Origin of the sequence: Paenibacillus nanchangensis (assembly GCF_046543445.1) — a bacterium.
GTDB classification, from domain to species: Bacteria; Bacillota; Bacilli; order Paenibacillales; family Paenibacillaceae; genus Paenibacillus_AQ; species Paenibacillus_AQ nanchangensis.
The window spans coordinates 1-57,671 of sequence record NZ_JBHOFD010000002.1; the positions used below are offsets into that span (position 1 = coordinate 1).

At 50.7% G+C, this 57,671-nt stretch carries 47 protein-coding genes, 2 tRNA genes and 1 pseudogene (1 of these 50 running past the window's edge); 37 read left to right on the plus strand and 13 right to left on the minus strand.

What is annotated here, in order from left to right; genetic code table 11:
* The first annotated feature begins 5 nt into the window (after nucleotides 1–5).
* Nucleotides 6–79, plus strand: a tRNA-Pro gene (locus ACE6ED_RS01500).
* 14 nt (nucleotides 80–93) lie between these two features.
* A tRNA-Gly gene (locus ACE6ED_RS01505) sits at nucleotides 94–164 on the plus strand.
* 72 nt (nucleotides 165–236) lie between these two features.
* On the opposite strand, the pseudogene ACE6ED_RS01510 reads toward ACE6ED_RS01505, so the two are convergent.
* Nucleotides 237–648: pseudogene (locus ACE6ED_RS01510) on the minus strand (ImmA/IrrE family metallo-endopeptidase).
* 46 nt (nucleotides 649–694) lie between these two features.
* Entirely contained in the window at nucleotides 695–1,111 is a 417-nt protein-coding gene (locus tag ACE6ED_RS01515; RefSeq protein ID WP_410825189.1) for a helix-turn-helix domain-containing protein, read from the minus strand.
* A 976-nt stretch (nucleotides 1,112–2,087) separates the two neighbouring features.
* Between ACE6ED_RS01515 and ppc the strand changes: the two genes are divergently transcribed.
* The 8 genes from ppc (at nucleotide 2,088) to ACE6ED_RS01555 (ending at nucleotide 15,442) form a co-directional block, all read left to right on the plus strand.
* A complete protein-coding gene (gene ppc / locus ACE6ED_RS01520) occupies nucleotides 2,088–4,880 on the plus strand; it encodes a phosphoenolpyruvate carboxylase (RefSeq protein ID WP_410825190.1) in 2,793 nt (930 codons plus the stop codon).
* Between the two features lie 184 nt (nucleotides 4,881–5,064).
* A complete protein-coding gene (gene sigW, locus ACE6ED_RS01525; RefSeq protein ID WP_410825383.1) occupies nucleotides 5,065–5,631 on the plus strand; it encodes an RNA polymerase sigma factor SigW in 567 nt (188 codons plus the stop codon).
* 114 nt (nucleotides 5,632–5,745) lie between these two features.
* Nucleotides 5,746–6,363, plus strand: coding sequence for an anti-sigma factor (locus ACE6ED_RS01530; RefSeq protein ID WP_410825191.1), 618 nt, complete (start codon nucleotides 5,746–5,748; stop codon nucleotides 6,361–6,363).
* Between the two features lie 385 nt (nucleotides 6,364–6,748).
* Nucleotides 6,749–7,576 (plus strand): diadenylate cyclase CdaA, encoded by an 828-nt coding sequence (gene cdaA / locus ACE6ED_RS01535; protein WP_410825192.1) that lies wholly within the window; start codon nucleotides 6,749–6,751, stop codon nucleotides 7,574–7,576.
* Nucleotides 7,576–9,075, plus strand: a complete 1,500-nt coding sequence (locus tag ACE6ED_RS01540; protein WP_410825193.1) for a CdaR family protein — start codon at nucleotides 7,576–7,578, stop codon at nucleotides 9,073–9,075. Before cdaA ends, ACE6ED_RS01540 begins: the two co-directional genes overlap by 1 nt.
* 180 nt (nucleotides 9,076–9,255) lie before the next feature.
* Nucleotides 9,256–10,596 carry a phosphoglucosamine mutase gene (gene glmM / locus ACE6ED_RS01545; RefSeq protein WP_410825194.1) on the plus strand — a complete coding sequence of 447 codons (1,341 nt, stop codon included), beginning with the start codon at nucleotides 9,256–9,258 and terminating at the stop codon, nucleotides 10,594–10,596.
* A gap of 637 nt (nucleotides 10,597–11,233) precedes the next feature.
* Nucleotides 11,234–13,066 carry a glutamine--fructose-6-phosphate transaminase (isomerizing) gene (glmS, locus tag ACE6ED_RS01550; RefSeq protein ID WP_410825195.1) on the plus strand — a complete coding sequence of 611 codons (1,833 nt, stop codon included), beginning with the start codon at nucleotides 11,234–11,236 and terminating at the stop codon, nucleotides 13,064–13,066.
* Between the two features lie 297 nt (nucleotides 13,067–13,363).
* Nucleotides 13,364–15,442 carry a CAP and S-layer homology domain-containing protein gene (locus ACE6ED_RS01555; RefSeq protein ID WP_410825196.1) on the plus strand — a complete coding sequence of 693 codons (2,079 nt, stop codon included), beginning with the start codon at nucleotides 13,364–13,366 and terminating at the stop codon, nucleotides 15,440–15,442.
* Between the two features lie 732 nt (nucleotides 15,443–16,174).
* Here ACE6ED_RS01555 and ACE6ED_RS01560 read toward each other — a convergent pair.
* Nucleotides 16,175–16,324, minus strand: a complete 150-nt coding sequence (locus ACE6ED_RS01560) for a DUF3006 domain-containing protein (RefSeq protein ID WP_410825197.1) — start codon at nucleotides 16,322–16,324, stop codon at nucleotides 16,175–16,177.
* Between the two features lie 314 nt (nucleotides 16,325–16,638).
* Here ACE6ED_RS01560 and ACE6ED_RS01565 point away from each other — a divergent pair, with 314 nt between their 5' ends.
* The 8 genes from ACE6ED_RS01565 (at nucleotide 16,639) to hydF (ending at nucleotide 25,652) form a co-directional block, all read left to right on the plus strand.
* Entirely contained in the window at nucleotides 16,639–16,989 is a 351-nt protein-coding gene (locus ACE6ED_RS01565) for a Na-translocating system protein MpsC family protein (protein WP_410825198.1), read from the plus strand.
* A 133-nt stretch (nucleotides 16,990–17,122) separates the two neighbouring features.
* The gene (gene fdhF, locus ACE6ED_RS01570) at nucleotides 17,123–19,267 is read left to right on the plus strand and encodes a formate dehydrogenase subunit alpha (RefSeq protein ID WP_410825199.1); all 2,145 of its coding nucleotides are present in this window, start codon (nucleotides 17,123–17,125) and stop codon (nucleotides 19,265–19,267) included.
* A complete protein-coding gene (locus ACE6ED_RS01575; RefSeq protein WP_410825200.1) occupies nucleotides 19,264–19,854 on the plus strand; it encodes a 4Fe-4S dicluster domain-containing protein in 591 nt (196 codons plus the stop codon). Before fdhF ends, ACE6ED_RS01575 begins: the two co-directional genes overlap by 4 nt.
* 32 nt (nucleotides 19,855–19,886) lie before the next feature.
* A complete protein-coding gene (locus ACE6ED_RS01580) occupies nucleotides 19,887–21,284 on the plus strand; it encodes a [FeFe] hydrogenase, group A (RefSeq protein WP_410825201.1) in 1,398 nt (465 codons plus the stop codon).
* Nucleotides 21,281–21,865 (plus strand): 4Fe-4S dicluster domain-containing protein, encoded by a 585-nt coding sequence (locus ACE6ED_RS01585; protein ID WP_410825202.1) that lies wholly within the window; start codon nucleotides 21,281–21,283, stop codon nucleotides 21,863–21,865. The genes ACE6ED_RS01580 and ACE6ED_RS01585 overlap by 4 nt, the downstream gene beginning before the upstream one ends.
* Before the next feature lie 27 nt (nucleotides 21,866–21,892).
* Nucleotides 21,893–22,933: a GTP 3',8-cyclase MoaA gene (gene moaA / locus ACE6ED_RS01590; protein ID WP_410825203.1), complete on the plus strand. Its 1,041-nt coding sequence runs from the start codon at nucleotides 21,893–21,895 to the stop codon at nucleotides 22,931–22,933.
* Between the two features lie 22 nt (nucleotides 22,934–22,955).
* Nucleotides 22,956–24,362 (plus strand): aspartate ammonia-lyase, encoded by a 1,407-nt coding sequence (locus tag ACE6ED_RS01595; RefSeq protein WP_410825384.1) that lies wholly within the window; start codon nucleotides 22,956–22,958, stop codon nucleotides 24,360–24,362.
* A 30-nt stretch (nucleotides 24,363–24,392) separates the two neighbouring features.
* Nucleotides 24,393–25,652 (plus strand): [FeFe] hydrogenase H-cluster maturation GTPase HydF, encoded by a 1,260-nt coding sequence (hydF, locus tag ACE6ED_RS01600; RefSeq protein ID WP_410825204.1) that lies wholly within the window; start codon nucleotides 24,393–24,395, stop codon nucleotides 25,650–25,652.
* A 93-nt stretch (nucleotides 25,653–25,745) separates the two neighbouring features.
* Here hydF and hydG read toward each other — a convergent pair whose 3' ends face one another.
* From hydG to fdhD, 3 genes are all read right to left on the minus strand, one after another.
* A complete protein-coding gene (hydG, locus tag ACE6ED_RS01605; protein ID WP_410825385.1) occupies nucleotides 25,746–27,161 on the minus strand; it encodes a [FeFe] hydrogenase H-cluster radical SAM maturase HydG in 1,416 nt (471 codons plus the stop codon).
* Nucleotides 27,162–27,260: 99 nt separating this feature from the next.
* Nucleotides 27,261–28,337, minus strand: coding sequence for a [FeFe] hydrogenase H-cluster radical SAM maturase HydE (gene hydE, locus ACE6ED_RS01610; protein WP_410825205.1), 1,077 nt, complete (start codon nucleotides 28,335–28,337; stop codon nucleotides 27,261–27,263).
* A 121-nt stretch (nucleotides 28,338–28,458) separates the two neighbouring features.
* On the minus strand, nucleotides 28,459–29,214 hold the full coding sequence (gene fdhD, locus ACE6ED_RS01615; protein ID WP_410825386.1) for a formate dehydrogenase accessory sulfurtransferase FdhD: 756 nt from the start codon (nucleotides 29,212–29,214) through the stop codon (nucleotides 28,459–28,461).
* A 733-nt stretch (nucleotides 29,215–29,947) separates the two neighbouring features.
* Between fdhD and ACE6ED_RS01620 the strand changes: the two genes are divergently transcribed.
* The 15 genes from ACE6ED_RS01620 (at nucleotide 29,948) to ACE6ED_RS01690 (ending at nucleotide 44,577) form a co-directional block, all read left to right on the plus strand.
* Nucleotides 29,948–31,288, plus strand: a complete 1,341-nt coding sequence (locus ACE6ED_RS01620) for an erythromycin esterase family protein (protein WP_410825206.1) — start codon at nucleotides 29,948–29,950, stop codon at nucleotides 31,286–31,288.
* A 279-nt stretch (nucleotides 31,289–31,567) separates the two neighbouring features.
* Nucleotides 31,568–32,500: a helix-turn-helix transcriptional regulator gene (locus tag ACE6ED_RS01625; RefSeq protein WP_410825207.1), complete on the plus strand. Its 933-nt coding sequence runs from the start codon at nucleotides 31,568–31,570 to the stop codon at nucleotides 32,498–32,500.
* A 79-nt stretch (nucleotides 32,501–32,579) separates the two neighbouring features.
* On the plus strand, nucleotides 32,580–33,380 hold the full coding sequence (locus ACE6ED_RS01630) for an SDR family oxidoreductase (RefSeq protein WP_410825208.1): 801 nt from the start codon (nucleotides 32,580–32,582) through the stop codon (nucleotides 33,378–33,380).
* A 24-nt stretch (nucleotides 33,381–33,404) separates the two neighbouring features.
* A complete protein-coding gene (locus ACE6ED_RS01635) occupies nucleotides 33,405–33,779 on the plus strand; it encodes a YybH family protein (RefSeq protein ID WP_410825209.1) in 375 nt (124 codons plus the stop codon).
* Between the two features lie 27 nt (nucleotides 33,780–33,806).
* Nucleotides 33,807–34,097: a Dabb family protein gene (locus ACE6ED_RS01640; RefSeq protein ID WP_410825210.1), complete on the plus strand. Its 291-nt coding sequence runs from the start codon at nucleotides 33,807–33,809 to the stop codon at nucleotides 34,095–34,097.
* 262 nt (nucleotides 34,098–34,359) lie between these two features.
* Nucleotides 34,360–35,022 carry a pentapeptide repeat-containing protein gene (locus tag ACE6ED_RS01645; protein WP_410825211.1) on the plus strand — a complete coding sequence of 221 codons (663 nt, stop codon included), beginning with the start codon at nucleotides 34,360–34,362 and terminating at the stop codon, nucleotides 35,020–35,022.
* A 211-nt stretch (nucleotides 35,023–35,233) separates the two neighbouring features.
* Complete coding sequence (locus tag ACE6ED_RS01650) at nucleotides 35,234–35,455, plus strand: hypothetical protein (protein ID WP_410825212.1); 222 nt, start codon at nucleotides 35,234–35,236, stop codon at nucleotides 35,453–35,455.
* A 181-nt stretch (nucleotides 35,456–35,636) separates the two neighbouring features.
* Nucleotides 35,637–36,560 carry a copper amine oxidase N-terminal domain-containing protein gene (locus tag ACE6ED_RS01655; protein ID WP_410825213.1) on the plus strand — a complete coding sequence of 308 codons (924 nt, stop codon included), beginning with the start codon at nucleotides 35,637–35,639 and terminating at the stop codon, nucleotides 36,558–36,560.
* A gap of 688 nt (nucleotides 36,561–37,248) precedes the next feature.
* Nucleotides 37,249–37,398, plus strand: a complete 150-nt coding sequence (locus tag ACE6ED_RS01660) for a hypothetical protein (RefSeq protein ID WP_410825387.1) — start codon at nucleotides 37,249–37,251, stop codon at nucleotides 37,396–37,398.
* A 202-nt stretch (nucleotides 37,399–37,600) separates the two neighbouring features.
* Nucleotides 37,601–38,515, plus strand: a complete 915-nt coding sequence (locus tag ACE6ED_RS01665; protein ID WP_410825214.1) for an ArsR/SmtB family transcription factor — start codon at nucleotides 37,601–37,603, stop codon at nucleotides 38,513–38,515.
* Between the two features lie 354 nt (nucleotides 38,516–38,869).
* Nucleotides 38,870–40,657 carry an ABC transporter substrate-binding protein gene (locus ACE6ED_RS01670; protein WP_410825215.1) on the plus strand — a complete coding sequence of 596 codons (1,788 nt, stop codon included), beginning with the start codon at nucleotides 38,870–38,872 and terminating at the stop codon, nucleotides 40,655–40,657.
* Between the two features lie 68 nt (nucleotides 40,658–40,725).
* Entirely contained in the window at nucleotides 40,726–41,679 is a 954-nt protein-coding gene (locus tag ACE6ED_RS01675) for an ABC transporter permease (RefSeq protein ID WP_410825216.1), read from the plus strand.
* A 45-nt stretch (nucleotides 41,680–41,724) separates the two neighbouring features.
* Nucleotides 41,725–42,621, plus strand: a complete 897-nt coding sequence (gene opp4C / locus ACE6ED_RS01680; protein ID WP_410825388.1) for an oligopeptide ABC transporter permease — start codon at nucleotides 41,725–41,727, stop codon at nucleotides 42,619–42,621.
* 14 nt (nucleotides 42,622–42,635) lie between these two features.
* Nucleotides 42,636–43,619, plus strand: a complete 984-nt coding sequence (locus tag ACE6ED_RS01685; protein ID WP_410825217.1) for an ABC transporter ATP-binding protein — start codon at nucleotides 42,636–42,638, stop codon at nucleotides 43,617–43,619.
* Nucleotides 43,612–44,577 (plus strand): ABC transporter ATP-binding protein, encoded by a 966-nt coding sequence (locus ACE6ED_RS01690; RefSeq protein WP_410825218.1) that lies wholly within the window; start codon nucleotides 43,612–43,614, stop codon nucleotides 44,575–44,577. Before ACE6ED_RS01685 ends, ACE6ED_RS01690 begins: the two co-directional genes overlap by 8 nt.
* 88 nt (nucleotides 44,578–44,665) lie before the next feature.
* Here ACE6ED_RS01690 and ACE6ED_RS01695 read toward each other — a convergent pair whose 3' ends face one another.
* Nucleotides 44,666–45,391, minus strand: coding sequence for a stalk domain-containing protein (locus tag ACE6ED_RS01695; protein ID WP_410825219.1), 726 nt, complete (start codon nucleotides 45,389–45,391; stop codon nucleotides 44,666–44,668).
* Between the two features lie 470 nt (nucleotides 45,392–45,861).
* Between ACE6ED_RS01695 and ACE6ED_RS01700 the strand changes: the two genes are divergently transcribed.
* The 4 genes from ACE6ED_RS01700 to ACE6ED_RS01715 all read left to right on the plus strand — a co-directional run bounded on the left by ACE6ED_RS01700 (nucleotide 45,862) and on the right by ACE6ED_RS01715 (nucleotide 49,131).
* Nucleotides 45,862–46,794 carry a ring-cleaving dioxygenase gene (locus ACE6ED_RS01700; protein ID WP_410825220.1) on the plus strand — a complete coding sequence of 311 codons (933 nt, stop codon included), beginning with the start codon at nucleotides 45,862–45,864 and terminating at the stop codon, nucleotides 46,792–46,794.
* A gap of 24 nt (nucleotides 46,795–46,818) precedes the next feature.
* Nucleotides 46,819–47,412, plus strand: coding sequence for a flavin reductase family protein (locus tag ACE6ED_RS01705; protein WP_410825221.1), 594 nt, complete (start codon nucleotides 46,819–46,821; stop codon nucleotides 47,410–47,412).
* A 128-nt stretch (nucleotides 47,413–47,540) separates the two neighbouring features.
* Complete coding sequence (locus ACE6ED_RS01710; RefSeq protein ID WP_222850467.1) at nucleotides 47,541–47,630, plus strand: putative holin-like toxin; 90 nt, start codon at nucleotides 47,541–47,543, stop codon at nucleotides 47,628–47,630.
* 574 nt (nucleotides 47,631–48,204) lie between these two features.
* On the plus strand, nucleotides 48,205–49,131 hold the full coding sequence (locus ACE6ED_RS01715) for an MBL fold metallo-hydrolase (protein ID WP_410825222.1): 927 nt from the start codon (nucleotides 48,205–48,207) through the stop codon (nucleotides 49,129–49,131).
* A 186-nt stretch (nucleotides 49,132–49,317) separates the two neighbouring features.
* On the opposite strand, the gene ACE6ED_RS01720 is transcribed toward ACE6ED_RS01715, so the two are convergent.
* From ACE6ED_RS01720 to ACE6ED_RS01745, 6 genes are all read right to left on the minus strand, one after another.
* Complete coding sequence (locus tag ACE6ED_RS01720) at nucleotides 49,318–50,187, minus strand: helix-turn-helix transcriptional regulator (RefSeq protein WP_410825223.1); 870 nt, start codon at nucleotides 50,185–50,187, stop codon at nucleotides 49,318–49,320.
* 106 nt (nucleotides 50,188–50,293) lie between these two features.
* On the minus strand, nucleotides 50,294–51,007 hold the full coding sequence (locus ACE6ED_RS01725; protein WP_410825224.1) for a hypothetical protein: 714 nt from the start codon (nucleotides 51,005–51,007) through the stop codon (nucleotides 50,294–50,296).
* A 58-nt stretch (nucleotides 51,008–51,065) separates the two neighbouring features.
* Nucleotides 51,066–52,997, minus strand: a complete 1,932-nt coding sequence (locus ACE6ED_RS01730; protein ID WP_410825225.1) for a serine hydrolase domain-containing protein — start codon at nucleotides 52,995–52,997, stop codon at nucleotides 51,066–51,068.
* 197 nt (nucleotides 52,998–53,194) lie between these two features.
* Nucleotides 53,195–55,549 (minus strand): FtsX-like permease family protein, encoded by a 2,355-nt coding sequence (locus ACE6ED_RS01735; RefSeq protein WP_410825226.1) that lies wholly within the window; start codon nucleotides 55,547–55,549, stop codon nucleotides 53,195–53,197.
* 1 nt (nucleotide 55,550) lies between these two features.
* On the minus strand, nucleotides 55,551–56,312 hold the full coding sequence (locus ACE6ED_RS01740) for an ABC transporter ATP-binding protein (protein WP_410825227.1): 762 nt from the start codon (nucleotides 56,310–56,312) through the stop codon (nucleotides 55,551–55,553).
* Between the two features lie 114 nt (nucleotides 56,313–56,426).
* Nucleotides 56,427–57,671: the 3' portion of a HAMP domain-containing sensor histidine kinase gene (locus ACE6ED_RS01745; protein ID WP_410825228.1), read on the minus strand. The gene runs 15 nt beyond the window's last position; the window shows 1,245 of its 1,260 coding nt (coding positions 16–1,260); its start codon lies off the right edge, out of view; the stop codon is at nucleotides 56,427–56,429.

Below are 57,671 nucleotides of genomic sequence, written 5' to 3' on the forward strand. Positions count from 1 at the left end.
CATAACGGGACGTAGCTCAGCTTGGTAGAGCACCTGGTTTGGGACCAGGGGGTCGCATGTTCAAATCGTGTCGTCCCGATTTTCTTTTTTTACGCGGGTGTAGTTCAATGGTAGAACTCCAGCCTTCCAAGCTGGTAGCGTGGGTTCGATTCCCATCACCCGCTTTATGTTTTGTCAATCATCCCTTATTCGTAAGGGATTTTTTTATTGTCAATTCTAGAACATATGTTCGGAAATTAATCCAAAAAAAAGCGCACTTCAGGAGGGATCCCTAAGCGTAAAAAAATAAGTTTCCAGCGGCTCATCCTGCTCCGGTGCGGCATCAGCGGACAATAAAGCGACAGCGAAACGGTTGGCTTGCCTTTCCAACTTTCCTGCACTGAAATAAGAGTTCTCTTCTAAAAAGAACCGGTTGATTCCCTTATGGAGCCGATCATGTCCCAGCTCATGCGCACATACAAAACGCTGCCACTCGGCGCTTAACCCATTATGAATCACTATAAAACGGCGGCGTAATGTTTTGTAATAGAGGCCTTTGGTGCCTTGGCCTAAATCCATAAACCGCACATGAATTCCAAGTCCGCGGGCGATTCGGAACGGGCAGTTCGTTTTATGTTGCCGGATCAGTTTGGAAATCAGTTCATCCATTATGTTCACCTGCAGAAAGTATAGAATGGTTGCCTGTCGGCTAAGCTTACGGCTTTTTGCGTTTATTCATCTGTTTGGCTTCCCAGAACAGGCCGGTCAGGACATCTTTCACTCTCAGTTTGTCCTCTTTCGACAAGGGGATCCCGTCAAACATCAACTCTCCGTCATCCTCCAGCATCTCGCGAAAATCCCTTTTGTCTTTGGACGTAGCCCACTCCGGAATGCGTTCGGATGAAAAAGTAGGGTCATCCGCATATCCTGCATATTTCATCAGTTCCTCGTATGGCCATTCCCCCGCTTCTGCGATCTTGCGTAGTGTTCCCGGTTTTGGAACGCCTCGAACTCCGTTCTCAATTCGGGAAATCTGAGCACTGCTTATGCCGGCGGCTAACGCCAGCTGTGTTATGGTCAATCCTTTTTCCATGCGGAGCGCCCGCAGATAAGCCCCAAATGATTGCTCCATATCTCCCACTCCTTTTTCCATTTATGCAGCTTGGGTTATTTGTTATGATTATACCAAATGGTAAAGGGAAAAGTAAATAAAATGTCAAATGGCAAAGCTATCCGCATATCTAACGTATTTATGCTGAAAAGTTTATATTAGGATAAAAACAATTTAATGGATATAGAAGGGGATGAAGTCCTTTATCTTGTTCTAAACAAACTGAGGCCCCTTGTGAGGCGTTTTTTCTTTTATAGGGGGATATTGAGGAAAATGAGGAGAAAAGAGCTGTAGGGGCCTTCTAACAGCCTTGCAAATGAATCTCGCGCAAAAAGTTAAGGGGCTTGTGGAAGGTGATGTTGAATTATATTGCTATCTAGAGCAATAGGGCTGCAAATACATATACGCATGCTCCTGCTCTAGATAATTCTCCCTTAGAGAGGCGGCAATTTCACTGAGCTTAGTTATCAAAAAAGCTTGTCTTGTAACAACTTGTTTACATATTGATCAAACTTTGACGACATCTATTAGCTATATTAAAAGAGTCACGTGAAGTCATTTGGCTGCTGCTGTTAGGCGTACATATTACACTTTTGTGCACCGGAGTAACGTACTTATTCTTATAGAAGACGCCGTTTCTGTTATGCAGTGGCAGACCCACGTACCATGAGGAATTCAGCGCAGCTAAACCTTAGCAGCGATCCATGCACTATCGTGAAAAGACGTTCCCGGATTCGTTCCGCCTGCTCATAATCTGTATTCCACTCGTACGAAAATGGGGAGTTTCAAAGACATGATCTTTTGTGTATAATTTTCAGTACTGCAATGCTTCACCGTAAAATAAAATTGCAGATTTTCGGAACGTTTTATTGTATGATATGAGGAAAGCTTTGAGCAGACAATGCGAGATTGCCAGACCATACTGCGCATGGATTGAGGCTATACATAAGTTCATGCGAAACAGAAATCGAATCGTAAGAAGGATGGGGGGAACAGCATGACTGAACTTACGACTACCGTAAGCAAAAGCAACTCCAACAATTTGCTGCGGCGAGACGTACGGTTCCTGGGAAATATTTTGGGCGAGGTCCTGGTGCATCAGGGCGGGAACGAACTGCTGGAAATTGTGGAGAAAATTCGCGAAACCAGCAAATCGCTCCGGTCGCTCTATTTGCCTGAGCTGCACAATGAATTTAAGACGTTGATCAATTCCCTGGAACCCGAAAACCGCCACCAGGTGATCCGGGCATTCGCTATTTATTTTCAGCTGGTGAATATCGCCGAGCAGAATCACCGGATCCGCCGCAAACGCGACTACGAACGTTCCGCGGGCGAAACCGTTCAGCCAGGTTCCATAGAAAGCGCCGTTCAGGAACTGAAGCAGCTTGGCTTCACGGTGGACGAAGTCGGCGACATCCTCGGCAGTCTGTCACTGGAGCTGGTTATGACGGCTCACCCGACCGAAGCGATGCGCCGGGCGATTCTCGATATCCATAAACGGATCGCTGACGATGTTATGGGACTGGACAACCCGACCCTCACCTTCCGCGAACGTGAGCAGCTCCGCGAGAAGCTGCTGAACGAGGTCATTACGCTTTGGCAGACGGACGAACTGCGCGACCGGAAGCCGACTGTGCTTGATGAAGTGCGAAACGGAATGTACTACTTCCACGAAACCATATTCCACGTGCTGCCGGATGTGTATCAGGAGCTGGAACGCTGCCTGACCAAATATTATCCGGGGCATAACTGGCATGTGCCGACCTATCTGCGTTTTGGTTCGTGGATCGGCGGCGACCGGGACGGCAACCCTTCGGTGACCGCATCCGTAACGATGGAGACGCTCCGCATGCAGCGCAAGCTGGCGATCCGGGAATATCAGCGGATTATGCGCGAATTGATGCGGTATCTCAGCTTCAGCACCAGCATCGTGAAGGTGACGCCGGAGCTGCTGGAGTCGATTGAACGCGACCGGCAGGCGATCCGTCTCGGCAAAGCCGAATCCTGGCGTAATATAAATGAACCGTACCGGGTCAAACTGAGCTACATGATCTCCAAAACTCAGCACGTGCTGGAAGAAGGAAGCAAAGGCACGCCCGAACGTTACGCGACGCCTCAGGAGTTTATTGAGGATCTGAAGATTATCGACCGCAGTTTGCGTCACCATTTTGCGGATTATGTCGCAGACACTTATATCAAAAAGCTGATTCGTCAGGTAGAACTGTTCGGATTCCACACGGCCACGCTGGACATCCGCCAGCACAGCCAGGAGCACGAGAACGCCATGACGGAGATTTTGGCGAAGATGAACATTACTTCAGATTACTCGCAGCTGCCAGAAGAACGCAAAATCGAGCTGCTGGCGGAACTGCTGAACGATCCGCGGCCGCTGACCTCACCTTATCAGGACTATTCTGAAAGCACGCAGGAATGCCTAGATGTGTATCGGACGGTCTACGAGGCGCAGGCGGAATTTGGCAAGCAGTGCATTACGAGTTATCTGATCAGTATGGCAGAGGCGGCAAGCGACATTCTTGAGGTCATGGTGTTTGCGAAGGAAGTCGGCTTGTTCCGCAAGGAAAAAGACGGCAGCGTCATCTGCACCCTTCAGGCGGTTCCGCTGTTTGAGACGATCGACGATCTGCACGAAGCGCCTGAAATTATGCGGACGATTCTCAGCCTGCCGATCTACCGCCAGGCGGTTGAAGCAATGAACGACCAGCAGGAAATTATGCTTGGTTACTCGGACAGCAACAAGGACGGCGGTGTGGTGACAGCGAACTGGGAGCTGCGGGTCGCTCTGAAAGAGCTCACCGCAACCGCGGACAGCTTTGGCATCAAGCTGAAGTTCTTCCACGGCCGCGGCGGCGCACTGGGACGGGGCGGTATGCCGCTCAACCGGAGCATTCTTGCCCAGCCGGCCTCAACGATCGGCGGCGGGATCAAGATTACCGAACAGGGCGAAGTGATTTCGTCCCGCTACTCCATGCAGGGCATCGCTTACCGCAGTCTGGAGCAGGCGACCTCTGCGCTGATTACGGCGGCGGTGAATGCCAGAACGCCGCAAAGCGACCTCTACGAAAGCAAATGGGATGAGATTGTAGCCCGGATTTCCGAAGTGTCGCTGAACAAGTATCAGGATTTGATTTTCCGCGATCCAGACTTCCTGTCGTTCTTTAAGGAATCGACGCCGTTGCCGGAGATCGGCGAACTGAATATCGGTTCCCGGCCGTCGAAGCGAAAAAATAGCGACCGGTTTGAAGACCTGCGCGCCATTCCTTGGGTATTCGCCTGGACCCAAAGCCGGTATTTGCTTCCGGCCTGGTATGCGGCGGGAACGGGTCTCCAGAGCTTCTATGACAACAAGGAAGAGAATCTGAAGGTGCTCCAGGATATGTACGAAAACTTCTCGTTCTTTACTTCACTCGTAGATACCCTGCAGATGGCGCTGGCCAAGGCCGATCTTATCATCGCGCAGGAATATTCACGGATGAGCAAGGACGACGAGACACGTGCGCGGATTTTTGGCCAGATCGAAGAAGAATTCCGCCTGACCTCCGAGCTGGTGCTGAAAATCACCCGGCAGCAGGACATTCTCGATAACGTGCCGGTGATCCAGGAATCGATTCGTCTGCGGAATCCATATGTTGACCCGCTCAGCTATCTGCAGGTCCAGCTGCTATCTGAGCTGCGGACCCTGCGGGAGAGCGAGCAGGATAATCCGGAGCTGCTGCGTGAAGTGCTGCTTACCATCAACGGTATTGCGGCGGGCCTCCGGAATACAGGCTGATTTGTTGGCGGGAGACGAAGTCCGCCGTCCCAAGGGACGGCGGGCTTTTTTCAACAAATAATGACAAAAAGGTGACAAAGGCAGCCTTGATTTTTACCCGCAGTTGCTTTACGATTTATATACTTGTACCGGGGATATCGGATTGTTTAAGGTAACCATGCGGCAAGTCTGGGGGAGTTATCAGGTGGAGAATCTGGAAGGCAGGTTAACGAGACTGGCGCTGAAAGGCGATCAGAGAGCGTTTGCCGAGCTTGTGGAATTATATAAGGATAAAATTTATCATCTTTCGTACCGGATGCTGAACAACCGCCATGAAGCGGAGGATATCGTTCAGGAGACGTTTTTGCGTGTCTATCGAAACTTGGAGAGATACGACGAAAATCAGAAGTTTTCGACATGGATCTACCGCATTGCAACCAACTTGTGTATCGACAGGCTGCGGAGGCGGAAGCCCACGTATTCGCTGGATGCCGAGATGAACGATCAGGAAGGGATCGATGGCTATTCCATGATCCCCAGCGACAACCGGACACCGGAGAGCGAACTGCTGCTGTCCGAAACGCAGCGTATTATTTATGAGGCGATTGACAGTCTGCCGGTGAAATACCGTTCGGTGATGATCCTGAGGTATTTGCAGGATTTGTCGCTGCAGGAGATCGGAGATGTGCTGAATATGCCCGTCACCACCATCAAAACGAGGGTGCACCGCGGGCGGGAATTTTTGCGCAAAAAATTAGCATCTAAAGTTTGAACATCGTTACTTTTTATGAAACGCAAATTCTCGGGACGCGTATTACCCTTTAGCAAGTCTCATGCGGTCTTACGCATGTCTAATTTAATAGCATGAATGAAAGGATTGGCTCCTATGGAATGCAAACTGGCCGTCTCTATGATGCACGATTACTTGGACGACGACTTGCCCGGCGAGCAGCAGCGGGAATTGAAGGAGCATCTTTTATCCTGTCCCGAGTGCCGTGCCAAGTTCAAGGAACTGGAGCAGACGGATATGCTGCTGTTCTCTATGAGGCATCAGAGTCCCGCCGCCGTTCCGGACGATATGGCTGCGCGCATTATGAACGCCCTTCCGGCGCCCAAGAAGCAGAGCCGGCTGTGGACATGGGTGAAGCATCATCCCGCGCTGACTGCGGCCTCCATGTTTCTTGTCGTCATGTTGATGAGTACACTGACCTTATGGAACCAGGAGAATCAGCTGGTGATCCGGGGCAACGATCTGGATCAAGTAGTCATCAAGGGCAATAGCGTTATTGTCCCTTCGGGCAAGACCATTACGGGGGATCTTACGGTCACCAACGGCAAGACGGAAGTCTACGGCGAAGTAAACGGCAATGTAACCGTCATCGACGGTTCGCTGTATCAGGCTTCGACCGCCCATATTTCCGGCCAAGTCAAGAGTATAGACGAAGCGGTAAGCTGGATCTGGTATAAAGTGACGAACCTGTTCTCTGAAGTCGCCTACCGTTAAAGTCGCAGAGAACGCCAAGAAGGGAATATTACAAGCGCCTCTTTTTCCGGAAAAGACGGCGCTTTTTTTGGCGTATATGAAGGACAACCTATTCCGGCATTTGCTGTCTGACAGTTCCTTTATTTGCCTGATGGGAGCCGGGCGCTTGCAACTGGGCACCGAACGTTATAACCTAGAACTATTGAGGTGTGACCAGAAAGGGGCATAGGGGTTGCCAAACTGGCGGATTTTTTTAGATTGAAGCCCGTTCTTGTGACATCCTGCCCGTATCTGGAAAAACCTGGAACCCGCATTTGCGGCAAATTTGGGGTTTGCCTGGGCGCTTTGGAGAAAACCTAGAGATACATAGAACCCAGACAATTGATAATGAAGGGGTTACTCGGCCATGAGCTATTTTGCGGATTTAACCTGGCAGGAGTCCATAAAAGACATCATCGATATACTGATCGTAAGTTACATTATATATAAAGCACTAAACATGGTTCGGGGAACCCGGGCGGTACAGCTGCTCAAAGGAATTCTTATTCTGGTCCTGATCTGGGGAGTAAGCACATGGTTTGATTTATACACCCTGAAATGGCTTATGAACCAGATGTTTACGTGGAGTGTGCTTGCGGTTTTCATCATTTTTCAGCCGGAGCTGCGGCGCGGACTGGAGCAGCTGGGGCGCGGGAGATTTTTTGGCGGCCGGATTGCCGAAAATGATGAAGAAGTCAGCAAGCTGATCGGCGAAGTCATTAAGGCCGTCAATTATTTAGCCCGTAGAAAGATAGGGGCATTAATCGTCTTCGAAAAAGAAACCGGCTTAAACGAGTACACCGAGTCGGGCATCCCGATGCGGTCCATGGTCAGCTCGGAGCTGCTGATCAATATTTTTATTCCCAATACGCCTCTGCATGACGGTGCGCTGATTATGCAAGGGAATCAGATCGCGGCGGCGGCTTGTTATTTGCCGTTGTCGGAGAATCCTTTTATCAGCAAGGAGCTCGGAACCCGGCATCGGGCTGCAATCGGCATCAGTGAAGTGACGGATGCGCTCAGTGTGGTCGTGTCGGAGGAAACGGGCCAAATCTCTCTGGCGATCAACGGGCAGGTGGTCCGGGATATCAAAGAAGAATCCCTGATTTCCAAGCTGTATGAACAGCTGCGGCCCAGCGCCCCTCTGAAGGAGAGAGGGTCCGCTTTCTGGAAGCGGAAAGGGGAAGGCCAATAATGGACAGATGGATGAAGAACAACAACTTCAACAAAATCCTGGCTTTGGCGCTCGCCGTTCTGCTGTGGGCGATTGTGCATATGGATGACGCGCCGGCTTCCCAGCCGGTGACCGCCCGCATGCAGACTAAGGTGGTTAACAACGTCAAAATCCAGACGATTAACTTCGACAGCGAAAATTACGTACTTGCTTCGATGAGCGCGGAAACCGTGAAGCTGGAGGTCCGGGGGCAGCCGGCGGATCTCAGCTTCGCCATGGCCGACGATTACAAAATCACCGCCGATCTCGACGGAGCCAAGCCTGGTGAATCAACGATTGCGCTTGGGCACGAAATGCCTCGCGGGGTTGAGTTGATCTCAATGACGCCAAATACGGTTAAGGTTAAAGTTGAGATGCGGATTTCTAAAACGTTCCCGGTGTCTGTCGTGACCAAAGGCAGTCCGGCTAAAGGCTACCAGGTAGGTGCGGTCCAAGTGGAACCGGAGACAGCGGAAGTCACGCTGGCTGACAGCGCGCTGAAGCGGATTGCGAAGGTGCAGGGCGTCCTGGAACTGGATGGACAAAAAGAGACGGTCACGGAAAAAGTCAAGCTGGTCGCCTATGACAAGGACGGCAACGAGGTGGAAGGGGCCCTGATTGAGCCGGAAACGGCAACGGCTACCGTTCCGGTCACACTGCCGTTTAAAAGCGTGCCGCTGGAGATCGGCTTGACCGGCGAGCTGCCTGGACAGCTCGTGGTGTCAACGGTGACGCCAGAGCTTACACAGGTCGTCGTCTATGGGCCGCAGCAGGTGCTGGATGAGCTGAATGGGGTAGAGGCAAACCTTGACCTGTCCCGTGTGAAATCGGCGGGAACGACCGTGCTGGATGTGGCGCTGGAGCCGCCGGAAGGGACGGAGCGGATTGAACCGGGGGAGGTCAAAGTAACCGTCGAGACCTCCGAAATTGCAGAGCGAACATTGGATGATGTACCGGTGACGATCGAAGGCATTCCGGAAGGCATGCAGGCCGCGGCGGTACCGGACAGCGTCTCGCTGACGCTGTCCGGCTCGCCCGGCCTGCTTGCCGATTTGCAGCCCGGGAGCGTCACGGCAACCGCCGATGTGAGCGGCCTGTCGGCCGGCAGCCACCGGGTGGAGCTGGATATCCGGCTCCCCCGGTTCGTGTCGCTCGGCGGACAGCCGGAGGCGGTAACGGTGGAGCTGCGGCGGCGGGCGGTGGCCGGGGGCGGTGAAGCGGCTACGCCGACGCCGCCGGAGAACAATCCGGACGGCGCCGCGAACAACGCTGCGTCCGAGCAGCCCGCCGAGCCGGCGGCCGGGGAGGAAGTGGAGGAGTCGCCGACTCCGACAGCTACGACTCTGGACGACGCGACACCGGCGCCTTCGCCATCTCCATCCGTAAATACGGAGGGGACAACTGGCGCCGGGGCTGCACAAAATGCGGGATCGGCGGGGCAACCTCCGGAGGAGAATAACGCCGATCCGGGGACACGGTAATTTTTTGCAGGAGCCTATACGTAGCCTTAAGCAGACGGTTCGAATAGAATTAAGTGAGTCAATGTGAAGAAGATAATACATCAGCAGAAAGAAAGCCGGCGAATTTCTGTATGGGGGATGCTCAGGAGAGCAGCGCGGAGATGCGCCGGATGTCTTCAATGCGTATAAAGGAGAACAATTATGGGGAAATATTTTGGAACAGACGGAGTACGCGGTGTAGCAAACCAGGAATTAACGGCTGAAATGGCCTACAGCATCGGCCGCTGCGGAGGATATGTGCTGGCAGGGAACGTCGAGAAACCGAAGGTGGTTATCGGCATGGATACCCGGATTTCGGGTCCGCTGCTGGAATCTGCGCTTGTCGCCGGCCTGCTGTCGATTGGGGCGGACGTCATCCGCATCGGCGTGGTGAGTACGCCGGCGGTTGCCTACCTGACACGGCTGCTTAAAGCGGACGCGGGGGTAATGATCTCCGCTTCGCATAATCCGGTGGAGGATAACGGCATTAAGTTTTTTGGCGGAGACGGCTTCAAGCTGTCGGATGAGACGGAGCTGAAGATCGAAGAACTGATGGATGCGGAGACCGATGGTCTGCCCCGCCCGGCAGGAAGCGGCATCGGCCGTGTGATCGTAGATACCGAATCCAAATACAAATACCTCGATTATTTGAAGACCACGGTGACGAACCGGTTCGACGGACTCAAAATTGTGCTGGACTGCGCGCATGGCGCCGCTTATGAGCTTGCGCCAAAGCTGTTCCAGGAGCTGGGAGCCGAAGTGATTGCAATTGGCGCGGAGCCCAATGGTCTGAACATCAATGACGGCGTTGGTTCCACTCACCCGGAAACGCTGCGCGAAGAAGTGCTGCGCCATGGGGCGGACCTGGGGCTTGCTTTTGACGGCGATGCAGACCGGCTGATTGCGATTGACGAAACGGGCGAGGAAGTGGACGGCGACTTCATCTTGTGCATATGCGGTGATGCCATGAACCGGGCCGGTAAGCTGAAGGACGGCACCATCGTGTCTACCGTTATGAGCAATATCGGCTTCTATAAAGCGACGGAGCAGCTTGGCCTCAAAACGATGAAGACCGCTGTAGGCGACCGTTACGTGATGGAAGAGATGCGTAAAGGCGGCTACAACCTGGGCGGCGAGCAGTCGGGCCATGTGATTTTCCTGGATTACAACACGACAGGCGACGGTATTTTGACTGCGATCCAGCTGGTGGACACGCTGAAATCGTCCGGGCATAAGCTGGGCGAAGTCAAAAAGATGATGACCAAATACCCGCAGGTGCTCGTTAATGTCCGGGTGCAGGACAAAACGAATTATCCGGGAAATCCGGCGATTGCGGAAGCGATCAGCCAGGTCGAAGCGAAGCTTGGCGACAACGGCCGCGTGCTGGTTCGCCCATCGGGCACCGAGCCGCTGATCCGCGTAATGGCGGAAGGACCGGACAAAAACGACTTGGACCGCTATGTGGGACAGATTGTCGAAGTGGTACAGCGCGAGCTGGTTTAAGTAGGGTAGGCATACGGCGGGGCGATTGGGGTTCCGCCGCTTGCCTTTTTTGTGCAGGGACATGCAATCAATGATTTCTTTTCATTACCATACAAGATTGCATTGCCAAAGCAGGACCAGGTGCATATAATAGATTAAGTGTCATTCCAGAAGGAAAGCGGGGATCGTGAGGTTTAAACCACTAAGCGCCAGAGCTTGAGACTGCGCGGGGGAGAAAGACGGCAGAGCGATTGTGTCCGTCCGGATCACGGCAGCACAAGCTGACGAGGTGGAGGTGTTCGAAATGTTCGGCGGGGACCTCCCGGTGATGCGCCAGAGCCGTAAACATAACCGGAAAACAAAGGGGCAACCTTTTGCACAACGTTTATGTGGGTGCAGGAGAAATCGACAAATTCATGGGTGTGCGTAGACAGGAAGCAAGGGGAACGGCCGGGGAGTTTTGATTTTTGGCTATGTTCCGTGCTGCGGCTGGGGAAAAGGCTGTGCATTCGTGGATGTCTGTACCGTTATAAGACGATTATGTATAAATCGGTCTATACGGAATTCAATTGAATATCACTGTTTTTAAACTTGCCGCGTGGCACGTTTGTTTCCTGATGCCGCCCACACTTACATTTTGGACGGAGGAATTATAACTATGTGTGGAATCGTTGGATATATCGGGAAACAAGAGTCGCAGGGCATTTTGGTGGAAGGTCTGAAGAAGCTGGAGTACCGCGGTTATGACTCCGCAGGGATTGCTGTGTTCACGCAGGACGGTCTGCAGATCGTAAAAGCGTTGGGACGTCTGGCTAACCTGGAGTCGAAGCTCGAAACAACGCCGCTTGTAGGCAGCGCAGGCATCGGGCATACCCGCTGGGCAACGCACGGCAAACCATCGGACGCGAACTCCCATCCGCATACGGATGAGAGCCGGAAGTTCTCTGTGGTGCATAACGGCATTATCGAGAACTACCTGGAGCTGAAGGAAGAGTTAATCGCCGGCGGCTGCCACTTCACATCTGAGACCGACACTGAAGTAATTTCGCACCTGATCGCCCGCGAATATGAAGGGGACATTGTAAAGGCTGTGCAAAAAGCCATCACGTTTATGCGCGGTGCTTTTGCGCTTGGCGTGCTGACGGAATACGAACCGGATAAACTGGTTGCTGTTCGTCAAGCCAGCCCGCTGATCATCGGCCTTGGCGATGGAGAGAACTTTATCGGGTCGGATATTCCGGCGCTGCTGGAATACACCCGTAACGTATATATTTTGAACGACGGCGAAATGGCCGTATTGACACGGGATGCTGTCGAACTGATGACGATTGAAGGCAATTTTATTTCTCGGGAAATGATTACTGTCGATTGGGACGCGGTAACGGCAGAAAAAGGCGGATACGAGCACTTCATGCTGAAAGAGATCCACGAGCAGCCGAAGGCTTACCGCGACACTATGCGCGGCCGCATTAATGCAGAAGGCACCAAAGTTATTTTGCCTGAGCTGAATCTGACGGAAGCCGAAATCAAAAACATCCGCAACATTCAGATCATTGCCTGCGGTACGGCGTACAATGCCGGACTGGTTGGACGCAATTTGATCGAATCGCTGGTGCGCATTCCGGTCGAAAACGACATCGCTTCGGAATACCGCTACCGGTCGCCGATCGTAACGCCGGAAACCTTGGTGATCGTGGTCAGCCAATCGGGCGAAACTGCGGACACACTGGCAGCACTGCGTGAAGCGCATGCGAATGGCGCACACGTACTGGCGGTAACGAACGTAGTAGGCAGCTCGATTGCCCGCGAAGCGGACAGCGTGCTGGTTACACTGGCAGGACCGGAGATTGCGGTTGCTTCGACAAAAGCTTACACCTCCCAGCTGATCGCCTTTACGCTGCTGGCTCTGTACCTGGCGGAAGTTCGCGGTACGCAGTCGGAAGCGCAGGTAACTGAGATTTTGGCCGCGATGCAGTCGCTGCCGGAGCAGGTAGAAACGATCCTGGCCCAAAGCGATGCCATCAAAGCTTATGCCGAGCATATCTCTTCGCATGAGCACCTGTTCTTCATCGGACGCGGCGTGGATTATGCCGTTGCCCAAGAAGGATCGCTGAAGCTGAAAGAGATCTCGTACATTCACTCGGAAGCGTACGCTGCCGGCGAACTGAAGCACGGTACACTGGCTCTGATCGAAGAAGGCGTTCCGGTGATCGCCCTGGCTACCCAGGAATCCGTTCTGGAGAAAACGCTGAGCAACATCAAAGAAGTGAAGGCAAGAGGCGCTGACGTACTGGCTATCGCTCACGAAGATCAAGTGGCCGACCTGCTGAAATCCGTCGACCAAGTGCTCGCCATCCCGCAGACACTGCAAATTTTGACACCGGCACTGTCCGTTGTCGCGCTGCAGCTGCTGGCTTACCATGCTTCGCTGGCACTGGGCCATGATGTGGATAAACCACGGAATTTGGCGAAGAGCGTTACGGTGGAGTAAGGTTGTAATATTAAAAAGTGTTGTTGGTGCTCAGTGAAATAAAGGTGTAGAATCACATCAAACGTCTCGAGCCGTCCTAAGTTAGGGGACGGCTCTTTTTTATAGGGAAAGTAGCTTCTGGAATATAGCATTGGAGATAAAGTGAAGGCGATACATCTGACTGGAATTTGCAACTCATGTAGAGTTAGATAGTCGCAAAGTCCTTATCGGGTAATGAAAAAAGGACAATATGCCGATATAAATTTATGGGACATATATCCTACATATCCAAATGGTAACAAGGGGAAGGAGATTCGGATGTTACATAACAAGCTTCAACAATCTTCACCGTCCCGGCTTCGCCGTGTCGTACGGCTTGCGTGTGCCGTAATTCTGTTGCTCTCTGTAATAGGGGGCGGATCCGGATTAGCTGCTCCGGCCAGGGCCTCGGCCAGTCAGGCTTATGCTCAGGATTACCTGGATGCACTGGCCTTTCTGAATGAGATTCGGGTTAAATCAGGCATAAAGCCGTTAACCTTGAATACAAATCTTGTCACAGCAGCAGAACTGCATGCCGAATATTACAACATTAATGAGGAAACAGCCAGCCTGAGCGCTCACAATCAGGAGCCTGGAAAGCCGGGATTCACAGGTGCTTCCATCATAGACCGTGTGAAAGCTGCGGGGTGGGAATCTTCTGGAAACGGATTTGCTTATGGTGAAGTGATGCATTTCGGGCAGGCAAGCAGTTCCGAAGCCGTTCAGGGATGGCTGGATACGGCCTATCACCGTAAAACTATTCTGAGCCCGAAATACGATCAGATTGGGTTTGGTCTTAAGGATGGCACTGCTGTTGCCGATCTGGCAGCATCCAACTACAGCGCCCGTAGATCGATTGACGGAAGAGTCGCTGTATATCCTTATGACAGGATGACTAACGCAAAAATCGGCTTCTATGGCAACGAGGCTCCGGATCCGCTGAAGCAGTTTGGTGTCGAATATTCAGGCGGCATTATCTCAGCCACAGCTGAAGCAGATATCGTATCCCATACAGCGGTCATTACGAATGAGGCAGGGGAAGAGATTCCGTATTTTGAGGAAATGGATGGCGATACACTGTATCTCTTCCCTAAAGACGTATTAGAGGGATATCAGACTTATACCGTCCATCTTACATATCAGGCCCAAGGCGATGCGGCCCAATCGACCAAGGTATGGTCCTTCACCACGGGCAAAGGCCATGAGCTGGTCGGATTGTCCTCCGGTATGCCTGAAATCATGATCAATGAAGGTAGTAGCTTGCCACTGCAAGTTAACGGTACATACAATGACGGAGTGTCCAAGGATATTACGGCAGGTCTGACCTTTCAGAGCAGCAAGCCTGCCGGATTGAAGATAACGTCCGCAGGCGTAGTTACCGGTGTGAAAGCGGGCGATTATATGGTCAAGCTGTCGTCCGGAACCGTCAAGGGGGAGGTAGAAGTGAAGGTGCTTCCCCGTCTGAAGACGAAGAGCTATGCGGGTTCTGATCCTGCCAGATTGACAGACATTAAAGGACACGCCAATCAGGAAGCGATTGAATGGGCAGTACGGTCGGGGCTTATGACCGGATATGCAGATGGAACCTTCAAGCCCGATACGAAGATCACCCAAGCCCAGTTCTGGGTAACGTTCCTGAAGATGTATAATGTCAACTATGAATCCTATGCGCCTAAGAAGAAAAAGCACTGGGCCGACGGCGCTTACAGCATCGCTTATAGCCGCAATTTCCCGCTGACTGGTATGGAGAAAACCGCATTGAGGGACGGGGCCATTACACGCTCGGAAGCTGCGGAGATCATTGCCGCGGCAGACGGAGTTCATTTCAAGCAGGCGAATGCCATTTGGTATTTACTTGCGAAGGACTACGCGCAGGGAATTACAGAACGGTCCATTAACGGATATCAGGGACAACAGGAGCTGACTCGTGCTGCAGCTGCAGAACTGCTGCAATACGTAAATCCAAAGCTTAAGGAGCTTCTCGGACGTCCGGAGCAGGTTATGCCGAAAGAGCTGCTGCCTCCGCTGCCGGAACGGGAAGTGTATGTGAAACCAACCTTACTTGAAGATCGGATGATCATCGCCGAATTCCATGCCGACCGTTCGCTTACGGTGGAAGGTAAGTTCGCTGAATACGCCGGACAACAGATGCGCTTCCGTATTCAGACGGGTGGAGAAAGACCTGAAGCTATCGAGGATATAACGGTTACGCTAGATGCACAGGGAATGTTCAAGCAGACATTTGTGGGCCCGTATCAAGGAGAATCCCTAAACCTGTACCTGGACAAAGACCGTGTCGGCTATCATATCAATGTGGTCTATAGCAAGATTAACGTGAATAAATACAATAATTTCTAAATGTAGATACACTGAAAAGAGATTTTATCCTACTCACATAGACATTGAGAAGGCATTTAGAACTTAAACTGGCACGGGTATAATACCGGTGCCAGTTTTTTATGTGTGCGCGTGCCCAGAAGCATGCATTATCTAGTTGGTGAAAGTCCAACCAAGAGAGGGGCCAAGCCACTCTTGTAGCTAGGATGCTTGCGCATAGCGAAATCTGTGTGTAAAAGCGCATCGTCAAAAGTACCGATCAGAGGCTGGGCGAGCGGCAACCCAGGCCGTAATATCAAGTGAATCCTGACGCGTCTCAATAAGGCCTTGCGAAGGGAAGAAGAGGAAGCCGAGTCTCGCGTGCGTAGACGAAGGCCAAGGAAACTGTGCAGAACTTGGAGCAGCAGTGAAGAATCCTCCGGCGTAGAGGGATCGGAATGGGTTGAAAGATAATGCAGTGAACTGGGGAGAAAAGTTCAACAACTCCAAGAAAAGCTAGGTCATACGGCCAAGGAGAACAACAAGCGTAAATTCCATGCCTTGTAGGACAAGCATATTGCCCAAATGCATGGACTTAAAACGGTATTGACAGGAGGGCACTTCATTAAGTCTGCTTCAAGGAGTACGGATTGAGAGGTAATACTGGTGCATAAAAAATGCCCCGGATTTTCACCGGGGCATTAATATTAATCTTCGAATAGCTTCTTCATTAATTCGCTGATTTCTTCTTTACGTGATTTTGTATCCTCATTATCAATCGTGATCTTGTTCTTTTTGGAATATAAGAGAATCACCGGCCTTAACCTCTGCAGGTAACTCTGGTTTCAGGATACCTTCGGTTTTTCCGTCAATCTCAATAACAGCATATTCACCTTCGAAGCGATCAATTATGCCCTTACGCATTTCTTTGGCCCCCTCATTCAATTAAATATGGTTACAATGTGTAGAACTTACATAAGGTAGCTAGCAAAGAGCGGTAAAGGTCTGAATCCGGCAGGAAAAGCGGAATTTAGATCTTTGCTGCTCTTTTTTTAAATATCGTTAGATTGAACAAGCATTTTAGAAATTTATGGATATCATGTAAGAAGTGGATGAAATCACGTTGAAATGAAAGGATTTGACCTTTTTTATGGTTTGACAATCTATATTGGGCAGGTTTACCATGTAATTAATTAAATAAATTACCATAATAGGGATGTTGAGGCTGGGATGTAGCGATGTCTGAGACTGTTTTTGAATGCCAGGAGAAGGTGCGAAGACTTGCCGTTAAGATTGTGAAGCATTATCGCGGCAAAGGTCCGGAGAATGTAAAGGTTAGGATGGAGGATGACTCCTTAATCATTATAGAGATTCGTGGAATTCTCTCCAGTTTATCTGAAATTTTGCTCAAAGAAGGCGCGGTACATTTAGTTACAGAGTACTGGAAGGTGCTGAAGCCTTATTTGGAGAGAGAGTTTATGGCAGAAATCGTAGAAACGCTTGGCAGCCCCTTTACATATACCTGGAAGATTGAAGACACGAATCCAGGGGATAAGGCAATTATTATTCAATTGAATAAATCGGTTTGATTAAAGAGAATGGACTTTTGCTCCTTAGCTTTTTAATAAGCCAGTACATTGTGTATTTCTGATTATACCGTGTATTGGCTTATTTTTTTGTTGCTATTATTGTGCAAAAAATCACAAGGAGAGGTGAGGAACGATGGAGAATAAAGTGCTGACTGTATGTCCGTATTGTGGAAGTGGTTGTCAGATGAATTTAATTGTTGAGGAGGGGAAAATCGTAGGCGCTGAACCAGCGGATGGAAGAACGAATGAAGGGAATCTGTGCCTTAAGGGGCATTATGGATGGGATTTTCTGAATGATCCGCAGATTCTTACCGCCCGTATCCGCAAGCCGATGATTCGTAAAGAAGGGACACTGGCAGAGGTATCCTGGGAAGAAGCCATTCAGTATACAGCCGAAAAACTAACAGCAATCAAGGAAAAGTATGGGCCGGATGCAATCATGGGAACCGGTTCAGCCCGTGGCCCGGGAAATGAAGCCAATTATGTCATGCAAAAATTTATGCGCGCCGTTATCGGAACCAATAATGTTGACCATTGTGCAAGGGTATGTCACGGGCCGTCCGTAGCTGGGCTTACCTATTCGCTAGGGGATGGGGCAATGTCCAATTCAATCCCTGAAATTGAGGACACGGATCTGTTGTTTATTTTTGGATACAATGCAGCGGTTACCCATCCCATTGTGGCGAGAAGAATTGTGAGTGCGAAGCAGAAGGGCGCAACGATCATCGTAACCGATCCCCGCAAGACAGAGTCAGCCCGCATTGCAGATACTTGGCTGCCCCTTAAAGGCGGCACGAACATGGCGCTTGTCAATGCCTTTGGTCATGTGTTAATTGCTGAGGAGTTATACGACAAGCAGTATGTTGAGAAATATGTGGAAGGTTTTGCGGAATATAAAGCCGCTGTACAGAAATATACACCTGAATATGCGGAGAGCATTACAGGTGTGCAAGCGGCTGAAATCCGCAAAGTAATGAGGCAATATGCGAGTGCGAACAAGGCGATGATCTTGTACGGTATGGGGGTATGTCAATTTGCCCAAGCCGTGGACGTTGTAAAGGGTCTGGCTTCACTGGCACTTCTGACCGGTAACTTAGGCAGACCTGGCGTCGGGATTGGTCCGGTCCGCGGCCAAAATAATGTACAGGGTTCCTGCGATATGGGGGCATTGCCAAATGTCTATCCGGGATACCAGTCTGTTACGGATGACAAGATCCGTAAAAAGTTTGAAAAGGCCTGGGGAGTGGCTTTACCTCGCAAAGTCGGGTATCGGATTACCGAGATTCCCCATCTCGTTCTAAAGGAAGACAAGGTGAAGGCCTATTATATTTTTGGCGAAGATCCGGTGCAGAGCGATCCGAATGCTTCAGAAGTGAGAGAGACACTGGATAAATTGGAATTTGTAATTGTCCAGGACATCTTCATGAACAAGACGGCCCTGCATGCCGATGTGATTTTGCCAGCCACCTCCTGGGGTGAGCATGACGGGGTCTACTCCTCAGCTGATCGTGGATTCCAGCGGATCAGAAAGGCCATCGAGCCTCCCGGTGAAGCAAAGCCCGATTGGCAAATTATCAGCGAGCTTGCCACGGCGATGGGCTATCCGATGTCCTACCGGAACACGGAAGAAATATGGGATGAAATGAGGGGGCTCTCCCCGTCGTTTGCCGGAGCCAGTTACCGGAAGATGGAAGAACAGGGCAGTGTTCAGTGGCCTTGTCCGTCAGAAGATCATCCGGGCACACCGTATTTATATGAAGGGAACCGGTTTACCACTTCCAGCGGCAAAGGACAGCTGTTTGCCTGTGAATGGAGGGCACCGCTGGAGCAGCCGGATCAGGAATATCCGTTGTCCTTGTCCACAGTGCGTGAGGTAGGGCATTATTCGGTTAGGACGATGACCGGCAACTGCCGTGCCCTCAGTCAACTTTCGGATGAGCCTGGTTTCATCCAAATGAGTCAGGCGGACGCATCAAGCTTAGGGATTGAAGACGGCCAGCTTGTACATGTTGTATCCCGCCGAGGCAGAGTGTTAGCCCGGGCACAGATCAGCAACCGTGTGAAAACCGGAGCCACCTATATGACCTACCATTTCTGGATTGGGGCCTGCAATGAGCTGACGGGTGACTATCTGGATCCGGTCTCCAAAACTCCGGAATACAAGTATTGTGCAATCCGCATCGAGAAAATTGCAGATCAACTGCGCGCGGAACAACAGGTTCAGCAGGAATATGAGGCGCTCAGAGCACAGATGCATGTGGAGGCGAGACCGGTATGAATAATGTACAGCCGAGTCCGTTTGCTATTGCCGAAGCGGGCAAATGTATAGGCTGTAAGGCGTGTGAACTGGCATGTTTCGCAGTTCATAACGATCACAATGGGGTTGTGGCGGCTGTGGGTACTGTTACGGTACCGGTTATTCCCCGCCTGCATGTCATTCGAACAGAGAGCTTCACACTGCCGGTACAATGCCGCCAGTGCGAGAATGCGCCTTGTGCGGAAGCCTGCCCGGTTCAGGCGATCCGGCGGGAGGAGGGGACAATAGTTATTCATGAAGAGAGCTGCATAGGCTGCAAAGGCTGTGCCATGGCCTGTCCGTTTGGTGCCGTCAGTCTGGATAAAGCGTACAGCAACGGCAAGGTAGTCCCTCAGATTCAACTGAAGGAGCGGCAGCATAACGCGATGGTACGCAGCGCCAAAGTGATCGCCTATAAATGTGACTTATGCCGGACCAGGGACCATAAGGACGGAGCTATGGGAAACGTTCCGGCTTGTGTAGAGGTCTGTCCAGTAGGGGCGCTGTCACTGGTTCATCCGGATACCAGTGTATCCAGGTCACGGACAGCAGCAGCTATGCGACTGTAATACCACTTCAATTCAGAAAAGAAGGTTGCACTATGTCGTATAAGGATCCAATCATTCATATTGACGAACAATTATGTACCGGCTGCAGACGTTGCGCGGCTGTATGTCCTGTGGAAGCCATTATCGGCGAACCTGGCCACCCGCAGACTATTGATGCTCATCGCTGCGTCGTTTGTGGACAGTGTGTGCAGATTTGTACCGCTTATGCTGCGGACAACGAGTCGACGATAGCCTCACGAGCGGTAAAGTTACAGGAAAGAGGGCAGCTCCCCAACGTGCGTGAGCCATTATTCGCTGCTTATTCGTCAGGAGATATCCAGAAGGTAAAAGCCGTTCTGGCTGATCCGAAACGGTTCAAGGTGGTGCAGTGCGCTCCTGCGGTCCGAGTATCTCTGGCGGAGGAGTTTGGGCTGCCCTTCGGCACTTTAACCCCGGGGAAAATGGCGGCGGCGCTGAGACGGCTTAAGTTTGACCGGATTTATGATACAAATTTTGCTGCGGACGTGACGATTATGGAAGAGGGCTCAGAGTTGATTGGCAGAGTGATGTCAGGAGAGCGGCTGCCAATGTTCACCTCCTGCTGCCCGGCCTGGGTGAAGCATGCGGAGACGGCAGCACCGGAGCTGCTGGAGCATTTGTCCAGCTGCAAGTCCCCGATGCAAATGGGTGGAGCCTTGTTCAAGACCTACGGAGCGGAGCTGGACGGAATTGCACCTTCGGATATTTTCAGCGTTGCGGTTATGCCCTGTACCTGTAAAAAATTTGAATGCAGCAGAGAAGAAATGAGTGTGGATGGTTGCCGTGAAGTGGATCTTGTGATTACTACAAGGGAACTGGCCAGCTTAATCAAGGATCAAGGCATCGATTTCATTCATCTTCCCGACGAGCCGTTTGATTCACCGCTGGGCAAATACTCAGGAGCAGGCACAATCTTCGGTGCCACAGGCGGTGTGATGGAAGCGGCGATACGAACGGGGTATGAACTGATCACCCATGAGCAGATTCCCAATCTGCAATTGGATTTTGTCAGGGGAGAGGAAGGCATACGGACGGCAGAAGTTCAGATTGGCGAATTGGAGCTCAAAGTGGCAGTAGTTGCAGGACTGAAATATGTGGATGCTGTTTTGGCAAAAGTTGCAGAGGGCACCTGCCCGTATCATTTCATTGAAGTGATGGCTTGTCCCGAAGGCTGTGTCAGCGGCGGCGGACAGCCCAAGCTCCTGGTGGAAACGCAACGGAAAATGGCTTATCAGGCCAGAAAAAGCGCCCTTTACCGCCATGACTCTCATCAGAAGGTCCGCAAATCTCATGAGAATCCAGATATTATCAAATTGTATAAGGACTTTTTAGGTGAACCGTTAGGCCATACTTCACATCATTTGCTGCATACCCAATTTGTTGACAGAAGTGTTAAGGAGGAGATGTCATGAACCGGTTTGTCATTGCCGACCCTGATAAATGTATAGGTTGCCATACTTGTGAAGTAGCCTGCGTAGTTGCCCATGCCGGGAATAATATGTTTCTTCAAGAAGAGAGCGGGGCCGACTTCTATCCCCGGTTGACAGTCGTCGAGACCGACGAAGTTACCGCACCGGTGCAGTGCAGACATTGCGAGGATGCTCCTTGTGCCAATGTGTGCCCGAATGGCTCCATTACGAGCAAAGACAACAGCATTTTCATCAATCAGGATAGCTGTATTGGTTGCAAGACCTGTATGCTGGTATGTCCTTATGGGGCGATTACAATGGTTCCGGCACATAAAGGTGGCCAAAAGCAACTTCAATCCGGGCTTCGTTCCAATACAGCGGGTTCATGGAGCCGCAAAGAGAGAATTGTGGCGAACAAATGTGATTTGTGTGAAGACAGCGGAAAGGGCCCGGAATGCGTGCGGGTATGCCCCACCAATGCACTCCAATTCATTGTACCAAGCCAGATTGAGGACTCCATTTCCCGGAAAAGACTGGCCAGTGCGCAGTCATTACTGCAGTTCGGCGGTTTTTCGCGTCTCTAATTCAGTCACTATAACGCAGAAAGCAAGGTGGAGCGTTTGTCCGATATCTTGGTCGATCCCTTTGGCCGTTTACATAATTATGTGCGTATCTCCGTTACGGAGCGCTGCAACTTGGGCTGTCAGTATTGCAATCCGGGCAGAGTAGAAAAGGCTGTGAAGGGTAACCCGCTTACCTTTGACGAAATTGAACGGATCGTAAGGGTACTCGCCGAGATGGGGGTAACCAAGGTGCGTCTTACCGGAGGAGAACCGTTGATACGTCCGAACCTGGAAGAACTGGTTGCCAGGTTAAGAGCCATCTCCGGGATCGAACGTGTTGGTCTGACCACGAATGGACTGCTGCTCGCCCCCAAAGTGCAGAAGCTGCGTGATGCCGGGCTTACAGATCTCAACGTCAGCCTGGATTCTCTAGTTCCAGAACGCTATTCCAGAATCACTGGGGGCGGCGATGTCAGCAAGGTGTTGCATGCTTTAGCAGTTGGTTTTAAGGCTGGCTTCGAGATACTGAAGCTGAATATGGTCTTGATGAAAGGCGTAAACGATGATGAAATTGAATCCTTTCTGCAGCTGACTCAGAAATATCCGCTGCACGTCCGCTTTATTGAATATATGCCCATGGGCCATGATATCAACGGATGGGAAGCGGGATATATGCCTTTGGATGGAATACTGGAGCGCTGTGCAAAGGCTGGTTTTAGTCTTGAAACAGACCCAGACTCGGGTAGGACAACTGATGAGCCGACTGAAAAAGCAGCAGATTCCGGCCCGGCCCATTATTTTCGCATCCAAGGTGCGGCAGGGCAATTTGGCTTGATTCATCCGGTCAGCCAGCATTTCTGTAATTCATGTAACCGGCTGCGTATTACAGCAAACGGTCACGTTAAGCCGTGCCTCTTCTGGAACGAAGAGCTGTATATCCGGCCTTACATCGCTCAATCAGAGCTGCTGAAGCAGTTGTTTCTGCGCGCCTTGGAAGCCAAACCTGGCCAGCATCTAATGATGGACCAACCGGGTACCAAGCCACCCTTGAAGGCCACAAAGCGGCTGATGTCGCAAATTGGGGGGTGAAAAACAATTGAACGACGATTCAATGTTTCGGGTGGAATCGGATGCTCTAGGGAGTGAAATGGTTCCTAGTGGGGCTTATTATGGAATTCACGCGGTAAGGGCGCGGGATAATTTTGCGGTCAGCGGCCGGCCGGTGAATCCGCGGATCACGCGGGCCATTGTAATGGTGAAGAAAGCGGCAGCCAAAGTAAATGGCAGGCAAGGGGGGATTTCCGAGCAGGTGGCATCGGGTATTTTATCCGCTTGCGATGAAATTCTCCAAGGCCAGATGGATACACACTTTATTGTGGATGCGTATCAGGGCGGAGCGGGAACGAGCACAAACATGAACGTTAACGAGGTGATAGCCAATCTGGCCATCGAGAAACTTGGTGGACATAAGGGAGATTACCGGCTGATCCATCCGATAGATCATGTGAATCTCTATCAATCTACCAATGACGTGTATCCCACTGCCATGCGAATTGCGATGATTCCGCTGCTTCGCTCGCTTAGTGAAGAGTTTGCCTCCCTTCAGGAGGCATTGCAGGAGAAGGAGCGGGAATACGCCGATGTGTTAAGGTTAGGACGGACGCAGCTCATGGACGCACTGCCCATCATGGCTGGACAAAGCTTCGGTGCTTATGCCAAAGCGGTTGCACGGGACAGGTGGCGGCTGTACAAGGCGGAGGAACGGCTTCGGGAGATTAACCTTGGAGGAACGGCAGTGGGCACGGGAATGAATGCTCCCCTTGCTTATAGTTATGCCATTGCAGAAGAGCTGCGGGAACTATCCGGAATGGGGCTGTGCCGCAGCGATTTTCCGATGGATGGCACACAGAATATGGATGTATTTGTGGAAGTTTCAGGTTTGCTCAAAGCTGCTGCGGTGAACTTGCTGAAGATATCCGGTGATTTCCGGCTGCTTAATTCCGGGCCCTCCGGCGGAATGGCAGAATACATCCTGCCTCCTATGCAGGTAGGTTCTTCGATCCTGCCCGGTAAAATGAACCCGGTCATCGCAGAGATGGCCGGGTCAGTCGCTATGAAAGTAATCTCCAATGATACAGCAGTCACTTTGGCGGCGGCCAGCGGCCAGCTGGAGCTGAATGCCTTTGCCCCTTTAATCGCAGAATCTCTGCTTGAATCTCTTGAAATTCTTACTGAGGCTGTACGGCTCTTTCATGAGCGATGCGTGCGTGGGTTGAAAGTCGATACTGCTCATTGTCTCGAGCATTTGGAACACTCCGGCGTCATGGCGGCCGCAGCGGTGACGTATCTGGGTTATGACGCCGCAGCTGAACTGGCTATGTCTGCGGCGGCCTCGGACCAGCCGTTAAAAGAGATTTTGCTGGAACAAGGACTGATGACGGAAAAGCAGATCGATGCCATTCTGCACCCGCTGCAGGTTACCAAACCAGGCATCCCTGGAAGATCAAGTGATTTATAAAGGTTCTAGGATAACGAAGGAGCGCATGTTATGAGCTTAAATCATACCCCGCGTGGAGAACGAATGCACATTGCAGTCTTTGGAAGGCGTAATGCCGGCAAATCCAGTGTGATTAACGCTTTAGGCGGTCAGGAGACGTCCATTGTTTCTCCGGTAAGCGGGACAACGACAGATCCGGTTTATCAACCGATGGAGCTGCTGCCATTGGGACCGGTAGTGCTTATTGATACCGCCGGATTGGATGATAGCGGAAGTTTGGGTGAACAGCGGATTCGCAAAACAAATCAGGTTCTGAGCAAAACCGATCTGGCGCTGCTGGTGATCGACGCTGTCCAAGGAGTAGGCGAATTTGAGCACAATCTTTTACAGAACTTGTCTGCCAAAAAGATTTCGGTCATTCTGCTATTGAACAAAGTAGACTTGCTCGAAGCGCATGGTGACGGTGAGGAACACACTGTAGTGGCGGCAAAGGTAGAAGAACGGCTTCATTTGAAGCCAATGCTATTCAGTGCTCTCAGGAATACTGGGATCAAGGAGCTAAAAGCTGCAATCGTCCGGGAGCTGCCGAGGGACGAAGACCGGTTCCGGCTGGTGGGAGACCTGCTGAACCCCGGAGACTTGGCTGTTCTGGTTGTGCCGATCGATAAGGCAGCACCTAAAGGAAGACTGATTCTGCCCCAGCAGCAGACCATTCGTGACATCATGGAATGTGATGCAGTTGCTGTTGTCACCAAGGAACAGGAGCTTGGACACACGCTCAAGATGCTGGGGCGCAAGCCAAATGTGGTCATCACGGATTCACAGGCATTTCTTAAGGTTCAGGCAGATACTCCAAAAGATATCCCGCTCACGTCCTTTTCCATATTGTTTGCCAGGTATAAGGGGGATCTTCCTCAGCTTGTACGCGGGGTTCGCGCTATTGGCCGTTTGCAGGACGGAGACCGGGTGCTCATTGCGGAAGCCTGCACGCATCACCGGCAATCGGATGATATTGCTTCCGTGAAGATTCCCCGCTGGCTGCGGGAACTGACAGGCAGGCAGCTTCAAATTGAACATGCCGCAGGCAGCGATTTCCCCGCAGGACTCGGCGGTTATTCACTGATCATTCACTGCGGAGCATGTATGTTGAACCGCAGGGCGATGCTGGCGAGGCTTGAAGAGGCGGAACATGCGGGTGTTCCAATTGTGAATTATGGTGTATTTATTGCCTACGTGCAGGGGGTGTTCCCAAGAGCCATCGAAATGTTTCCGTCTGCAATGCTGGCCTGGGAGGAGGGGGGAACCCATTAATGCGTATATTAAAGCGGAGGGTGTTCCAAAAGCCGTTTGAATGGCTGCTGGAACACCCCTTTTTGTGACAGCGTACATTGGGTGCGGGTGCGGCTAAAACCGTAGATCTCGTTCGCCGTTATGGATACGCTGAAGTTGCTTTAGGGTCGCTTTTTTGACCGATTCCTTGGGGATGCGCTCCAGATTGTCATGAATCGTTTGCTCTCCAATGGCCCGCATCTCCTCATCGGCGTAATCCAGCAGGTATTCCTGAAACGTCATCAGGGAGTTCGGCTGACAGACATTATGGATTTGGCCGGATTTTGCCAGCTGCATGAAACGGTCACCCGTGCGGCCTTCCCGGTAACAGGCGGTGCAGTAACTCGGCACATACCCGTCCTGGCAGAGATTTTTGATGATTTCCATAGGAGAGCGGTGATCACCTACCATGAATTGCGGCTTGTCATCTTTATCTCTGTTCACACTGTATGCGCCAACACCCGTGGCGGAGCCTGCGCTGATCTGGGAAATGCCCAGTTTGATGATCTGATCACGAAATTCAGCGTCTTCGCGTGTAGAGAGTATCATTCCTGTGTAGGGAACGGCTATTCGCAGAACGGCGACGATTTTGGCGAAATCGGGATCGCTGACCAAGTAAGGGTAATTGTCCAGGTTCACATTCTCCGCTTCGCGCAGGCGGGGGACGGAAATCGTATGCGGTCCGCAGCCATAGGCCTGTTCCAGATGCTCGGCATGTTTTAACATGGCTATCGTTTCATATTTATAATCGTAGAGCCCATACAGAACACCAATACCAACATCCTCGATACCCGCTTTCATGGCCCTGTCCATGGCGGTCGTATGCCAATCATAATCACTTTTGGGTCCTTGCGGATGGTATTGCTTGTAACTAGGTCTATGATAAGTCTCCTGAAATAAAATATAAGTTCCAATTCCCGCCTCAGCCAGCTTGATGTAGTCATCGATTGTTGTTGCAGCGATATTGACATTGATCCGGCGGATACTGCCATTATCCAGCTTCGTATCGTAAATGGTCTTTATGCAGTCGAGAATGTAATCGATGGAACAATTGCGGGGATCCTCACCCGCTTCCAGCACAAGCCGTTTGTGTCCCAGAGACTGCAGAACGGTAACTTCCTGGGCAATTTCATCTGACGTTAAGCGGCTGCGTGTGAATTCGGAATTGGAATGTTTGTAACCGCAGTACACGCAATTATTGACACAGTAGTTGCTGACATAGAGTGGTGCGAACAATACAATCCGGTTGCCGTAGATCCGTTCCTTGATCTCTCTGGACACCTGATAAATCTCATTCAGTGTTTCCTGATCTTCCACATTTAAGAGAACAGCTGCTTCTTGTGAGGTCAGTCCTTTACATTGTCGGGCTTTCTCAAGAATTGCCGACACCTTGGCCCGATCCGATCCAGCACTTTCTCCAAATCGCAGCGCTTCTTGGATCTCTTCGTCCTGAATGAAATCCGCCGGACGACTTTCATTTACTCGGCTCACGAACATCCACTTCTTTCTGGGTTCATTATTAGATTGACAAGCAGACTTGAACTCTTCCAACTCGATTGCGAGATGGCAACAGGCTGATTTGGTGCTTCCTTACAATGGAATGCGCTGTGCAGAAGTGCGGGATAGATAATTCAGACTATCTCCCCGGCCCATATCCACATGGAAACCGGCAGCTTCAATCCGCTGTTCCAGACAGAATCTGCATTGGGCGGATTCGTCACCCAGACAGATTTTGTTATTGTAGAGCGTGTATTGGGCTCGTACTCTCAAAGGAGAGAGATTAGGCATGACCACATTGGCGCCTGCTTGCAACGCCAGCTCCCGCCCGTTCGGGTGAGCGGTTCCCATGGCTGTTGTAGCAGGGATTAGGGCATTCGGCACGAAAAGCCGGGCAAGAGCAATCATATCCAGTGTATTTATTACTGTTCCGGCCGGCTCGTCCTTTAAGGGTGTGGCCTGATGCGGCAAAAAAGGGCCAATGCCGATCATATCCGGTTCAAGCGCCTTAAGATACAGCAGGTCTTCAGCCAAATCCCCGGGCGTTTGACCTGGTAAACCAACCATAAAGCCTGCACCCACCTGATAGCCGAGGGACTTGAGAGCCTCCAACCGATTCCGGCGGCTGTCAAAGGTCATGGTCGGGTGCAGGGCTTGGTACAGCTTACGGGAGGCTGTCTCATGGCGCAGCAAGTAACGGTCAGCTCCGGCCGCGAGCAGTGCAGCGTAAGTCTCATCATCCCGTTCACCAATCGACAGTGTTACCGCGGTATCCGGATAGAGTGTTTTAATGCGTGTAATGAGCTTGGTCAGCTTCTCAGTGGTGTACCAGTCGTCTTCTCCGCTCTGTAGAACAAAGGTACGATAACCCAGCTCATACCCTTCCCGGCAGCATTCCAAGATTTCTTCAGGTTGGAGCCGATAGCGGCGGACTGTCTTATTGCCGGAGCGGATGCCGCAGTACAGGCAGTTCTGTTTGCAAATATTGGAGAATTCGATCAGCCCGCGCAAAAATACACGGTCGCCGTAACATTCCATTCTTTTCAGATGGGCCAGATGATGAAGCCGCTTTTTTAGATTCGGGTCCGGGTTCCTCAGCACAGCAATAATCTCTTGAGCGTCCAGTGATTCTTCTTCATATAATCGATCCAGCAATTGTTCCGTTGACATCACTTCCTATCCTGGAGAGGATTAATCATATGACCTAAAAAATAACAATTACGATTCCTAGAAAAAATTGTAACAAAAGTAAAAATAGAGAACAGTGAGTTTTGTGCTTGAAATTTGAGGTTCACGGAGGGGGGGAAGCGGGACAGCCGGAGATCCGATCCGGACGGGTATACACATTACATGAATTCTGACGAATGAAACCAACGGTGGTGATTCCTAACTGTTCCGCCAGCTCAAGCGCTAGTCCGGTGGGGGCAGATTTGGATAAAATCATTTCACAGCCTATTTTGGCTACTTTCAATAAGATTTCCGAAGAGATCCGTCCGCTGAAAACAACAATTTTGTCATTGAGTTTCCAATGTTGCTTCAGGCAGTGGCCGTAAATTTTGTCCAGTGCATTATGACGGCCAATATCGCTGCGGGCCAGCAGCACCCTGCCGGCATCGCAAATTGCAGCAGAATGGACGCCACCGGTGCGGTGGAACAGCTCTGATCCGGCTTGCACTTCCTCCATTAAGCGGAAACAATCGTCGAAAGTAAGTGACACATGTACCCCGTCCGCAATTTTGGCCGTTCTAGCATCATTAATGTAGACGAAGCCATGCCGGCTAGACCCGCAGCAGGAAGTTACATATCGCTTGGCAAACAGCTGACGGTGCAATGGGCTTAAGTGGTCTATAGTTACGTGGACGAAACCTTCTTCTTCCTGACTCCAAATCGCCTTGATATCCTGGAACCCTCTAATGATTCCTTCGGATGCCAAATAACCGATTACCATGTCCTCGATATATTCAGGCGTGCATACTAGAGTGACGAATTCATCACCGTTTATTTTGATTGTGACCGGATGCTCCGTAACGATAAGATCTTCTTCCATCGTGATATGTCCACTGCGGTAACGTATAATTTCCCCATGCCGCTCGGATTCGAGTTTCAATGCAATCATCCTTTTTCGTTAGAAATTGAACATCTCAACATTTCCTTTAAATGAAAAATAATACCATCCTGAAATATGTTATTACTACATCACTTTTTATAAAAAGTGTCAATTTAACATCTCACATATAGCCTTTGCGTTCTTCATGAATCAGAGCTGATTTAGGAGATGCAAATTCATCGTGGCTTTACTCGCTTAATCCTTCCAAAGGATGGGAATGAACTTGAAGGGGAAGATTATACGGGCGACAGTGATGTCCAGTTAAATAAAAGTCGTGAACCGATGGCAGCCGTCCACTTGACGGCCGCCGTTTGTCGTTGAACTGGGTCTCCCTCCTTGCAGGTTTCTTTCGGCTGGCAACAGGTTCTTGATTTTATCCCATTGGTCGCCGCGGATTTGCCTTGGTGCAATCTAAAAAAATGTCACATGACATTATTGCACTGGCAGAGTTGACACAATAAGTCGTAGGATGCGGGTATGACAGGGAGAGGAGCGATGAACCTCATAAAAACCAGGTTGCCTCCAGAATAGTTGCTTTTCAGTCCAAGATTTGGGCTCAATCCAAATTAGAACTTCCGGACCGCTGCAATGGATGCGCACCTTTTGGTTAATGCGAAACCGAACTGGAATAAAACTTATCCAACCAAGTCTTAAAGTATTTTAGGAGGATTATATGAAAAAGAAAATGGTTACCGCAATTGCTGCTTCGATGATCACACTGGCTAGCTTTACAGGAAGTATTCATGCAACTTCGAAAGCAGGTGCTTCTAGTACAGCTCCCTACAGCTCCAATCAAAAAGCCGAACAGATAAAATGGTTGGAAAAGCATGCAATACCATTAAAGACAACGGATCCAACAGCATCCCTTCATGATTTAAGTCCGCTTAAGGATATGATAGGATCAGCTACAATTGTTGGTATAGGTGAAGCAATGCATGGAGCACATGAAGTTTTTACGATGAAACATCGCATTGTTAATTATTTGGTAGCTGAAAGGGGCTTTAACGCCCTAGTGTTAGAAGAGGGATGGGACAGAGCATTAGGACTCGATCGCTATGTTCTTACGGGTAAAGGGGATCCGCGCCAATACCTATCGCCAGTATTTAACACGAAAGAAATTATAAATCTGCTGCAATGGATACGCCAATATAATGCTGCTCCAGAGCATAAATCCAAAATCCGGATCATCGGGATGGATATCCAAACCGTAAACGAGAGTGTTTATAACAATATCATAGAGTATGTAAAGAAACACAATCCACAACTTGCAGCTCGTTTCGAAAAAAAGATGGAAGGCCTTATTCCTGTAACCAAGAATTTAGATACCTTTGGCGGCCTTAAAAAAGAAACTAAAGAGCGGTATGTTTCAGATGCGAAACAAATCAGCGCTTTATTAGAACAAAATAAAAGTAATCTGAATGGAAAATCCCAGGAGTTCGCATGGATCAAACAAAATGCTCGTATTATCGAGCAATTTACGGCAATGACAGCTTCATATCCTGATAACGTGGATGACTTTTATTTGAAGCATGATATTGCCATGTATGAAAATGCGAGGTGGACAGAAGAACATGTAGGGAAAACAATCGTGTGGGCCCATAATGCACACCTTTCGAAAACCAATATGCTCCCTTCCGTATACCCTAAATTAGCTGGGCAGCACTTAGCAGAACATTATGGAAAACGGTATGTAGCCATTGGAACCTCTGTCTTTGAGGGACGTTACAATGTCTATAACAGCAGTCAAAAATTTGGGCCTTATGGAATATTAAAATTAGACGCCCCGAATATTTTTAACTATACGTTTGGACAAGTCAATTACGACCAGTTTTTTGTCGATTTACGCAAAGCAAGCGGAGTGACAAAAACTTGGCTAAACGAAGAACATCCCTTTTTCGCTGGAGTAACTACCGTAGGCCCAAATATTCCGACAACTGCTGATATATCATTAGGTAGATCGTTTGATATCCTAGTTCACATTCAGAAAGTAAAACCCTCTCAAATGAATCAATAACATACTGATTGGTCGTAGCTGTTAGCTGGCGTAAAGATTGATGAGCAAGTTGATTTCCTCATAAAAGCCATCTGATGGCTTTTTTTGTTGCGCTCTACGAGCTATCTGGGTATGAGGGTTTTATCCACAATCATCTAAGTGAGTTACGCGAACGACAGAACGAGCAAGCGAATGAAAGTAAAAGACAAGCGACTTAACATCTTTGCCTTTTTTTTTCAAACCCTAACCTGACACCTTCCTGTCCAGTTTTAACGGATAAACTGAAACAGGGGTGAGCGGATGCAAATCAGCAGATTATTTCAAGTGGTATATATTTTATTGGAAAAAGGGACGGTTACGGCACCAGAGCTGGCCGAGCGGTTAGAAGTGTCTGTCCGAACGGTTTATCGAGACGTTGAGACTTTAAGCCAGGCCGGAATTCCGATCTACACCACCCAAGGAAAAGGAGGCGGCATTTCCCTGTCCGACAGATTTGTCCTGAATAAATCTTTGCTTTCGGACAAGGAGCAGGATGAGATCCTTTTTGCCTTACAAAGCTTGGCCGTGGCCCAATATCCTGATACCGACGAAGTTCTCACAAAGCTGAGCAGCTTGTTCAGGAAAAACAACACGAACTGGATTGAGGTGGATTTCTCCTTGTGGGGGAGCGGGCAAAAACAAAAAGAGTTGTATGCCCTGCTGAAACAGGCCATTTTGGAGCATAAAGTGATTTCGTTTACCTACTTGTCTGCTGCCGGGGAACAAAAAAGCCGGAGAGCCGCACCAGTGAAACTACTATTTAAGGATAGAGCCTGGTACGTAGAGGCTTATAGTTTCGAACAAGATGCTTTGAGAACCTTCAAGATTACCAGGATGTCGAAAGTGCAGCATTTAGACGGAGACGAGGATAAGTGCTTAGAGAATCAGCAGGAATGGATAGAGGCTGCCGGGACTTCTCGTGCCGAAGTTAAGGTTAACGAAACGCCTAAAATCTCTCTGCTATTAAAAATAGAACCGGCGGGAGCCTATCGCGTCGTTGATGAGTTTAAGAAAGAGAACGTTTCGAAACAGGAAGACTGCTCTCTCCTTGTCACTTCTGATCTGCCTTCCGGAGAATGGCTGTATCAATATCTTCTTTCCTATGGAGATTTACTGGAAGTAATTGAGCCGGCGTCTGTCAGGCTGGAGATGAAAAACCGCACGACCAAAATGGCCAAAAAATATTCTAGATAACTAGACACGAAAGCTGTCAGGTTCTGTTGATTAAACTAGCCTTGTATTCAAAACGTACTGAGGAGGATTCAGCAGAACGATGGAAAACAGCCCGTATTTATTGGATATAAGCAAAGAATTTGCAGGTAAGCGAGCCCTGGTGACTGGCGGAACCCGAGGAATCGGCAGGGCGATCGTCCAACGTCTGCATGCGGGAGGAGCTGAAGTGATCGCTGCGGCAAGATCACTGCCCGAAGCATTACCGGAAGGAGTAGGGTTCATTCAGGCCGATGCCAGCCTCCCGGAAGGTGTGGAGCATATGATTCAGGAAACAAGCCGGATGTTCGGCGGTCTGGATATTTTGATTAACAATGTGGGAGGTTCCTCGACCAGCACGGCAGGAGCTTTAGCCATAACAGATGAGGATTGGCTGATGACGTTTAACACCAACCTGTTTTCAACCGTCCGTCTTGACCGTGGATTTCTTCCTTACATGGTTGAACAAAAAAGCGGAGTGATTGTCCATATCTCATCCATTCAGAGTAAATTGCCGGGTAGCATGACCATGCCTTATTCGGCAGCCAAAGCTGCACTCGTTAACTACAGTAAAAACATCGCGACCCAATTCGGCTCTATGGGGATAAGAATCAACGCAGTGGCGCCGGGGTTTACCGAAACGGAAGCGGCGGAACGGTTAATCGGGAGAATGGCTGAACAAGCCGGAACAGACTATCGGGCTGCCCGCCAGCAGTTAATGGATGAGCTTGGCGGTATTCCTCTCGGCCGGCCGGCCAAACCTAAGGAGGTTGCCGAGCTTGTTGCCTTCCTTGCTTCGAGCAGAGCCTCTTATATTACGGGCTGTGAGTATGTCATTGACGGCGGAACGATCCGCACCGTTTAACGAACTTACAAAGGAGTTGATCTTATGGAGCCCAGTCTGCTTCCACAAGTGATACAAGATTTTATAGCTGTTGCCAATAAACCCGATCCGGAGGCTTATGCCGGCTGCTTTTCGGAAGATGCGCTTGTCTTTGATGAAGGCAAAGAATGGGCAGGCAAAGCTGCGATAAAAAAATGGAGTGCCGAACATCACTTCGGTGCTAACATCACGCTTGAACTCAAACAGCATAAACAGCATGAGGGAGAAATCGTGGCTGTTTTTAAGGTGGACGGGGATTTCGACAAAACCGGACTTCCGGACCCGCTTTATTTAGATTTTTATTTTCAGATTAACAACCTTAAGATTAAGCGGCTCACGATACGGCTGTCAAAAGGTTCGGAACAACTAGAAGAACGCTGATCAGATAAGGGACGAGGTGAACCAAAAATGATAGTAAATCATTTGCTGCTGAAGCTGAAGGACCAGAGTCCAAAGCAGATCGAGCAAGTTCAAACCGTTCTGCTGAGCTTAAGAGGCAACATAGATGTTCTTCTCGATATCCAGGCTGAAGTTAATATTCGCCATGGCTCTTCAGCATATGATTTGATCCTGATTACCAAGTTTGCATCCCTAGAAGACATGGATGAATACCTTATTCATCCGGCCCATCAGGAAGTCGCCAAGTGGATTGGCACCGTACTGGAAACACAGGCATCTGTCTGCTGCTCCACCTTATGAAGTAAGCTATAATGAGACCATGAGAAATGGGTTTGCGACAAGTTGCAAAAGATAAGCAATGGCGGCCAGATGGCCGCTATTTGTTTGTGATGAGGATGTTGGAATGCACTGAAAAAACGGTCCTTGAAGTGTAGTTTAAGGGGTGATTATAATGAAAGGGTGTGTCAGTGGGACCAGAAAGTGGGACTGCATCTTGTCTCATAATCGCATTTGGTTTTTCTAGAAAACCAAAGTGGAGGGGAGAAACATTATACAGAACGAAATGAAAAAATTACTGGAATTACATAGAAAATGGATAAATTCTGAAAAGGACGGCGTTAAGGCAGAACTAAACGGTGCAAACTTGCGCATGGTAAACCTGAGCAAAACAGATCTGAGCGGCGCCAACCTGAGCGGCGCAGACCTAAGCGAAGCAAACCTAAGTAAGGCAGACCTGGATGCCGCAGACCTACGCGGCTCAAACCTGAGCAAAGCAGACTTGAGCGAAGCGGAACTGCGCAGTGCAAACCTGAGCAAAGCTGATCTGAGCGGTATAAACCTGCGTTTTGCCGATCTGAGCGAAGCCGACCTGAGTAAAGCCGACCTGAGCGATGCAAACCTAACCTATGCAGACCTGACCAAAGCAGACCTGAGCGAAGTTAACCTGAGCGGTGCAGACCTGCGTTATGCAGACCTGAACAGGGCAGACCTGAGTGGCGCAAACCTGCGCAATGCAAACATTGATTACTTAGACTTTCCAATCTGGAGCGGCGCATTACTTGTCCATTTGGACGATAAGCAAGTGAAACAGCTGTTGTATCAGGTTCTAAGCATTGTAAAACATTCAAATAATGTTAGCGAAATGTTAAAACAACAATTATTGACCGAAGAAAATATCAGGATTGCGAAAGAATTTCATAAATCAAAAGAGTTCGGAACGCTGTAAAAGCGGTGAAGCAATAGTCACTCGTAAGCACCCAAGATTTATTTTGACGTCCTGATTGTCCCCTCACTACTTTTCTTGATTCCCCACTCAGCATCTAGAGTTCAACTTTGCTTCGAGGGGTTGCACTTACGCAGTAGGATCATTTTTAATAAACCCCTCAACCGCAGCCTGCTTGAGCATCTATCTTAATCGGAAAAGAGGTTTTGAAGCTATGAATAGGAATATGATATGGGGGATCGGATTATTAACCCTCAGCTTGTTTCTTAAGCCATTATTGGCGATTGTGGGCCTGAATGAAAGCTTGTTCGGATTGCACTGGCAGGGTGAAACGGTGTTTTCATTGAGTCCATTCTTGGTCCGGATTGTTCTAGCAGTAATTGGGATTATCATGCTTATCATCGGCGGTATGCAGGCTGCAAAGAAGAATACATAGTTGAGAGGAATTTCGCAGCACTTAATTGGCAAACAAGCTTAGATGTAGCTAAGCAACTGATCAAAATCAAGCAGTGTGCAAATCTCCGTTTGTTGGAGGGATGCAGAACTGCTTGTTTTTTTAACTTTTTCCAGTACATAACGTCTAATTAAGAAAATAGAACAAACAAGGAGGTTTCCAAGTGAAGAATAAACGAATCTTGTCCGCTGCACTTGCTGCATTCTTAAGCTGTGTGCCTGCAGCCGCTTCGTTTGCGTCTCATTCGCCAGCCATTGTCGTCAACAGCAAAGCAGTGAATACAGAGGTCCAGCCTATCCTTAAGGACGGAGTAACCTTAGTACCTATAAAAACGATTGCCGGCCTCCCTAATACGGCCATAACATGGGACAACACAGCCAAAACGGTCACTGTGGTCAATCAGTCCACACAGCAAAAATCCATATTCCAATTAAACAGTAAAAATGCGAAGATTGGCGGCAAACAGAAAGAAATTGAAGTTCCTGTGTCGCTTGTGAATGGAAGCGTGTTTGTTCCACTCCGAGCGATTGGGGAGGCTAGCGGAGCAATTGTCCTGTGGGCACCGCAAAAGCAAACGGTCTATATAGCTAAACCCTCCGATAAAACTGTTCAAGCGCTTGCGTCTGCCGACTTATCTGTCAGAAGGAAAGCCGCAGTATCGGAAACACCCAAAATTGACGCCTTACCCGGCTTCAATTCCAATCGGGAGCGTAACAGTCACGATGTGTTTTATTTTCCAAGAGGGGAAGCTGGGCAATACTTTTATTTATACGGGGATGTCATCGAGTATCACCAAATTAAAAGCAATATAGATTACAAAATATGGGTTGCTAAAGCGGGTTCATCCAAGGATCCAATTAAGCTGATTAACAATCAAGAAGGCTTGGCTTTCAAAACACCTGTCGGGGTCATTTCGGAACAAGGAACGCGGCCGAAAATCGCTGGTGAATATGTGTATTACAACATGGACATTATGGGCGGGATCGCAAGGTACGGACTAGTCAGCTCTAAAGGTGAAGTAACCGGCTTAGGCATTCATTATGATATTGATACGACTGAGGATTTTTTTCTGATTTCTGAAGAATAAACAGCCTGTGGATAAACCCGTAAAAAGAGCCGTCCTGAAAGTCAGAAAGAGGACTTCTAGGGCGGATTTTTACTTTAGAGCCGATTGGTATTCATTTATCGCTGAGATATCCACATTTTTAGTCCACTTATTATCCACAATCTGTGGGTAACTCCGGCAATAAAAAGCCAAATCTGTATTTTGTTCACCACGTCCTGCATCTTTCCGATAAATTGTATAGGATAGTTTTTTTGAACCTTAAGACAGGGCGTAGGAAGCTGAAAGGAAAGGAGGGCTGTAGTGTTAATTAACATATTATTTTTTGTAGGAAGTTTGGTATGCGGGATAGTTGGTTTTTCTTTCACTTTTGAAACATTACTTAGTTTTGATTCATTCCCCTTGATTCAACCTACCTATGACTCTCCAATAATTCCTTTAACCATTCTTTTATTGTTGTTGCTCCTATACATTTTGGCAGGATGGTATCTATTACATAAGAACAAGAAGAATATTTTATTTTGCTGTATTTTAATCACCTTTTTAAGCTTTATAGGCACACCTTTGTTTAGGGTATGGTTTCAAATATGAGCGCAAAAAACTCATAACCTCAAATCATGGTTATGGCTTTTTGTTCGATCCCTAAAGCTTCCTCCAGCAAGCTCCCACCAAAAATCTTCCAACCCGGAATACCAGCGACGCTGTTACCGATATAGCGAGCGCTTGCGGCTATCCGGACATTTACCAATTCAGCAAGGCGTTTAAGAAACGTAACGGCCAATCCCAACCGAATATCGTAGAGAGCAGGAAGAGGGAGTCTATTTTTAGGCGTTCAGCCCCAGATGATAAAAAAAGATCCTAACCTGTACAGCTTGCGTGTCCGGTCATAAATACCCTAAGATTAAACCATTAACGCAGCCGTGAATAGGCGGCCGTTGCACTATAGTTGGGCTTAACTTCTGAAGTGCTGTGTTTCTGTTCCGATGGAGTTTAGCGCCGGATAAGTTGTAGCCGGGAGAAGTTGTGCCTTGTCTTAAATAAAGGTTGCTGCAGGAGGAAAGTCCGTGGAGTATACAGTTGAGGTCGAATTTGCGCCGGTGTATGAATTGATCAGCAGCATACATACGTTTCTCTGCAAAAAGTCCTATAAAAAAATTGAACTGGGCGCTGCCTGGGCCGCGGAGGCATCCGCCGGATTAAGCCAGCAGCTGCTTGCCGGGCTGGAGCAGGTGGAGCTGGACAATGACTGGAAGCTGCTGAATCTGCTGATCTATCTGTGTCCGGACAAATCGACGATTGAAGGCGTCCTGGAGTGGCTGAAGGGTCTGGCGGTCGGCGAGATGTATGAGGTTTTATCCGAACATGTCAGCGTTTTCCCGGCGAGGATGGACGAGTTCCGTGAAAAAATGGGGTGTGTGCTGACGGAGTGGCACCAGCAGTATTTTAGCGGCAGCTCACCTGCGGTCCTTGCGGGGCTTCAGGCGCATGCGGAAGAGCGGAGACAGCAGCTGCAGTCCGCCGCCTCGGCTGCGGATTTTGTGGATGAGACGACAAACGGCTTTGTGTTCATGCCGGAAGGGCTCCGGAAGCTGGTCCTGATTCCGCAATATCATTTCCAGCCGGTCAATATTATCTATAATTTTGGGCCGCTGACCCTCTGTCATTATGCCTCCCGGATGACCATCGACGATGAGGAGCTGTCCCCGTTTATGGTGAAGACGCTGCGGAGTTTAGGCGAAAAAAGCCGGCTGAAGATTCTCAAGTCGCTGGGCCAAGAACGGAAGACTTTTTCGGAAATCGTAAGAAGCGCAGGTATTTCCAAAGGGATTGTCCATGATCATATTTTCAGTCTGCGGTCTGCCGGCCTGCTGCATGCGTACATTGAAGGGGAAAACACCACGTCTTACAGCCTGCGGCTGCAGGGGGTACATCAGCTAAACGCGCAGCTGCTGCAGTATCTGGGCGGCGAGGCGGAGTAACCCCTTTTCAAGCGGCTAACCCAACCAAGGTTAGTCTGCTGAGGGTACGGCTTACCCAAGCTCCTCTTAATTTACAAATGCCTCCACCCCAAATGTACCTAATTACAATGTACCTGATCCAAATGCCCAGTCCTAGCCAGGCTTCTCTCTCTATTGAGACAAGCGTGGCTTTTTTTCGTTTAACCGGAATCTATTAACCTGGAAACTTCTATGTTTCTTCTTTCAAAGAATCGTTCGTATGTTCTCCCTTTACAGAACCACAATGTCTTTCTATAATGTAAATTATCGGTTGTGATCATACTTTGCGGGTAGGAATTGTAGGAAATAATACTGTGGAGAAAAGAGATGATGTTCATGAGAAAAAACATGCTGTTATTATCCTCGTTATTGATTACCGGTTCACTGCTTCTTTCGGCCTGCAGCAGCGGCAATGATTCTTCGGCTTCCGCCGGCGATCCCGCTGCTCCCGCCAGCAGTGCGGCGGCTAACAACGCGGACGCTTCGGCTGCGCCTGACGCAGCAAAGGGCGGCGATGCTGCAGCCCAGCCTGCCGTTCCGGCGGGAGCACTGAGCGAGCCGTATACAGCGGCCGATCTGTCGAAGCTGCCGGCAGCCGCCCAGAGCCGGAACGATACAATTATCGTGGGGCTGACCGATCCCAGCGGCGCGTTTACTCCGTTTTTTCACGAAAGCGGGTATGACGGCAATGTAGCTTCGCTGCTTTATGCGTCGCTTGTAACCGTCGATGACAAGGGCGTTCCCGTTCCGGAGCTGGCTGAAAAATGGGATGTTTCGGAGGATCAGCTTACATACACGTTTCACCTGCGCAAAGATTTGAAATTCAGCGACGGTTCACCGCTTACCGCGGACGATGTTGCTTTTACCTGGACGATTCAGTACGACAAAAGCTATGACGGCGGCTCATCGCTTCCCTCACTGAAGGTAAAGGGCGGGCAGGCGTACAAGGAGGGCACAGCCAAGACGATTGAAGGCATCAAGGTGATTGATCCGCAGACGATTTCGGTTACGCTGGAACAGCCGAATGCGACCGCTCTCGTTACGCTTGGCTCTAACGTGCTGTCCAAAGCCTATTATGGCAAGGACTATACCATCGGCAATCTGGAATACATCAAGAAGCTGCACGAGAAGCCGCTGGGCGACGGACCTTATAAACTGGAAAAGTTTATTCCGGGCCAGGAAGTAAGACTTGTGGCAAACGAACATTATTTCAAAGGCAAGCCCAAAACCGAGCATTTTATCTATAAAACCTCGCAGGGCGACACTTGGCAGTTCCTCGAAACCGGGGAAGTGGATTACGCTTCATTCAGCGCCACTGAGGAAAACATCGAGAAGCTGAAGAGCCTGGGTTTTGTTAACATTATTCCTTACACACCAAGCACCTACGGCTACCTGCAGGTCAATCTGGAGCATGAGGCGCTAAAAGACAAACGCGTCAGACAGGCGATTACCTATGGACTTGACCGCCAGAGCATTTTTGTAGACGCCGCCGAAGGCGCGGGCGCTGTCGCCAACATTCCGGCGTCGCCGATCTCCTGGTCCTATACGGAAGAAGGGATTAACCCGTATCCCTATGATCTCGAAAAAGCAAAACAGCTGCTTGATGAAGCAGGCTGGACAGAAGGCGCGGGAGGCATCCGCGAGAAGGACGGACAGAAGCTCAGCCTGCATTATCTGGGCTCAAAAAGCAAAAACACCGATATTTTTATCGCGGTAGCCAAAGAAAACTTTGCGGCGCTCGGCATCGAATTCCAGCCGGAAATCTTCGCTGACTTCAACGCGCTGGTGTCCAAGGTCGAGGGAGGAGACTACGACCTCGTATCGTTCTCTACACCGATGCTGACCGACCCGTCCGAAGGGCTGATGCAGTTTTTTAACGGGGAGATTAAAGGGTACGACAATCCGAAATTTACCGAGCTGTATAACAAGGCGCTGGCCACAACCGATATCGAGCAGCGCAAAGCGGTGTACAAGGAGCTGTACCAGCTGGTTAACGACGAGCTTCCGGTGATTTTCACCAGCTACAAAAAAACGGTCTACGCCTACAACGGGCGGATTCAGAATCTTTCGGTCAGCCCATTCATCGGCCTTGCCGGCAGCCTGCCCGAGTGGACGCTGAAATAATTCATGAGCCGTCCCTTGCTTTCGCCTCATTTTGGCGGCAGGGGGCGGCTTCCTAAAGGGAGCCGATCATGAGTACATACCTGACCAAAAGACTGCTGTATATGATCCTGATTTTGTTTGCCGCCTCGCTGCTGATTTTCGCCCTTTATGCTAATACGCCCGGGGATTTTATTACCGGCAATATCAAGCTGTCGGCGGAGCGCAAAGCGGAGCTGCGGGAAATTTACGGCCTGAACAAACCGATGCTCGAACGTTACTGGAACTGGCTGACCCATGCGCTGCACGGGGATTTGGGTTATTCGCTGGCCCAGCAAAAGCCGGTGCTGCAGCTGTTCAACGACTATATCTGGAACTCGTTTTTGCTGGCTGCCTTGTCCACCTTTTTGACCTGGCTGATCGCCGTCATTATCGGCGTAGTGTCCGCCTACCGGCAGTATTCCTGGTTCGACACGCTGGTGATGGTCGGCATCTTTGCGGCGATGTCGCTGCCGTCTTTTTTTATCGGCCTGTTTGCAATCAAAATGCTGGCGGTCGACCTGAAATGGCTGCCTCCAGGAGGCATGATTACGACCGGCAGCAACGCCACCGGCTTCGCCTACTTCAAGGAAGTGGTCCGGCATATGACTTTGCCTGTGATTGTGATGACGCTGCTGGGGCTAGGGTTGCTAACGCGTTATTTCCGCAGCAACATGGTTGATGTGCTCAAGCAGGATTACATCCGGACGGCCCGGGCAAAAGGCCTCAGTGAGCGCCGGGTGCTGTTCAAGCATGCGCTGCGGAATGCGCTTCTGCCTGCTATCACGCTTGTTGGCTTTGAGCTGCCGTCCCTGTTCGCCGGATCGATCATCATTGAACAAATCTTCAACTGGCCCGGCGTAGGCCAGCTGTACATGAAGTCCTTCGGGCTTCGGGATTATCCCCTGCTGATGGGCTTCACCATGCTGCTTGCCATTTTGACCGTTGTCGGAACGCTGCTGTCGGACCTGCTGTACCGGGTAGCTGATCCGCGGGTCCGGTTATAGGGAGGGAAAGTCATGACAGTCAACAGCCGGCTGACGGAGCTGAAGATGACGGGTCCGCGTACCCGCGAGCGCAGGTCTTCTCTGCTTGGACAGTCCATGCGCAGATTGCTGCACAACAAGCTGGCCATGGCGGGCCTGGGCGTTGTCGTTTTTATGGTGATGCTGTGTTTTATTGGTCCGCTGTTCTCGCCGTACACGGATAATAAAATCAACATGGCTTTAATGAACAAACCGCCCAGCCTCAAGCATTGGCTCGGAACAGATGCGCTTGGCCGCGATATTTTGACCCGGGTGATGCAGGCGGGACGTATTTCGCTGACGGTGGGCCTGGCTTCAATGCTGCTGTCTGTATTTTTGGGTTCGCTGCTAGGAGCGATTTCCGGTTATTACCGGGGGCTGGCCGACCAGATTATTATGCGGATTGCCGATCTGTTGATGACGGTGCCGAGCCTGCCGCTGCTGTTCATCTTTGGGGCGCTGCTGTCGGAGTGGAAGGTGCCGACCGACTACCGGATGTACATTGTCATGCTGATGCTCAGCATCGTCAATTGGCCCGGAATGGCGCGGATGATCCGGGGGCAGATGCTCAGCCTGCGCGAACGTGAGTTCATGCAGGCGGCGGAGGTGCTGGGGCTGCGGGACCGCCGGAAGCTGTTTCATCACCTGCTGCCGAACATTGTTCCGCTGCTGATCGTGATGGCGACGCTCAGTATCGGCGGAGCGATTCTCAGCGAGTCGGTGCTCAGCTTTTTTGGACTGGGAGTTATGCCGCCCACGCCGACTTGGGGCAACATGATCGACGCCGCCAACAATATGATTGATTTCCAAAACCGTCCGTGGCTCTGGATTCCGCCAGGGATCTCGATTTTTGCCACGGTCATTGCCATCAATGTATTCGGTGACGGCCTGCGGGACGTGCTGGATCCTAAACAGAAGAGGTAGGTGGCTATCATCCGATGAAGCCTTTATTAACGATCGATAATCTCCGCACGGAGTTTCATACGGAAGAAGGCACAGTTAAGGCTGTGGATGGGGTGAACCTGCGGGTGCATCCGGGGGAAACGGTCTGCATCGTCGGGGAATCGGGCTGCGGCAAAAGCGTAACCGCGATGTCCGTTATGGGCCTGATCGAGGAACCGGCCGGCAAAATTGCTGGAGGCAGCATCGAATTTCAGGGCGAAGATCTGTTGAAGCTCGGCAAACCCGCTTTGCGGAGTATCCGGGGCAATGAGATCGCCATGATTTTTCAGGAGCCGATGTCGTCTTTGAATCCGGTGCTAAAGATCGGCGAGCAGATTGTGGAGCCGCTGATCCTGCACCTGGGGCTGCGGAAAAAAGAAGCCGCAAAACGTGCGGTTGAGCTGATCCGGCAGGTGGGAATCTCGCGTCCGGAGCAGATTTTTAACAGCTACCCCCATGAGCTTAGCGGCGGGATGCTGCAGCGGATCATGATAGCAATCGCGGTCTCCTGCGGGCCGAAGCTGTTGATTGCCGATGAACCGACGACGGCGCTTGACGTCACCATCCAGGCGCAAATTCTCGACATGCTGCGTGAGTTTAAAAACAAGTCGGGCATGTCGCTGCTGCTGATTACACATGATCTTGGAGTTGTGGCGGAAATGGCGGATTATGTGGTGGTTATGTACTCCGGCAAAGTGGTGGAGGAAGGCGAAGTGACGGAGCTGTTCGCGCATCCCAAGCACCCTTACACCCAAGGACTGCTAAAATCCAAGCCAATCATGGGCCAGCGGAGCGACGAGCTGTATTCGATTCCGGGACAGGTGCCGAGTCCGCTGGCGTTGTCCGCATCCTGTTATTTTCATGACCGCTGCGCACACTGCATGCCGGCCTGCGTCAGCCGTGAACCGCAGCTGAAACCGGTAGGGCAAGGGCAGAAGGCTGCGTGCTGGCTGTATGAGGAGGCGGAAGTCCATGTCTGAGGCGCTGCTTGAAGTGAGCCGTCTGAAAAAATATTTTCCGGTGACCCAGGGGCTGCTGGGACGCACAGTGGCCCAAGTGAAGGCTGTGGATGACATCAGCTTCACGATCCGGGCCGGCGAGACCTTTGGTCTGGTCGGCGAGTCGGGCAGCGGAAAAAGCACCGTAGGCCGGACCATCCTGCGCCTGACGGACAAAACGGACGGCGAAGTGAAGTTCCAAGGCGTTGACCTGCACAGTCTCGGTCCGGCTGAGCTGCGCCGGGTGCGCCCCAAGCTACAGCTGATTTTTCAGGACCCGTACAGTGCGCTGAATCCCCGGGTCCGGGTTGGCGACGCCATCGGTGAAGCGCTGCTGGATCACGGCCTGGCTACCCGAGCGGAAGCGCGTGAGCGGGTACTCGAAACACTGGAAGCCTGCGGGCTGTCCGCTTACCATATCGACCGGTTCCCGCATGAGTTTTCCGGCGGGCAGCGGCAGCGGATTGGTATTGCGCGCGCCTTGATTTTGAACCCGGATCTGATTATCGCTGACGAGCCGGTGTCCGCGCTTGATGTATCCATCCAGGCCCAGATTATCAATCTGTTCAGCAAACTGCAGCGGAGCAAGGGGCTTGCCTATTTGTTTATCTCCCATGATCTTAGCGTGGTGGAGCATTTATGCACCAGCATTGGCGTCATGTATCTCGGGTCCATGGTGGAGACCGCCTCCCGCGATGAGCTGTTCGCGAATCCGCTGCACCCTTACACCAAGGCGCTGCTTTCGGCAGTGCCGGTGCCGATTCCAAAACTGAAACGGGAGCGGATCGTGCTGAAGGGCGACATTCCGAGTCCGGCAAATCCGCCCTCCGGCTGCAAATTCCACACCCGCTGCCCTTTTGCCATGGAGCGCTGCAGGAAAGAAACCCCGGTGTTCCGAGACGCCGGTGCGGGCCATTTTGTGGCTTGTCATTTGGTGTAGAAGGGCCGAGGCCAACTATTCTAAACGGCTAAGGCCCTGGCATGAAAAAAAGGTTCCGTAGAGATACGGAACCTTTTTTGGGAGGGATTTATTTTTCAAAATGAGCATCAAAAAGTCCAAACTGTATTCTTTCCTGGTCGGCACTAACTTTAAACTCCACTTTGGCAGCGTGGCTGAAGTCAATGTCCAGTTCTGTCGGGAAGTCGCCAGGCTTGAAGGTGTTGTTATATACTTCGGTATCATCCGCAAAAATCCGCAGGGTTACATTTGCGGCTGAATCTCTGTACGTTCCTGTAAAGCCGGCCTTTGCCTTGAATTTTTTTACGGTCCCGTTAAGCGGGAACTGCAGATTCACAAACCGGCTGTTAGAACCGTTGTCGTATCTAGGGAACTCAAAGGTGATGTAATTCGAATATTTGTTCCCGATGTTATCTTCAATAGGCGTCTGGGAATCGTAATCATAGCTATATCTGCTGAAATAACCGCCTTGGGCGTTCATATGCTTCATATCCCGCGCAGGGTATACACTGTTGGGCGCATCGGTTTCTCCAATATAAATACTTCTGGTTTTTGCATCCCATTTTACGGGCTGTTTCAGCGCATCCGCCACAAAACGCAAGGGAACATAGGTGGAGCCATTGTACATAAACGGCTGCTGGTCGCCTTTTGGCATTTGCGAAACTTTGTTTACCTTCATATCCTTAACCTCATAAAACACTTCAATGAGCTTCCCTTTGCTCGCAGCATAAGCACCTGCTGTTCCAAAAAGCAAGGAACCTGCGATAAATCCAGCAATAAAACGGCCATTTTTCATCGTTGTACCTCTTTCTGTCTGATTATATGTATGCCCAAGCTATTTATCGGAAAAGAGAGGATGATACTTTAGATTCATTTCGCAAAAATACTGGGTCGTTTTGCCCTGTATATGCATCTCGATCTGCCTGATGAATCAGACTATATGCCTAATGATTCTTGGGTTGATTCAGTGGTTGTTGGCTGAGAATGGGTTCAGACTATACACTATAAAAAATATAGCCAATTACTATTTACATTGTGTGCAAAAGGGAGTACAATGAGCACATCCCATAAATCTTAACTTTAAGATATTATATTAGCAATTGTCTTAAAGAAAAGATAATTAACGCAATTCAAGTCAACTCGACTAGACTCAACTCAGTAAGCTCAAATTAAATCAACTCAACTAAGCTCAATTAATACAATCAACTCAATCAAGCTCGAATCAACTTATCGAAACTTAACCTACAAGAAACGGAGTGATTTCAAATGAAAAAAACAGCAGGGATTCATCACATTACGGCCATTGTCGGGCATCCGCAGGAAAATGTGGACTTTTATGCCGGCGTGCTGGGACTCCGGCTGGTGAAGCAAACCGTGAATTTTGACGATCCGGGCACCTACCATTTTTATTTCGGCAACGAAGGCGGCAAGCCGGGCACGATCATCACCTTTTTCCCGTGGGCCAATGCTTACCCAGGCAAAATCGGAGCCGGTCAGGTCGGTATCACCACTTACGCGGTGCCTGTCGGATCACTTCCCTTCTGGAAAAAGAGACTGGACCGGTTCCAAGTCTCCTACACGGACATGACGCGGTTCGGCGAGTCCACCCTCGTGTTTGACGATCCGCACGGTCTGCATCTGGAGCTGGTGGAGAGAGAAGGCGGCGAAGTCAACACTTGGACCTTTGGCGGCGTTACGCCGGAGGTTGCGATTAAAGGTTTTGGCGGTGCGACGCTGCTGTCCGCCCGTCCTGAGAAAACGGCCGAGCTGCTGGAGCGGACGATGGGACTTGAATTTGTCGCTCAGGAAGGCGACATCGCCCGCTACCGTTCGGCTGCCGGCAATGTGATCGACCTCAAAATGACGCCGGTCGCACGCGGCAGCATGGGCGTCGGAACGGTGCACCATATCGCGTGGAGAGCCGCAGACGATCAGGACCAGCTGGACTGGAAGCAGCATGTGGAGGCGGAAGGCTATGGCGTGACGCCTGTGCGGGATCGGAACTATTTTAACGCAGTATACTTTAGAGAGCATGGCGAAATTCTGTTCGAAATTGCCACCGACCCGCCAGGATTCGCGCATGATGAATCCTCGGAGACGATGGGCAGCGAGCTGATGCTGCCGGAGCAATACGAGCCGCATAGAGCTCAGCTTGAGCAGGTACTGCTTCCTTTTGAAATCAGAGAACTCGGTGAATAATCCATAAACGGGGAGGACTTCAATATGATCGCTATTGACCCGCAGCAGCAGACGGAGAGGGACAACTATAAACTGCTGATCGGCAGCATTATTCCGCGCCCCATTGCGTTTGTGACTTCTTTATCGGCGGAAGGTGTTCTAAACGGCGCGCCCTTCAGCTACTTTACTATCGTGTCCTCCAATCCGCCGATGATCTCGTTAGCTGTGCAGCGCCGGGCCGGCGCACCCAAGGATACAGCGAACAACATCCTGGAGGCCCATGAATTTGTAGTGCATATCGTGGACCGGGACAATGTGGAGGTCATCAATCAGACGGCCGCGACCCTGCCTCCCGAGCAGAGCGAAATTTCGGCGGCCGGGCTGACGCCCGTAGACAGCCTGCGGATACAGGTCCCGGGAATCCGGGAGGCCAAAATCCGGATGGAATGTACGCTGGAGCGCCACATTGAGCTGCCGGGCACCGATCTTTTTATAGGCCAAGTAGTGCAGTTTCATATTGAAGACGAGTTGTATAACCAAGGACGGATCGATCCGCTGAAGCTGGGAGCGGTCAGCCGCTTGGCGGGGAACAACTATGCGAATATCGGCGAAATTTTCACTATTGAACGGCCGATGTAAACCGGAGTGCTTCAGATAACAATTAGAATAGGCAGGAAAAAGACCATACCCAGTTGGGATATGGCCTGGTATAATATGGCTTGTACAACGGCATAAGGGTGGTCGGCTAGTCTCCCGGAAGGGAGGTGATGCCCGTGGAGGTATACCAAGCACTGACGCTAATGATTTCATTTGCGACACTGGTTGTGTTGATCCTGTCATTCCACAAAAAGAAATAGACCGCCCCTCGACAGGATAACGGTCTATTTCTGTGGCCTATTCCGAAGCCAACCGCCTTTATAGCGGATTGTACACCGGGAGCCGTGTGTCCAGCACGGCTCCTTAGTTATTTTTAGACTAACACATTGAAAATAAACATTCAATCCGGAACGTACATTCATTGCATAGGTTGTTCCTTAAAAACAAACTATAAATAATAGATGTCTTTCCGTAAACCGTGTAACGCAGCTGTAATTTACCTATTGGAGGATGATAAAAACCGACGAGCCGGTGGAGGCATCTGGTGATGTATGTAGAGGTTTATATGCACCAAATGCAGCGCCTTATATGCGCCACATACAGCGGCTTAATGCACCACACATACAGCGGCTCCTGCAACATAACAGCAGGGAACGCCTGCATGGTAACGGTCTGCCTGTAATCGGGCAGGCCGTTTCGCTTTGTTTCAGCTCTTTTTTCAAAGGAGACAGCATGCAGTGATTTCTTTAATAGTTCCGGGTTGGGCAGGGGTGCAGTATGTTAACTATCGGAAAATTAACAGCGGGCCGCCAAAGGCGCGAGAAAAGAGGCGTTATGTTCAACTCCAGGCATTTTATCTGTGAGCAGGCAGCGGAGGGGGTGTATGCGTTAATATCCAGGGAGCTGGGCGGCGCAATGAGCAATGCCGGAATCATTGATATGGGTGAATACTCCATTGTGTTCGATACTTTTAATTCGCCGCAGGCTGGTGCCGATTTGCGGGCGGCCGCATTATCACTGCTGAACAAACCCATCCGGTACGTGATTAACAGCCACTGGCATGGGGATCATGTCAAAGGGAACCAGTCGTTCCTGCAGGAGACCCGGATCTCCACCCGATTTACCAGAGAGAAAACGGCGGAGGCTCTACCAGGTTGGCTGTCATTCATGCGCGGCCTCATGCCTAACCTGGAGTCGGATATAAGCAAGGCCAATGCCGCAATGCTTGCGGAAACCGACGAAGCCCTGAAGCAAAAGCACAGCGCGGAAAAAATCTATTTGGAGGAGATTAAGGAATCCATTGAGACGCTGGAACCGACGCCGCCGAACCTGACTTTTGAAGGAGGATTGACCTTATACGGAACAAAGAGAACCGTGGAGCTTAGACCGATGGGCGCGGCGCATACGATGTGCGATACGATCCTGCTGCTGCCCGACGATAAGCTGGCGTTTACCGGAGATATTATTGTCGTATACAATCATCCGCTGCTCGCGGACGGAGATGCTTTTGCCTGGCTTAAAGTCTTGGACCAGATGGATGCCATGAATCTGGACAAGCTAATTCCCGGGCATGGGCCGGTTGCCGGACCCGAAGCGATCCGGACTGTCACCCATTACATAGAAGATATCCTTGAACTGTCGCGGCAGAATAAGCACCTTACGAGCCCGGAGGAAATCCAGCGGATCAAAATTCCGGCAAAGTACCGGGATTGGGGAGCAAGCAGCGTATTTTATAAAAATTTGGAGTCGCTGCTCCAGTAAGGGATAACCTGCCGTCGATCCGGGCAGCCTCATATTTCCTGTCGATGCCCATAAGCGCCGTAATATAGATGATCGACTCCCACCTGATTTTTTTGCCAAATATCGGACAAAGTGTAGATCGGAACGGCGGTTGTTCTCCGGCCCGGATCAGACCGGAACGTGAGCACAACCGCCGTCTTGGTGCGATTAGTCATAATACACCGCGCGATAAGGATATTCCAGATCCTTCATCCGGTATTCTTTTGGCGTCATGCCCATGTATTCACGGAAGACTTGGCCAAAATAACTGGGGCTGTCGAAGCCGCACTGCCGGCCGATCTCCTGCACGGGCAGGTCCGTAGTTCTCAGCAGCGCGATCGCGGCCTCCATCCGCCGGTCGCGGAGATAAGCCAGCGGGGAGGTGTGTTCGGATTTCTGAAACAATCTGCATAAGTGATGTTTGTTGACCCCGCAGTGGCCGGACAGCAGGTCCAGCGTTAACGGCTGTGCGTATTGCTCTTTCATCAGGCGTTTGGCCTTGTCGATAATCGTATTGGCATTTTCGCTCATGGCCCTGCCGGATTCCCGGCTTGTCCGGACCAGCGTCAGCATCCACTCGTAGACCATGGCGGACAACTCGTATTTATCGGTCACCTGCTTTTCGGCGATAGCCTGAAGCAGCTTCCACAAGCCGGTAATCAAAGGAGATGCCGGATCCCTTCGTATGACGGGGCCCTCATTTTCCATCACAAGGTCCCAGATGCGGGTTGCTTCCTGGCCGCGCAGATTTAGCCAAAGTATCTCCCACGGCTCCCCGTAATCCTTGTAATAGTAGCGGTGTTTGCTGGGAATCTTGACGAGAAAACCTGAACCTTTGGGAACAGGAATCGACTGCTGTTCGTAGTCGAGGTAACCCTCCCCGCTAAGCGTATATTGAAACACGACATGTCCGAAGTCATGGCGGAGCTCGCCGGAGAAGCCGTAATCCAGGCTGCGAATTTGCTGCCATCCGATCGAATCCAGCGTCAAAATTGAGGTATCTTCACTGCGGAAAGCATAGGACGAAAAAGGAAGCATGCCATTCACTCCTATGGATCATAGATCAATTTTCTTATATTATAGTGCATAAATTTGAGAATGTCCCCTGTGACGTGGGAGCGGAGGAGGGCAGAATGGCGCCTGGTCAGGCTGTCAGAAAAAGGAGCCAATTGGCAAGCAGCAAAACGAGGCTGGCAAGCAGCAGCGTAATCCCGCCCCGCATCGCTTTCCGGTTTGCAGCGGCCCGGATGTTTTGGTGCGGCAGAGAAAGGAGCAGACCGCACAACAGCCAGTTTAAGCTGCTTTCCATACGCAGCGGATCAGGCGGCAGAGGGGAGTCACCGGTTAGGTTCAGCAGCAGCAGGCATGCGATATTTCCTCCAAGAAAGGCCAAAGGCAGCCTGATGCTGATGCCGTTGCGTCGGCAGGTTTTTTGGACGGGAGCAGGATGATGATCTTTTGGCAGAAGCCGTCCGAATACCAGCATAACTGGTGCAAATAGAATAAGCGAGATGGCCATGATGCCTGCCAGCAGATAAACCATAGTGGAGGAGACGAGGCGGTTTAGAATTGGAGGGAGGTGGTCCAGCAGATGCTGGAGCCCGCGCCGTCCTGTTTGTTTGATCCAAGCGGTTTGCAGCAGCGGCAGCGCAATCAAGCCTTGGTAAGCCTGGGGCGGATACAGGTGCTGCACGGCAGGATAGCCGGCAGGAAGGCAGGCCGCTCCGGTGTAGACCCCGTCTGCCGCGCAGACGGGGAGCGTCCATTTTAACAAGACCAGGATCGGGCATAAACCTGCGAGAAAGCCCACAGCCAAAATTTGAGCGAGCTTTTTTGATTTTGTTTTTGTTTTGGCCATCCTTGTCATCCTTCCGATAGCGTCTTATTTGAAATATCACAGCCGGAACTCGCGATGGTTACGGGATGAAATGAAAGAAGTGCCAATTGGCCAGCAGCAGGAGATATCCGGCAAACAGCCCGCATGCGGAGTAGCGGCCGGCCAGCTGCCATCTGGTTTGTTTCAAACTTCCGTTTTTAAAAAAGGAGACTGCAAACAGCACAGCGCCTAGAAGGGCGAACGTCCAGTTTAAAGCAACGCCTAAATTCATTTGACTTACGGTGACGTTTTCGTTCAACATTCCGTTTGCCAGCATATACAGATTGTTAGCTACCAGAAGGGAACCGCACAGAATGGCGGACGTTAACCAGCGATTGGCGGCATGTGCACGAGGGAGGCCTTTTTTTATTCGCAGCAGGAAGCGGACGAGCAGGACAAATGGAGCCAGTGCAAAACAGAGCACAGTCAAAATGGTCCACGCCAGATAACTGAACAACGCCGGAAGCGAGCGGCTTTCCCGTACCGGGAGGATATCCGTCGCAATCCCTTTGCTTAACCGTACGACTTGGCCTTCCGACATTTCCGCATATAATATAGGCGCAAGTCTTTCAAATCGGGGATCGCCGGCCTGCGCAAACTGATATACTTTAGGACGGATTTGCTTCATCTCTCCCGACATTCCCATCACACTTAATGTCAGATCATGTTCGCCTTTGGCTGTAATCTTAATTAAGCCGAGGTAGTTGAGTACCTCATGATACGTGGTGTAAGTGCCGCCTGACTGCACGTAATATCCGGCCAACTCGCGGGACGGCTGTAATTCGGCTGCAGGGACTTGGGGGACTGGAGCCTCCTGCTTCTCTTTAACAAGCAGATCGATGATGCCGGAGGTAAGCTTCTGTTCAATCTCCGTGTTAGTCAACACGACGATGCCGAGCCGTTCTTCAGGCACAACGGCAAAATTACCGGAGAACCCTTTTACATTCCCGCTGTGTCCAACAACATGGGGCTGAGCCCTGTATTCCCAGAAGCCATGGGCATTGGACAAAATAGCCTCATCAGGCGTATAACTTCTGGAAAGCATTGTTTTTAATGTCTCCGGCCGGGCAAACAAAGGGGAGTCCGGCTTGTTCAGCGCCATAGCGAACCGGGCCAAATCTTCCGCAGTTCCTTCCATAGCACCGGCAGGATACATGGGAACGTAATGACGTTTTCTCACTTCGAATCCGCCGTCCGGGTTCACCGCATACCCGGCAGCCTCCATATTGCTCAGATCCGGGTGATCGGCCAGCGCCGGATGGCCGGAGCTGCGGTCCATCCCCAACGGACGCAAAATATGGTTCATTTCATAGTCGTAGAACGGTTCCCCGCTGACTTTTTCCACCGCTAATGCGGCGAGGGCGGTCGCAAAGTTGGAATAAGCGATGACGGTGCCGGGTTCATAAATTTGTTCCGGCTGGCTGGACAAAAGAGTCGTTTCCAGCGAATCCAGGTTTTTGGAGGATAGCGAAAAGGTGCTGAGCGGATGCTGCTCGTAGCCCGCCGTATGGCTCATAATATCCAACATCGTGATGGGCCTGTCGTAGCGCAGCTTGTCACCGAGTTCCTTCGGGAAATAGGCGCGGATATCTTGGTCAAGCTTCATTTTTCCCGCTTCAACAAGCTGCATCACGGCTGTCCAAACAAACGGCTTGTTAATGGAGCCATAGGCAAACACCGTGTTTGCGGGATCAACCGGTATTTTATCTTCAAGATTGGCATAACCGTAACCTTTGGAAAAAACAATCCGGTCGCCCCGTGTAACCACCACCGCGGCGCCGGGCGTGGATTTCCCGATATAGGCGTTAACATAGCGGTCGATTTCTGGTTCCAGCCGGCTAAAGGGAACTCCCGAGGGAGTTGTTCCGCTGTCTGGCGTCTTCTCCGCATAAGCGGAAACAGACGGCAGTAAAGCAAAAAGCAGACATAAAAACAGCAGCACTGAAATGGGCTTGCGTTTTTTTGAATACATAAAGTTCTCTTCCTTTTTAATCGGATAGGGGAGGATAGCCAACGTAGGACTTATAATACAGATAATGTAGGTATATTATAGCGATAATTGGCCTATTTCCCCGCATTTCCTGCCGGCAGCTGTTTGATGTTAGATGCACCGCAGGAGTGGGGGATTTTCTGAATGTGCGGAATTAATCAGGATAATCCGCGAACCGGTTACTCCGTAATTAACACGTAAGGAGTGATCTTTCTGATCCTGTATGCAGTCAACACGGACACAAGATAAGACAATGCAACGACAGCTGCGCAGATTCCGGCGGCAAGCGGCGTATGGACAACAAAACTCACTCTGGAAACCCCTGCTTCCGCAAGCAGCAGCTCCAGCAAGGAATTGGTGTAGCGGCTGCCGAGTAAAGCGCCGGTAACCACACCCAAAACGACCAAAGGCATAATGCTTAGGGTGACCTGGGTTACCAGCTGGGTCGTAGTGTAGCCTGCGGCCTTCAGTATCCCTAACTCCTTTTTTTTCCTAAGGACTGCCGTCTTGATAACCAGATATACAACCAGCACAGTCACCAGCGCCGATATGGCCAAAATGACCGCCATCACAGCCGATACGGCCGAATGATACACCTGCGTTCCGCGTTCTTTCGATTCGTCCACATTGGTCACTGACCGGATTTTATCGCCGTACTTCCTGGTAATTTCCTTTGTAAAAGCTGCCTTATCGGCGCCCTGAAGATACACATTAATGGACATTCCTTTGGTCCCGTTTCCAGGAATAAGATGGTGCAGGCCGGATGCCGTTAAGGAGGCCGCCTTGCCTCCCGTGCTGAACGTTTGGTTCAGCCCCGTAATCAGAAACGGATAAGAGGTATTTCCCGCAGTGACCTGGATGGAATCGCCGACGCTTTTTCCAAGCAGCTTGGACAGGGTGCCGGTAATCGCAATTTCATTGTCGAATTGCGGATAACGACCCTTGTAAACCGTTTGATTATCCAACTTGTCGAACCGGTCGGAAATCTCCGTACTGACAATTTGATTGTCCATTACGGTTGTGACTGAATCCCAAATCGCAGCTTTGGTTACGCCGTTCATTTGCTCAATGCCCGAAAGCAGCATCAAGCTGTCTTGCCCGGGCTGGACTTGAATCCCGATATCGGGCGTCTCCGAACCTAACATCTTGAAAAAGGCGGTTTGCTCCCCGGTAATGTTGTCGTACATCACCACCGGAACAATGGACACAAAAGTAACTGCGGACAGGATAATGGCAATCAGCACATTTTGCCGTACATTGGCGAACATGGCTTTGGCCGCAAGAACGCCTTGCAGATGGCCTATCGTTCGTTCAAGGGGAAACCAGTTCCGTCTAAAGTTGTGGGTCGACATTCCGCTCCGCAAAGCGGCGGCCGGAAGAAGCTTGCGGATGCGCGCCGCGGAAAGAAAGGCCGTAATAGACACAAACAGCGTCACTGCCACCATGCAGGCGATGTCCAATTGTATACGCCTGCCGCCGCTCCAGATCAGACCTGCCAAAGAAGAGATGAGGTTATCGTAAACCGGCATTACCGCATAGGAGGCGGCTACGCCTGCAGCACTTGCCGCTGCTGCAAGGAGCGTGTACTGGACAACATAAGCACACATAATCTGCAGACGGGTGTAACCCATCGCTTGAAGAACACCGATATTCGCCAGCCCGCCTTCGATGTTGTCCGTGATTTGGAACTTAACTACAATCAGCGCTACACAACCAATCACTGCGGCGAAGGCGGAGAGAAGCAGAGAGAGGAAGGAGACGACAAAGGTACCGCTGTCTTCCGCCGTTTGCGTATCCGCCGCCCAAAAACTGGGGTCCGCCGTCTCGCTGGAAGCCGGGAACTGCTTGTAATAGTCCATAAGCAGGTTTCTGGATTGCGTACTGTCCGCCATCAGGACAGACAGCAGCGTCCCTTGAGCGCCGGGACCTGCCGCCTTGGACAGCTGGCGGTAAGATTGTTCCGGTAAATAAAATTTCAGCAGATCCAGCCGGGGGGTGCCCATTAGTATAGATTCGTAAACGCCGGTTATGCGGTAGCTGTACCGCTCATTCCGGTAGGTAATGGTGAAGCGGTCTCCCAGCTTATACCCGCTTCTTTCTTTTAAAGAGTAAGGAATATAAATCCCGTCGTCCGTACCGGCAGGCGTTTGTTCGATCAGCTTAACCGGCGCAATCGTCCGCTTGGCGTCCGCGTTCAGCACCAGGGAACGGATGCCGAACCCGGAGTCGTCTTCGTAGAAAGGGATGGTAGAGGTGGACAGCAGGACGGCCTGTTCCTGCTCGATTTCTTTGACACCCGGCTGAGCGACCAGAAATTCCCTGTAGGCCGGGAGGTAACGGCCGCTGTTCATTGCAATGCTTACATGCGGCTCATGCAGCTCCCGTACTTTGTCTTCATAAAAGGCATCCGTACCGGACAGGACCGTCAGTCCGGCCGCGAGCAGCAGAGAGGCGAGCAGGATCAGAATAAACAGGGAGAAAGCGGCGCTCCTGGACGATCTGAAGGCGGCTGCTGCAAGATGGAGGGTCTTCACTTTACCACCCCATTTCGGCTAAAAAGCCTTTCAGCAGCTCCCGGCGCTCCTGATTCCGCCCGCCCATAAAGGAACCAAGCGCCAGATCGCCGCAGATGGTCCCGTCGCGAAGGTACAGGATCCGGTTCCCCCTGAGCGCCGTATCGAGATCATGCGTGACCGTCACGAGGGTCTGCCCGTTTACGTTCAGCTTCGTCAGAACCTCCAGCACATTATGGCTTGACGCGGAATTAAGAGCGCCAGTAGGTTCATCTGCGAACACAATGCGCGGATTGTTCATTAGGGCGCGGGCCATTCCGGCCCGCTGGGCCTCCCCGCCGGATAACTGGGAGGGGAATTTGCTCCAGGCGGATTCAGGCAGTTCGACCTCAGCCAGCAGCTGCCTTGCTCTGGCGGCGGCTTCCCGTTTGCTTTTGTATACCAGCAGCCCGCTCGCCAATGCGTTATCCAGCACACTCATATAATCCAGAAGGTGAACTTGCTGGAACACGAACCCGCAGCGGCTTCTGCGGAACACGGCAAGCTTGTCGCTGCTCATCCGCGAAAGCGGCACCTCTTCAAAAAAAACCTCGCCAAGCGTAGGCCGGTCCATACCGGAAAGCGCATAAAGCAGCGTAGATTTGCCGGAACCTGAGCTGCCCATGATGACCGTAAAATCGCCTTCCCGCAGTTCCACGTCCAGATTTTTCAGCACATGCTGTTGTACTCCGTTGTTGGAGAACGACTTGCATAATTTATTGGTTCTTAATATCGTTTTTTGCACGAAACGGTCCTTTCCTTAGCGGGAGCTTGCTGGCCGGTTATCCGGTACATTTCTACTGTACACTATCAATTCTTATCTGATCTTTGCCCGATCCTTAATCAATCCTTAATTCATTTAGACAAGCTTGATCTGCAGTATTACGGTGAATCCGTCAGCCCGGTTATGGCATTCGATATCGCCCTGCATGCTCCGCATCAGATAGCGGGATATAAACAAACCAAGCCCTGCACCAGACCGGCCTTGGGTGTTGCTGCCCCGGTAATATTTATTGAAGATCAGCGGCAGCTCGTCAGAGGGGAGGCCTTGTCCGTAATCCATGATCTCGACCTGCAGGTGGGTGGGGGTCAGGCAGGATGTAATTTGAATTGCGGTGCCCGCGTATTTGTAGGAATTGCTTAATACATTGTCGATCACTTGCTGTAAACGCAGGGGGTCGGTCAAAAGGATACATTCCGGAACCGGTTCGCATACGATCCGGTCGTCATAGCTGGCGTTCCGGATCATTTCCTGAACAATCGTACTGTACTCTTCGGTAAGGTTCACCTTCAACTCCTGCAGTTCTTCCAGCGTGGCATGGAACATATCCGTCACCAGCAGATTGATTTGCTCGGCCTTGGAGGAAATGACATTAAGCTGCTTGATGGTCTTCTCGTCGTCCGCGCGCAGCAGCATCAGTTCACTTACGGTTTTGATGGAAGCGACGGGCGTCTTGACGTCATGGCTCAGACTGGCCACAAGCTCTTTTTTGCTGCGGTTGGCTTCGTATTCGCTTTGCCGCGCCGAAGCCAGCTCCTCGCGCATGATATCGAAGCTTTCGGTGAACGCGCCAAACGGGTTGCTTTTTCCGATGCTCAGGGGAACGTCCAGATTGCCGCGGGCGATTTGCAGGGCGAAATTCTGGAGCTTCTGAAATGGGTGCAGGATAGAACGGTGGAGATACAGCACATAAAGCCCGCACAATAACGCCAATGCGGAAATCACCGTCACGGCTTTCACCGTTTGCCGCTGATTCATACGCTGTATGGTTTGCTCGTAGTTGTCATGGATAATCAGCTTTCCCGCAACCTGCCCGTCTACCGTTACATCGAGTACCGCATCCCTGGCCCTAAAAGCATCATTGACGGTTTCGGGCAAATGATCCGAAGTCCGGTACAGCACGGTCCCGTTGCGGTCCAACACGACAAATTGCTGGGTAACACCGCCAAAATTGCTTTGGCCGATTTCTCCCCAATGGCTTTCTACGGTTTTAAGCACCTGGTTTGCCGCCACGGTATCGAAGCGGAGACCGGTATCATTACCGGCCGTCCGCACCGATACCGCAATGCCGATGCCCCATACGGCAAGCAGGATCAGGAGCAG

Coding starts and splice junctions, on each gene's coding strand:
- ACE6ED_RS01645 (WP_410825211.1), top strand. CDS start 34,360: ATGAAAAAATTACTGGAATTACATAGAAAATGGATAAATTCTGAAAAG.
- ppc (WP_410825190.1), top strand. CDS start 2,088: ATGACTGAACTTACGACTACCGTAAGCAAAAGCAACTCCAACAATTTG.
- ACE6ED_RS01650 (WP_410825212.1), top strand. CDS start 35,234: ATGAATAGGAATATGATATGGGGGATCGGATTATTAACCCTCAGCTTG.
- ACE6ED_RS01705 (WP_410825221.1), top strand. CDS start 46,819: ATGATCGCTATTGACCCGCAGCAGCAGACGGAGAGGGACAACTATAAA.
- fdhF (WP_410825199.1), top strand. CDS start 17,123: ATGGAGAATAAAGTGCTGACTGTATGTCCGTATTGTGGAAGTGGTTGT.
- ACE6ED_RS01710 (WP_222850467.1), top strand. CDS start 47,541: ATGCCCGTGGAGGTATACCAAGCACTGACGCTAATGATTTCATTTGCG.
- ACE6ED_RS01565 (WP_410825198.1), top strand. CDS start 16,639: ATGTCTGAGACTGTTTTTGAATGCCAGGAGAAGGTGCGAAGACTTGCC.
- ACE6ED_RS01720 (WP_410825223.1), bottom strand. CDS start 50,187: ATGCTTCCTTTTTCGTCCTATGCTTTCCGCAGTGAAGATACCTCAATT.
- ACE6ED_RS01575 (WP_410825200.1), top strand. CDS start 19,264: ATGAATAATGTACAGCCGAGTCCGTTTGCTATTGCCGAAGCGGGCAAA.
- glmM (WP_410825194.1), top strand. CDS start 9,256: ATGGGGAAATATTTTGGAACAGACGGAGTACGCGGTGTAGCAAACCAG.
- ACE6ED_RS01580 (WP_410825201.1), top strand. CDS start 19,887: ATGTCGTATAAGGATCCAATCATTCATATTGACGAACAATTATGTACC.
- ACE6ED_RS01625 (WP_410825207.1), top strand. CDS start 31,568: ATGCAAATCAGCAGATTATTTCAAGTGGTATATATTTTATTGGAAAAA.
- fdhD (WP_410825386.1), bottom strand. CDS start 29,214: ATGGAAGAAGATCTTATCGTTACGGAGCATCCGGTCACAATCAAAATA.
- ACE6ED_RS01725 (WP_410825224.1), bottom strand. CDS start 51,007: ATGGCCAAAACAAAAACAAAATCAAAAAAGCTCGCTCAAATTTTGGCT.
- ACE6ED_RS01690 (WP_410825218.1), top strand. CDS start 43,612: ATGTCTGAGGCGCTGCTTGAAGTGAGCCGTCTGAAAAAATATTTTCCG.
- ACE6ED_RS01675 (WP_410825216.1), top strand. CDS start 40,726: ATGAGTACATACCTGACCAAAAGACTGCTGTATATGATCCTGATTTTG.
- cdaA (WP_410825192.1), top strand. CDS start 6,749: ATGAGCTATTTTGCGGATTTAACCTGGCAGGAGTCCATAAAAGACATC.
- ACE6ED_RS01640 (WP_410825210.1), top strand. CDS start 33,807: ATGATAGTAAATCATTTGCTGCTGAAGCTGAAGGACCAGAGTCCAAAG.
- hydF (WP_410825204.1), top strand. CDS start 24,393: ATGAGCTTAAATCATACCCCGCGTGGAGAACGAATGCACATTGCAGTC.
- ACE6ED_RS01670 (WP_410825215.1), top strand. CDS start 38,870: ATGAGAAAAAACATGCTGTTATTATCCTCGTTATTGATTACCGGTTCA.
- ACE6ED_RS01630 (WP_410825208.1), top strand. CDS start 32,580: ATGGAAAACAGCCCGTATTTATTGGATATAAGCAAAGAATTTGCAGGT.
- ACE6ED_RS01715 (WP_410825222.1), top strand. CDS start 48,205: ATGTTCAACTCCAGGCATTTTATCTGTGAGCAGGCAGCGGAGGGGGTG.
- glmS (WP_410825195.1), top strand. CDS start 11,234: ATGTGTGGAATCGTTGGATATATCGGGAAACAAGAGTCGCAGGGCATT.
- ACE6ED_RS01695 (WP_410825219.1), bottom strand. CDS start 45,391: ATGAAAAATGGCCGTTTTATTGCTGGATTTATCGCAGGTTCCTTGCTT.
- opp4C (WP_410825388.1), top strand. CDS start 41,725: ATGACGGGTCCGCGTACCCGCGAGCGCAGGTCTTCTCTGCTTGGACAG.
- ACE6ED_RS01685 (WP_410825217.1), top strand. CDS start 42,636: ATGAAGCCTTTATTAACGATCGATAATCTCCGCACGGAGTTTCATACG.
- ACE6ED_RS01635 (WP_410825209.1), top strand. CDS start 33,405: ATGGAGCCCAGTCTGCTTCCACAAGTGATACAAGATTTTATAGCTGTT.
- ACE6ED_RS01585 (WP_410825202.1), top strand. CDS start 21,281: ATGAACCGGTTTGTCATTGCCGACCCTGATAAATGTATAGGTTGCCAT.
- ACE6ED_RS01530 (WP_410825191.1), top strand. CDS start 5,746: ATGGAATGCAAACTGGCCGTCTCTATGATGCACGATTACTTGGACGAC.
- ACE6ED_RS01730 (WP_410825225.1), bottom strand. CDS start 52,997: ATGTATTCAAAAAAACGCAAGCCCATTTCAGTGCTGCTGTTTTTATGT.
- ACE6ED_RS01620 (WP_410825206.1), top strand. CDS start 29,948: ATGAAAAAGAAAATGGTTACCGCAATTGCTGCTTCGATGATCACACTG.
- ACE6ED_RS01555 (WP_410825196.1), top strand. CDS start 13,364: ATGTTACATAACAAGCTTCAACAATCTTCACCGTCCCGGCTTCGCCGT.
- ACE6ED_RS01540 (WP_410825193.1), top strand. CDS start 7,576: ATGGACAGATGGATGAAGAACAACAACTTCAACAAAATCCTGGCTTTG.
- ACE6ED_RS01560 (WP_410825197.1), bottom strand. CDS start 16,324: ATGCGTAAGGGCATAATTGATCGCTTCGAAGGTGAATATGCTGTTATT.
- ACE6ED_RS01595 (WP_410825384.1), top strand. CDS start 22,956: ATGTTTCGGGTGGAATCGGATGCTCTAGGGAGTGAAATGGTTCCTAGT.
- hydE (WP_410825205.1), bottom strand. CDS start 28,337: ATGTCAACGGAACAATTGCTGGATCGATTATATGAAGAAGAATCACTG.
- ACE6ED_RS01515 (WP_410825189.1), bottom strand. CDS start 1,111: ATGGAGCAATCATTTGGGGCTTATCTGCGGGCGCTCCGCATGGAAAAA.
- ACE6ED_RS01700 (WP_410825220.1), top strand. CDS start 45,862: ATGAAAAAAACAGCAGGGATTCATCACATTACGGCCATTGTCGGGCAT.